The organism is Micromonospora aridisoli (genome assembly GCF_056150025.1).
Genome location: NZ_JAXCFK010000001.1, coordinates 631,637 through 689,307, shown reverse-complemented (window position 1 = coordinate 689,307; position 57,671 = coordinate 631,637). Strand labels below are relative to the sequence as shown.

Below are 57,671 nucleotides of genomic sequence, written 5' to 3'. Positions count from 1 at the left end.
ACGTGATCGTCGCCGACGTCTTCGCGGGCGCGCGTACCCCGGCCCGGCTGACCTCGGCGGAGTACGCCGCCGAGGCGGCCCGGGTGCTGCACCCGGCGGGCTGGTACCTGGCCAACGTCGCCGACGGTCCGCCGCTGCGCCACGCCCGTGGCCAGGTCGCCACGGTGCGGACCATGCTGCCCCGAGCGTGTCTGGTGGCCGACGCCGCCGTGCTGCGCGGTCGGCGCTACGGCAATCTGGTGCTGATCGCCGGCCGGCAGGATCCGCCGGTGGCCGCGCTGGCCCGCCGGGCCGCCGGTGACTGGTTTCCGGGCCGGGTGCTGGCCGACGCGGAACTCGACCGCTTCACCGGCGGCGCCACGGCGGTGCACGACGCCGACGCCACCGACTCGACGCCACCGCCGCCGGGGATTTTTTCCACCCGACGTTGATCCGTTCGGTGCCACCGTCCGTACCAGTCTGCAGCCATGCCCGTGGGGGGACGGCTTTCTGTCCATGGACGTCGGAGGTCTGCATGCACGCACTGGCGGTCGGTTGGCAGGGCGACCGGGTGCGGGTGGACTGGATGTCCGCCCGGTCCCAGTCGCGGCCGACCACGTCCACCCGTGGGGTCGACTCCCGCGCGGCGTCTCGCCAGAATAGCCCGGTGACGCCGCGACCCGCCCCTGGCCGCCACCAGGCTTCCACCACCGAGGCCGCCCACTCCGACCAGTTGGTCCGCACGCTCTACGCGGAACACGCCGGTCCGCTGCTGATGTTCGTGATGCGGCTGACCGGTGGCGATCGGCAGCGGGCCGAAGACATCGTCCAGGAGACGCTGCTACGGGCCTGGCGCAACGCGCACCGGCTGGGTACGCAGGGACAGGGGTCGCTACGGCCGTGGCTGGTGACGGTGGCACGACGCATCGCCATCGACGAGCACCGCAGCGAGCAGGCCCGACCGGCCGAGACGTACGACCGGGACCTGACCGCGTTCGCCGAGGCCGACAGCACCGACCGGGTGCTGCGGTCGATGACGGTGGCGGACGCGCTGCGAACGTTGAGTCAGTCGCACCGGGAGATCCTGGTGGCGACGTACTTCCGGGGCCGGACGGTGCCGGAGGCGGCCGAGGAACTCGGCCTGCCACTGGGCACCGCGAAGTCGCGGGTCTACTACGCGCTGCGCGCGCTGCGCACAGCTCTGCAGGAGAGGGGGGTGACGGAATGAGCCGGGTTGACCACATGGACGTCGCCGCGTACGCGCTCGGCGTGCTGGACGAACAGGACATGGAGCGGTTCGAGGAACACCTCGCGACCTGCTGGGCCTGCGCCGCCGAGTTGGAGACGATGGTGCCGGTGGTCGGGCTGCTCTCCGACATCGACGAGGAGTCGATCACGGCGTTGGAGCAGACCCATTCGGATCCGGTCCTGCTGGACCGGACGCTCGTGGCGCTGCGTACGCATCGTCGCCGGGCCCGGTTCCGGCAGGTCCTCGCGACCGCGGCGGCCGTCGTGGTCTTCGGTGGGCTGACCGGTGTGGTGTTCAGCAATCTCACCGACAGCAGCACCCCGCCGAATTTCCGCGCCGGACCGGACACGAGCGCGCCGGTCGATCCCCCGAACACCCGTCCCGGCAACCCGGGCGACCCGGGCACCGGCGGCAACGAGCAGGAGGGCGAGCAGGTCAACGTCACCGACCCGACCACCGGTGTGCAGGCGACGTTCTTCCTCATCTCGAAGGACTTCGGCACGAAGATGGACTTCAGCCTGCGCAAGCTGCCGGGACCGCGCACCTGCCGCCTGGTGGTGGTACGCGACGACGGCTCCACCGAGGTCGTCTCGACCTGGTCGGTGCCGGACGGCGGGTACGGCACGAACGCCAACCCGCAGTTGCTCGCCCTGTCGGCGGCCACGTCGACGAAGCTGGACGACATCAAGCACTTCGAGGTGCAGGAGGTGGGCGCCCGGGGTGCCACGGACACTCTGGTGACCGTTCCCGCGGCCTGATCGCGTCCCACGAAGGCCCGCCTCCGCCGAGGCGGGCCTTCGTCGTCCCGACCGCCAGCAGCGGATACGGACTCACACGGACAGAGGGCCCAGACGGTTCAATGAATATTTGTGAACTTGCCCACCCTTTTGGATTCAACCTTGACAGCGCCCGCCCCGTACTTCCCGGTGAACTTGTCAAGCATGAGGAGGGCACGTGGCACAGATCAAGCGGACCGTCATCGCCGTGAGCGCCATGGTGGCACTCACGGCCTGCGCTCCCCCTGGCTACGACGGCACTGACGCCGGTGCGGCCGAGCCGGTCGCCGTCGCCGCGGCCGAGCCCACCGCGAGCGTCGACCCCGAGGCCAGTGCGGAGCCGGGCGCCTCGGCGTCACCGGGCGCGGAGGCCGAGACCGACGCTCCCCTGCCCGACGGTGTCGAGCTGACCAAGAGCCTGACCGGCAAGAAGTTCCCCCGGATGGGCAGCGCGGTGGTCAACCAGGACGGGTTCATCCTGTACCGCTTCGACCGCGACACCAACGACCCGCCGTCGTCCAACTGCGACGGGCAGTGCGCCGAGGTGTGGCCGCCGGTCCTCACCGACGGCAACCCGCAGCTCAAGGGCGTCTCCGACGACGCCGTCGGCACCATCACCCGCGAGGACGGCACCCGCCAGGTCACCCTCGACGGCTGGCCGCTCTACACCTACATCGGTGACAAGAAGCCCGGTCAGTGGAAGGGCCAGGGCGTCGGCGGCACCTGGTTCGTGGTGAGCCCGGACGGCAGCAAGAACCTCGAGTGCCTGCCCAAGGGCACCCCGAAGGCCGTCGCCCCGCCGTCGAAGACCGAGTCCAACGACTCCGGCTCCGACTACGACTACTGATCCAGCGACGCGCCGGTGGCCGGCCGCAGCCAGCGATGGCGCGGCCGGCCACCGGCGTCTGTCACGCCCGTTCCCAGGGGCTGGGCACCGGGAAGTAGGTGTCGAGGAAGGGCGTGACGACCTTGAGTTGCGCGGCCAGGTCCTCCTCGGTCGAGAACGCGTCGTTCAGGCAGAACACGTGCCGGTCCCGCCGAGCCAGCAGGTGCGCGAGCCGGGCGGGGGTGTCCGGGTGGGACAGCTCGGCGATGGTGTAACTGAGGTCGCCCGGCACCGCCCGCCCCGTGTGGAACGAGTAGTAGTGGTGCAACGACGAGGCGATCGAGATGTCCGTCAGGCTCCGGAAACGGCTCGCGGCGGTCTGCCGGTGCTGGGCGGAGAAGGTCTCCTCGATCTCGTAGAGCACGCTGCGCCGCAGGGCGTGGGGCATGTGCTTCATCTTCTGGGCGAGCACCGTGCCGAACCGCTGGGCGATCAGCGCGCGATTGTTCTTGCCCGCCGCCGACGAGGGAATGTCCCCGGCGGTGGGCGGGCCGGGCGGCACCAGGGCGGGCGAGGGAAAGAACCGGGAGATCCCGTTGGCCAGGAAGAAGTCCCGGGGCAGCACCTCGCAGCCGAGGAAGACGTCGTCGTTGAAGTAGAGGAATTGTTCGGAGAGCCCGTCGATGTGGTGCAGCTGGCTCTCGATGGCGTGTGAGTTGTAGGTGGGCAGCACCGAGCCGTCGGCGAAGATCTCCCGGTGGCTGACCACCTGGATCCCGGGTGCCGACGGGTCCAGCCAGCTCGGCACCTGGTCGTCGGTGACCAGGTACACGTTGCGCACCCACGGTGCGAAAAGATGCAACGACCGCAGCGAGTAGCGCAGCTCGTCCCGACTGAGGAAGCGGGCCGCGCTCGCCGCCTCGCTGTGGTACGGGCTGCCCGTCGTCGCGGCACGACGCCGTCGCCACTCGGGATCGGTGCCGTCCACCCAGGTGTAGACGACGTCGATCGGGAACGTGACGTCGTGGGGACGTCGTCCGGCGAACTCCGGCCTGGTCCGAGCCGTCGCCGGAGCGGTCGCGGGTGCCAGCGCGGTGAACAGCGACTCGGACACGACGATCGAGGGTGCCGGCACCGCGACCTGCTCGGCCACCGGGTTGCGTCGGGGTGCCACCAGGGCTGCCCCCTGTCGGGTCCAGAACTCGATCTCGCACCCGTACGCCTGGCCGAGCACGAGCCGCCGTCGGGTGTCTGTCCAGTACCAGGTCACGCGAACCATCGGGGCGTCGGCGAGGCGTTTCCAGGACTTCGGCTCGAAGCCCGGAAGCGGTGACTGTTCGCCGCTGGCGCCCGCCGCCGTGAGGTAGCCCGGAACTCGGGCACAGACAGCAGCGAGAGCGGCGTACGCCCGGTCCCGGTCCGCCGCGTCCACCGCCACCACCGCCGACAGCTCGGATCGACCGCGGACGCGGAAATAGTCCACGCCCGCCTCGTCGAACGCCGCGGTCACCGCAGCCAGATTCTCGGTCCGGGCACGCAGCGGCGTGGCGTCCGCCGTGACCCGGGCAACCCGGGGTGCCTGGTCCGCGACGACGACCGCCCGGTCGCCTCCGGCGAGCAGCTCCGGTTGCCGCCGCGCCAGCCACTCACCCCGACGGGCCGCGAGCTGGGTGTCCCGGGATGCCCGGGCGACCCACTGCTTCAACTGGTGCCTGGTGCGCGGACTCACCTTCTTCGCGATGGCCCGACGCGTCTGCGGGCTGAGCACCCGCCGGTAGACGTCCACCAACCCCGACGGTTCCGCCAAGGCTCGCGGCACCTCCGGTTCGCCGCCTTTCCCGTCGGTCATCTGTCGTCCTCCGGCCCGGCACCGGCCGCCTGCGGCCGGGGATTGTGGCGTGAGTTCCGGTTCACCGCTGCGGGCCCGGGAGTGCGGCGATGGCAGCGGCAACCCGCTGGCAGTTCTGTTGATCCTGGATGGCGAAGAACTCCGCCGCCCGTCTCGAATACTCCTCCTCGCGAGTGCACCCGTTCTCCAGGTAGGCGACGATGGCATCGACTGTCTCCGCCGCCGACTCGCAGACCGGGCCGAAGCCATGCTCGCGGTGCTCGAAGTATCCTCGACGGTAGCCCCCGATCGAGAAGTATTCATCGCTGTCGAAGTGAGCGTAGATCAACGCGGTGCCCAGGTAGGCGACGTCGAAGGCCGTGGAGGAATAGTCGGTGATGAACAGGTCGCACTGCCGAAGGGCATCCTGCACGCTGCGTTGCGTCTGATCCACCACAGCGAAGCAGGATTCCGCCGGCACCATGCTCGTCGACATGGCTCGCATCTCGTAGTGCGGAAGGAATTCCAGCACATACCGATGACGCTGAAGAGCCTGCTTCAACTCTTCACTGCCGAAAAGTTCCCGGAGGAACTGAGCGTAACGGGACGACTCGAACGGGAACCGAGGACGCAGCGACGGATTGTATGAGGGGCTGACCAGATAACTACGCCAGGTGGGCATCAGCAGGATCCGTCGGTGCCCCCGATCCGGAAGCAGTGCATCGAAGCGAGGGAAGCCCAGCCGTTGCGCAGCACTGCCGTAGTCGAAGTGGTCCGATACGTACTCAGCCTCCTTGCCAGCGGCGGCCACGAACAGGTCGACCCCCGTCTTCGCGCGGTGCAGACCGCCACTGACGTCCTTGTCCGTGACACCGTGCTGGAGGAAGACGCGAGCCGGACCGATGCGCCAGTTCAAGTGCTTGAGAAAGGCGGTACGGTCCCAGCGGCTCGGCAGCATGTACGAGTCGATGTCATACGAGTTGATCAACTTCGTGGCGTGCAGCATCAGGAACTTGTGTCGGAACGAGTCGTACGCGACGACGTTGCCCAACCCGCGCAGTCGCTCCCGGTCAGGGCTGTCCTTCGCGATCACGTAGTAGGCGTTCCGCCTGCGTTCGACGGTGCGCAGGTAGCGGAACAGGTGCCAGGAGTTGTCCTGGGCGGTGTCCTTGCGCTCCCCGATCAGCCAGATGTCCCTTGTCCGCAGGAACGGTCGGGTTAGCAGACGCACCAGGCGCTGCTTCCAGAACGGCTGACGCGAGGCGACGTGTCGCAGATCCTTGCGCAGAAGCATGCGCCGCCATCGGCGTCGGCCTGAAGCGCCTCCGGCCTTGAGGACCTGCAGCGTGGCATCCTCCCTCCCGTTGAAGCCGGGCAGGATACGGGTGTCGCCCGCGAGCTTCATCGGCGCGTCGCGGAGAAAGGCGGCGGAGATCAGGCACTGCCGCGACGCCTGGCCGGTCTCGGTCATGAAAACCAGTCGCAAGCTGTGGCTGCCGCTGCGCAATTCGGCTACCGGAATCTCGGCAGCGAAGCCCGCCCACTCGCGGTTGTTGTCCGGCGACTTCAGATCGGCACGCCGCTGGAGCATCGCCGGTACGGTAATGCCGCTGCCCCTCACCCGAAGCCCGAGGGGAGTATCGATCGGGCGGTTCATCGGGAGCCCGTTGACGAGCACCTGCCCGGACACCTTGAGTGTCTCGCCGGAATCGCTCAATCGCACCTGTTCGAGCCGTACGGACACGCTGCTCACCTTCGTGAGCGGAAGGAATGCCGGCGGAATTGGATAACCCAAGAACAAGTCACCCCCGCAAGCCACCACCCCTTGCACCCGCTCCCACGGACGGGCGAACAGTTCGAAGTCGTACGACTTGAAGGCCAGGTAGGCGACCCGGTGCCGGGTGTCGGCGGTCCATTGAGCGATGAAGGACGGTTCGATGTCCTGGTAGATCCGGCTACACCTCTCGAAGATCCTCCACAGGTCCTTGTCCTCGAAGAGAGTGTGCGCGCGCATGGCGAAACCCTGGTAACTGCGAACGAGGAAGCGTTCCAGCACCTCCCGCCGGAAGACGTCCAGGTCGGAGCGCATCTCCGCCAGCGTCTCACACAACTCCAGGTGGTCCCAGTAGTTCTTCTCCCGAATGAACAGGTTGTCCATGATGGAGTTCCCGCTGACCCGACGGCGGTACTGGTAGACCACCTCGTCCACCAGAGCGATGCGTTCCGCCTTGAGCAGCATCGGAATGGCGAGGAACGCGTCCTCGAAATGAACCCCTTCCCGGAAGCGGAAACCGTGCCGCCGAAGCTGACCGAGGTCGTAGAGCTTGTGACATGGCCCGGCATCGAAGATCAGGTCCGGCGCGTCAACGACTGATTGCAGAAGCCGATCGCCCTTGCCGAACGGTTTCTTCCACAGGAAGGCGGTGGGCTTCGGAAAGGTGTCCATGTCACCGATCGCGATGCTCGCCTTGTGCGTCACGATCGCGTTCAGCAGCACCTCGATGGCGCGTGGGGGCAGAATGTCGTCCGAGTCGACGAACGCGACGTACGGTGTCTCCGCCATGTCCAGCGCCAGATTCCGAGCAGCACCCGGTCCACCGTTGACCTGCCGAACGGCCGTCACATTCGGGTGCTCGGCGGCGAACTGCTTGGCCAGCAGGTCGGATCCGTCGGTGCTGCCGTCATCGACCAGGATCACGCGGCACTGCGCGAACACAGTCTGCGCCGCGATCGAATCAAGGGTCTCGGGCAGGAAGTCCTCGACGTTGTAGACCGGGACGATGATCGTGACCTGAGGAACGGGGCCTACCACTCGAAGCTCCAGTGAGATGTGTGCGTGGGTGCGCGTTGACTGCGGTGGCTCGACGCCGGGGTCAGCCGTCCGGCCTGGTGAGAATGTCGCGGTCGTCGGACCTTCTGAATCTGCTGTTCGGCAGGGTCGGTGCGTCGACCTGGTTGGGTCGCCGGCTGGTCGGGACGGCCTGACGGGAGCGGCGCCACAGCGCGCTGGCGCCCTGCTTCCGGCGCTCCGCCACCTCCTCCTCCGGCAGCTCGAACGGTGCCGGGAAAGGCAGGTAGCGGGGCAGGAAGTCGGCCAGCATCCGCTCCTGCTCAGCGAGCGCCCGGGGATCCGAGTCGGTGTCGTTGAGGCAGAACACGTCGCGGTGACGCCGGGCCAGCAGCTCGGCGAGGCGGGCCGGGGTCGAGGGATGGCCCAGGTCCGCGTACTCGTACTCGATGTCGGCCGGCACCGCCTGCGCCGTCAGGTAGGCCCAGTACTGGTGCAACGACGACGGGATCGACAGGTCCTCGTGGTGGCGGAACCGGTGCTGCGCGGTGGCGGTGACGTCGTCGTGCAGCACCGCCTCGATCTGCTGCATGATGCTGCGGCGCAGCGCGAACGGGGTGTGCTTCATCTTCTGCGTGATGGTCACGCCGAACTGGCGCTGGATGTGCCGACGGTTGTTCTTGCCGGCGGCGTTCACCGGCGGATCGGTGGGCTTCGCCTCGCCGAGCCCGAACTGGGCCGGCGAGAGGAAGAACTTCGCGATCCCGTTGGCGTGGAAGAAGTGGGTCGGCAGCAACGGGCGGCCCAGGAAGACATCGTCGTTGAGGTAGAGGAAGTGCTCCGCCAGCCCTTCGATGCGGTGCAGCCGGGCCTCGATGGCGTGCGAGTTGAACGACGACAGGCCGCCGAGGTCGGCGAAGAGATCGGCGTGCGGCACGATGGTGATCATCGGGTGGTTCGGGTCGAGCCAGCTGGGCAGTTGGCCGTCGGTGACCAGGAAGATCCTGCGCAGCCAGGGAGCGAAGCTGTGCAGCGAGCGCATCGAGTACCGCAGCTCGTCCCGGTTGTAGTAGCGCGACGAGTTGGCCGCGATCTCGTGCAGCGCACCGCCCGGGGCACCCAGCGCGACCTGCTTGCGCTCCAGCCACTCCGGATCCGAACCGTCCACCCAGGTGTACACCGCGTCGATCGGGAAGCCCACCCGGTCCGGGGCGCGGACGGTGAGGTCGCGACGGGTGCCGTAGGTGTGGTCGTCGGCCTCCGGAACGAAGTGGCTGAGCAGCGCCGCCGCGACCCGGACGGGCTCGGCCCGGGCCGGTGCCTCGTCGATCACCGCGTTGTGTCGGGGCGCCCGGACGACGTCGCCCACCCGGCTCCAGAACTCGATCTCGCAGGCGAACTGGGCACCGAGCACCACGTCGGCTCGGGTGTCGGTCACCGGGAACCACACCTGGATCACCTCGGTCGGCGCCAGGTCCGGCTGGTTGCGTCCGGGCCGTACCTCGACGGTGCGTACGTGCGCGCCCGACAGCGCCGGCGCCGAGCGGACCAGCCGCCGGACGGCATCGCGCTGGTCCACCAGGATCGCCACCGAGCTGCGCAGGTAGTCGTCGTTACGCAGGCAGTGGTATTCGATGTCGGCGGCCTCCAGGGCGGCGGTGACCGCGGTCAGGTTGCGGTGCCACATCTCCAGTGGGGTCGCGGCGGCGACCACCTCGGCCTGGGTGCGGGCGCCGTCCTCGGTGACCGTCACCCGCGCGCCGACCGGATGCAGAGCGTCGCCTCCGCGCGGCCGGGTGAAGGTACGCACCAGACCGAGCCGCCGGTGTTCGGGAAGCAGCTGAAGCAGCTGCCGCCGGAGAGCGGGCGGCAGGAGGCGGTAGACGCGGAGCGCTATCATCCGACGGACCGTTCACACTGGACGGACACGGGAAATCAACGCTGGCGGATGCCGACTGATACGCCGTGCGCCAGGCGCTCTGTACGAACAACCGCACCAGCAGTCATCCCCGTTACCCTCCTGCACAGCTCCCCGTGAACGCGAAGGGCGACCGGTCGGTAATTCATCCGGCGCACCGTGCCGTTTCCGGACGGATCTGACCCTGCGCAGGTCGGACCATAGCAGCGTGTTCACCTGCGGGACAGTTGCGCTCGTTCGGATGGACACCGTGTCGACATCTGGGAGCCGGATAGGTCCCCCGATGCTTGATTCGCCCGAAGAATCCTGACCGATCAGGTGGTGCGAGGACCGAACGGATGGTCGACGGAAACTAACCGAGCAACGTCTACCGAATCTGCCCGGGTGGGCCGGCGGCGGGACGCCTCGGCGAGGTGACACAGTGAGGTGGTGACGGGGAAGGGACCGACCGAGCGCCGAGTGCTGCGAGCACCGTCCGGCTATCGTCTGGCCGCCTCGGTCCGTCCGCTCACCTTCAGCCCGTACGACCCGAGTGCGCGGATCATCGCGGGCGTCTTCTGGTGGGCGGCGCGCACCCCCGACGGACCGGCCACCCTCGCCCTGCGGACCGAGGCCGGCGACCTGATCGCCGAAGGTCACGGCCCGGGCGCCGGCTGGGTGGTCGAGCACGCCGACTCGGTGGCCGGGCTATGCGACGACCTGACCGGATTCGCGGATCTCGCCGCCGCCCACCCCGTGGTGGCCCGGCTGGCCACGCAACAGGCCGGATTGCGGATGCCGGCCACCCGCCTGGTCTTCCCGCGGGTGCTGCGGGCCGTCCTGGAGCAGAAGGTCACCGGCAAGGAGGCCTACCGGGGGTACGCGGCGATCGTGCGCCACTTCGCCGAGACGGCGCCGGGACCGGTGCGGCTGCTGCTACCACCCGACCCTGCGGCGATCGCCGCCGCGCCGTACTGGGTCTTCCACCCGTTCGGGGTGGAGCAGCGCCGCGCCGAGACCCTGGTGCGCGCCGCGAAGGTGGCCGACCGGCTGCAACGGTGCGCCGACTCGGCCCAGGCCAACCGGTTGCTGCGGTCCATCCCCGGCATCGGCCCGTGGACCGCCGCCGAGGTGGTCCGGGTCGCCTACGGCGACGCGGACGCGGTCAGCGTCGGCGACTACCACGTACCCAACACGGTGGCCTGGGCCCTGGCCGGCGAGCCGCGCGGCGACGACGCCCGGATGCTGGAGCTGCTGGAGCCGTTCCGCGGGCACCGGGGGCGGGTCTGCCGGCTGTTGGAGGCCGCCGCCGTGCAGGCGCCGAGGTACGGCCCCCGCGCACCGATCCGCTCCTTCGCCCATTTCTGAACGCCGCTCTCCAGGCACGTTCTCAGGCGGCCTCGCGCAGGTCGGCCAGGCTGACCGGGGTACGTCGACGCAGCAGGTCCGCCAGCTCGTCCACCGACCCCACCTCGCCGAGCACGTTCTTGCCGCCGCCGAAACGCCGGGGGTAGCGGTGCACCAGCCGGTACACGTACCGGCCGTGGACCAGCTCGACGCTGACCCGCCACCGTCCGCAGCACCCGCACACCAACTCCGACACCCCGCGAAAGTAGCTCTGACCTGCGGTTTTCCGATTCGCCCGGGGCGGGACGTGCGGGGCGTCGGGCGGACACCTCGCCCACCGTGCGGCCGTGATCCGCCTCACCACTGTCGGTGCCGTCTGGTTGACTGATCGCCGTGGACCTGCCGATCAACCCGCCGGTGGAGCCGATGCTCGCCCGCAGCGTCTCCTCGATCCCCACCGCCCCGGGGATGACCTACGAGCCCAAGTGGGACGGCTTCCGCTGCATCGTCTTCCGCGACGGTGACGAGGTGGAGCTGGCCAGTCGGGGCGGCAAGATGATGACGCGTTACTTCCCCGAGGTGGTCGAGCAGGCCCGCCGGCAGTTGCCGCCGCGCTGCGCCGTCGACGGCGAGCTGATCGTGATCCGCCGGGACGGCCCGGACGGGCAGCCTCGGCTCGACTTCGAGCTGCTGGCCCAGCGCATCCACCCGGCGGCCTCCCGGGTGAAGCTGCTAGCCGAGACGACCCCGGCCGACTTCGTCGCGTTCGACCTGCTCGCGCTCGACGACGAGAGCCTGCTCGACGCCCCCTACCCGACCCGCCGGGCGCGGCTGGAGCAGGCGCTGGCCGGGGTGCGGCCCCCGGTGCACGTCACCCAGGTCACCACCGATCCCGACACCGCACGACGCTGGTTCGACGTCTTCGAGGGCGCCGGCCTGGACGGGTTGATCGCCAAGCCCGCCGACCTGCCGTACGAGCCGGGCAAGCGGCTGATGTCCAAGGTCAAGCACGCCCGCACCGCCGACGTGGTGGTGGCCGGGTTCCGCTGGCACAAGTCCGGTCCGGTGGTCGGTTCGCTGCTGCTCGGCCTCTACGACGACGCCGGGGTGCTGCACCACGTCGGGGTGAGCGCCTCGTTCACCATGGCCCGCCGCGCCGAGCTGCTGGAGGAGCTGGCCCCCTACCGCGACGCCGGCACCGACCACCCGTGGGTGCACGGCGACCACGAACGCGGGCAACGCATCCCGGGCGGGGTCAGCCGGTGGACCGGCACCAAGAACCTGGAATGGGAGCCGCTGCGCCCGCAGCTGGTGGTTGAGGTGGCCTACGACGCCATGGAGGGCGATCGGTTCCGGCACACCGCGCGCTTCGTCCGCTGGCGACCCGACCGGGACCCGCTCTCCTGCCGATACGATCAGCTCGACCGGCCGATCCGGTTCGACGTGGACCAGGTCCTCCGGGGCGATCCGGCGGTGTCGGCCGAGTCCGCATAGCTTGGCCGTCGATCTGATCACGGAGGCTCGTTCGTGACCCGTACGCCCGACCGGATTCGCCGTTTCCGGCTCACCGTGGCCGGCCTGACCGCCGCCGTCGTGGTCACCGCCGGCTGCACGCTGCCGGCGTTCGCGCCGCGCACCGACACCGAGGGCGAGGCCGCTACGCCGGGGGCGGCACCGACCTGGCGACACTGCCCGGAGGTGCCCGACGAGGTGATCGGGCGGAGCGCACCGCAGATGCGGTACGAATGCGCGCGTATCCAGGTGCCCCGGGACTGGGCGGGCGGCAGCGCGGCCACAACCGGCCCGGGGGCCGGTGAGACCTTCGAGATCGCGCTCATCCGGGCCCGTTCCGCCAGCCAGCGCGACCGGATCGGTTCCCTGCTGGTCAACCCCGGCGGTCCCGGCGGGTCCGGCGTCGACGCCGCCGTCTATCTCTCCTTCGGTGAGGAGTACGGCGGCCTGCCGGATGCGATCCTCGAACGGTTCGACATCGTCGGCTTCGACCCGCGCGGGGTGGCCCGGTCCAGCCCGGTCGAGTGCATCCCGGACGCCGACCTCGACGCCGTCTTCGGCTTCGAGCCCGACCCGGAGAGCCAGGAGTCGTTCGACGAGTTCGTCGCGCTCAACCGGCGCATCGGCCAGGGCTGCGGCGACAAGTACGGCGACCAGCTACCGCTGTACGGCACCGAGCAGGCCGCCCGCGACATGGACGCGATCCGCGCGGCCCTCGGCGACGAGAAGCTGACCTACCTCGGCTACTCGTACGGAACACTGCTCGGTGCCACGTACGCCCAACTGTTCCCGCAGCGGGTGCGGGCGCTGGTCCTCGACGGCGCGGTCGACCCCCGGCAGGGGCTGATCGAGGGTTCGGAGAGCCAGGCGATGGGCTTCGAGCGGGCCTTCGACAACTTCACCCGGTGGTGCGCGGCCAACGCGGCCCGCTGTCCCATCGCCCCGGACGCCCGCGCGGCGGTCACCTCGGCGATCGACAAGGCCCAGGTCTCCCCGACCCGCTCGACCGACGGTCGCGAGGCCACCGCCGGCTGGATCTTCTACGCGATCGTCTCGTCGCTGTACTCGGAGTCCGGCTGGCAGCAGCTCGCCCAGGCCATCGACCGGCTGGAGGCCGGCAACCCCAACGAGGTGTTCCGGCTGGCCGACAACTACACCGACCGCGACGACAAGGGCCGCTACAGCAATCTCTTCGACGCCAACCTGACCATCAACTGCGCCGACGAGGAGGAGCGTCCCAACCTGGAACGGATCCGCCAGTTGCAGTCCCAGTGGCGCACCCAGTACCCGCTGTTCGGCCCGGCCCTGGCCGCCGGGCTGGTCTCCTGCACCGAATGGCCGGGCGGCAGCGACCCCTACCCGAAGGGACGCGCCGACGGCGCCCCGCCGATCGTGGTCGTCGGCACCACCGGTGACCCCGCCACCCCGTACGAGCAGACCCCGGCCCTGGCCGACATGCTCGGCGTCGGCCGGGTGCTCACCTGGGAGGGCGAGGGCCACACCGCGTACCCGCAGACCACCTGCGTCACCCAGGCCGTCAACGCGTACCTCATCGACCTCACCGTCCCACCCGAGGGAAAACGCTGCCCAGCACGCTAGTCGTAGCTGCCTGGCAAGGTCCTACTAGCCCACTTCGCCCCTGCATGTTCAAAAGAAGCGGAAGTCGATGGCATCACGCAATACCAGCTCATCGAAGTCGGTCTGTTTGATACCCCAATCGGCGTACGCCCTGTAGCGCGCCGGCAAGGTCACCAACAGTCCGACCAGCACATGACACAGCGCCAGAATCCAGCCGCCGACCAGAAGAAAGACCATGGCGAGCACGAGCACGATGGGCAGCAGACGCAGCCACCAGACCGACATGCGGTAGACGAGGCTCCGCCTGGCGCCAGGCGGAAGTGAAGCCCTGAGCTGGTCGCCTGCTGGCACGTCGCCACCATACTCGTAATGACACTCTCCGTCGGCGACGTTCTCCCCGGGGGCCAGAGTCGCGCCACCACTTCATCCAGGTGGCGCAGCAGAAGGCGATCCGACACGACGTATCGGTAGACGCGCTTAGCCGGGTCTTCCGGCAGGCCGAGTTCGTCAAGGAACTCTCGCCCGAGCGGGGCCAGGCCCATGTGGCGGATGGTATCAGGATCACCTTCATTTTAGGACCCGCTGCCCGCGAACCGCTCCCTCCCTGGCGGCAAGCCAGATTGCGGTGCTGCCCTTACCTTGCCAATTCTTCCGGCTCAACACCTAGTACTAGCTTTTCAAGCGCCTTAGGCATCGGGCCGAAGCTGGCAATCCAATCCGCCACAAGGTAGATCACGCCAGATTCATCCATCCCCAGGAAGAAGCGACCATTATCCAGTTCGCCAAGCGGAGAGAGTTGGTGACCCACCCGCCTACTCCAGCCCAAGAATCTATCCTGTTCGCCAAGGCAGAGCGTTGGATCGAACTCGAAAGGTTCACGAGCAACCGAGACTCCCGGGCCACTTACATCAACCACCAACCCTCCGAACTCAACGAGAAAATTGGTTGCGGCCTCGCTAATGCAATACTCGCTCTCCAGCAACAAGTTCTTCCACGGAAGAACATTGATGCTACGCCCGGGATGCCAGCCGGACCCTCTCAATATGCGCTCAACCTCAGGTGAGAACCGACGCCCTTTCTCGCCCATCACGCAAACCATTGCAATCTAAAGAACCTGGAGAGCACACTGCAGCTTGGACACGGACCGATCGGCTTGCCGTGTTTTGGAAGGGTAGCCTTCTTCCGGATCAGGACAGCCGCCGCTCGGGCGCCAGTCGGGTCCATCCCTTGATTCAGCGAGTCGGAGAGACATTGCGCCAGACCACAGCGACCATGGCCATGTCCGCGATACCTCTTCGGAATAAGGTTCAAGACGTCCTGTACGCGTCGATGCAGCCTCGGGGCTTCACCCCTCTTGCTGGCATTAGCAATCACCACACGGTTGTTCAGCTTGACGGTGAGGGAACCCTCGCAGACCCTTACGTCGACGGGAGCGACCCGTGCGGAGTCAGCCGGGCCGCGGGAGGTGGACCTGCCCGAGTTTGAAACGGTCGGCACATCCTGGGCGAGGAATCCCCGCCGCGCCACGCCTGTCGCGGCCTCGGACGGCATCGAGTCCCACGCCCTGGCTGGCGGGGCCGCGGCGAGGATGCCGTCGGGGCCAGCGACGGTGAGTGCCCCGTCCACCACGGACACCGTGGCCGAGCCGCCAACGACGTAGGGTGTCTCGCGGACCAGCGGGTTGTCCGCCGCGGCTGCGCTCTTGACCACGAGAAGGTGGGAGAAACCGCCGCGCTCGGCTCGGACCACCAGGTCGACGTCCGGATACACCTCCGGGTACGTGATGGTGTCGGCAGAGACCTCACCGACCGGCAGCGCCTGCGGCCAGCCGAGCGAGAAGGTGGCGCCGGCACCGGTCATCGTTGCGAAGGTGCCTTCCCCGCCCGGTGAGAAGAAGACCTCGGCCGTTGACGCGACCGGACGCACGAGGCCGTCGTTTCCGTGACCAACGTCGTGTCGATGTCTGCCAGGATCCGTTCCGCCTGGTCCACTGCGGTTCGGCCCACGACCCGAAGGTGAAGTCACCGGACGGCTGAGCGAAGACCTTCGTCGTCTCCGAGGCCGAAGCCAGCACCTCGACGGCGGTGTCGCAGGACCGGGCCAGCGTCTGAGCCGCGTGTTCCGAACTGGCGGCCGGTGACGCGCCGTTGGGGCAGGGGTCGGCGGCTTCGGCCGCTGCCCGATCAGCGGGCCACACCATCGAGAGCGATGTCGCCAACAAAACACCGGCCACAGTGGACCGAATCCAGGCAGGACTAACCGACAAGCCACACCCCCGTGAAGCAACGTGATCAAGCTTGTCGCACAACGTACAGATAGACGGAGTCCAGCACTAGGGCGAATCTGGGGCGGCACTCTCCGTGTACCCATTACGGCGCAATGACCGGTTTTAGCGACGCCGAGGTTTCGCGGTGGTTGCTGTCCATTCACCCTTGATGGCCAGTTCGCTTCGTGCCGGCTTCGCTGCTGCGCGGCGTGCCGATGCTCGCCGCGCACCCCCCGTCGGATCAACGCACCATCGACAGCAACCCAACCAAACGCACCTAGCTAAGGGCGGGCGGGCGTGCGGTAATGGCGTACGACGCGGGTGACGAGTTCGCGGTCACCCTCGACGCGTACGGTGCCGGCGCGTTCGGCGTCGGTGAGCGGCAGGCCACCGAAGAGCACCTCGCTCCAGGCCGTCGAGTCGGCGGTCACGGTCGCCACCGGGTCGACGGCTGCGCCGGGCTGGACGTCCAGCAGCCCGTCGATCGCGGCCAGCCGATACTCGCGTACGGGAGGGCCGGGCTGGCGGGTGTCGTAGAGGCGCAGGGCGGTCGGCGGCAGACCCTCGGGGACGGGGGCCGCCATGGTGCGCATGGCGAGGGCCATGGCGTCGGGGGTTATGCCACCGCTGGTGCACGGGTCCGGCCCGGACGAGTACCAGCGACCCAGGGACGCCAGGACCGACTCCAGACCACGGCCCCACTCGGTCACGGCGTACGCGCGGGTGCGCGCCAGGTCGGTAAGCGTCACCTGGTCGACGATGCCGGCCTGACGCAGGGATCTGAGCCGGTCACTGAGGACGGCTGGCGTGATGCCACGGACGGACTCCTGAAGGTCGGCGAAACGCTTGGGGCCGAGGAGCAGTTCGCGGACGACGATAAGCGTCCACCTGTCGCCCACCAGGTCAAGGGCGTTGGCAGCCCGGCAGGCGTCGCCGTGGTGCGCGTAGGTCAACTTGGCAGGCAATCCCGATCAACTTCTTTCACACGAGTAGGCACTATGTTTATAGTAGCGATATGCAGAGTATGGATACACCGCCAGCGCCTCCGGTGGTCGACCGCGACACCTGGCTTCGGGAACGGAACGCGCTGCTCGTACGGGAGAAGGAGCACACCCGGGCGGGTGATGCCATCGCCGCGGCCCGCCGTCGCCTTCCGATGACCGCGGTCAACCCGGTCAAACTGGTCGGCGAGCAGGGCCCGGTCTCGTTGCTCGACATCTTCGACGGGCGTGACCAACTCGTGGTCTACAAGCACATGTGGCACCTCGGCAAGCCGTTCGAGGAGCAGTGCGAAGGCTGCACCATCAGCATCTGGAACTTCCACGAGGCTAGCTACCTGGCGGCACGGGGCATCAGGTTCGCGGTCTTCGTTGAGGGACCGTACGAGGAGATCGCACCGTTCCGCGAGTTCATGGGCTACCTCCACCCGTGGTACTCGACGTACGGCATCGACGAGCCCGCGGTCGCCGGCGGCGGCAACATCGCCTGCTACCTGCGCCGGGGTGACCGGGTGTTCCTCACCTACGAGACGACCGGACGCGGCGTTGAGGCGATCATGGGCTCGCTCAAGCTGCTCGACATGACGGCCTACGGACGACAGGAAGCCTGGGAGGACTCCCCCGACGGCTGGCCGCAGGCCGACCCGACGTACAGCTGGTGGCGCAAGGACGGCCGCCCGGTAGCCCAGTGGTCCCGCCCCGGCGCCACGCCCGTCCAGTCGGACCAGCACCACTGCCACTGAAGTCTGTCGGAGGCACAGCGACGTATCGGCCTCGATTCCTGCGTCAGGACGCTCCGAGAGCGATCAGGCAGAGCAGGTCAGTCCCAGGCGATCGGCGGCCAGGTCGCGAACCGCTGAAGGGTCGACGCCCAGGTCCTCGAGCAGTTGCCGGCAACTCCCGTCAGATGCGGTGACGGCGGCGTAGGCCAGGTGGGCACTGCCCGCTGGCAGCCGCGCGCCGAGGCTGGCCAGTTCACGCGCCTGCTCGGCGATCTGGGCGGCCGCCAGCGTCCACGGCGGATTGTTCCGGTCGGTCTGCCATGCACGCTTCCGGCGCGGTCCAGCCATCTCTCCGCCGTAGTCTGTCGCGACGATCGCCATGCTTGCCTCCTGACGGGCCGCTCCGAAGCAGCCGAGCAGGAGATCGTTCGCGGCATCGGCTGGCGTGGCCGGTTGCAGGTTCGCGGCCTGCAACTCCTCCTCGAGGACGAGCACCGCCATGATCAGATGCGCTGACGACGTGCGGTCGTGCCCGAGCCGAACCGTCTCGGCGACCGCCTCCAGTTCCAGCCAACCGAGCGCTGGCGTGGTCTGGGCGAGCAGCCGACTGGCCGAGACGGCGAGGCTCTTCTTGAGCCGAACTGCCGGTCCGGCGGGGCGCAGGCCGGCAAGTATCCCGATCTGGCGCAGCGGATCAGCGATTCCAGACCACGGCGGTTCCCGATCTCCCCGGGGCCAGAGTCGCGCCACCACTTCATCCAGGTGGCCCGGCAGAAGGCGATCCGACACGACGTATCGGTAGACGCGCTTTTCCGGGTCTTCCAGCAGCGCCTCAAGTAGGTGATCACTGCCCACGCACGGTGCTCGACGCAGCACCGCGAGACGGGCGGCAAGCCACAACACCGCCGTCGCCGAAGCCTCCCAACCTGGCGTCTCGGCGATCCGGTCCCGCGCCGGACCGGGCCAACCGAACGCTCGCCAGTACGCTTCCCGCATCGCCCGTGCCATCTCAAGCGTCAGTTCCACCGGCAGCTCAGGAGCATCACACGGACCCGGCGATTCCTCCGCGGGTCGCGGCTGTGGTCGCACCGGGACCGCAGCCGCAAGTTGCGGATAGCGCCCGAGCAGCCCGAAGAGCAAATCGTCCACGCCGACGGTCGTCCTCTTGAGACGCGCCGCCTTACGTCCGGCTTCGCGCAACACCGAGTGAAGACCCCCGCCTACTGCGATGGACAAGCGTCTCCTCCTCAGCGCCCCGCCGCATCGACCCTAGCCGGGGTTGGCCGCTACCGCTTCGATACCGAACGCCGCTCAGCAGCCGCGTACCCCGGCCGATCGGCTCGTGCCGTTATGGGACGCTCGCAGGATGAATGAGGTGATCTTCCGTGAGGCGGTCCGGGCGGATCTGCCGGCCGTACTCGATCTGCTCGCCGACGACGTGCTCGGACGTACCCGTGACGTCGGGGAGGTCGACGCCACGTACGAGAAGGCGTTCGCGGACATCACCGCCGACCCGCGCAACCAGCTCGTGGTCGGTGAGACCGACGGCGAGGTGGTGGGGTGCATGCAGCTCACCTACATCCCCGGGCTCGGCCGGCACGGCGCCGAGCGGCTGCTCGTCGAGGCGGTCCGGATCCGCTCGGACCAGCGCGGACGTGGCCTGGGCCGGCAGATGATGACCTGGGCGATCAACCAGGCACGGGAGCGCGGCTGTGGCCTGGTGCAGCTCACCACAGACAAGAGCCGCCACGACGCGCACCGGTTCTATCGCGACCTCGGCTTCGTCGCCAGCCACGAGGGCATGAAGCTCAGTCTCTGACACCGGCGGACGGGGGGCCTGCCAGTCTGGGTCGCCCCACGTCGCAACCGAGGACGGTGGCCCAGAAGGTCGTCAGCGTCGCCAGACTCGACCCGTGGGCCAAGGACCGGGCGGACTTTCGGATCAGCCAGAAGTCCCCCTCGGGTAGGACGATCGCCCAGCCGATCGGGATGTCGTTCTCGGCCACGAGCACCAGCAGTTCCGGCTTGCTGTCGACCTCGATCTCGGGCAGGTCCGTCACCTCGACGGACCACATCCCCTGCTCCCCACTCACCGGTAGCTCCGCCGGTGGCATCGCCGCACGGCGTGGCGGGACCGCCACAGCCTGGCCAGCCGCAGCAGGGGCCGCTGCTGCGGCTGGACCGTCATCGGGGCGTTCCGCTCGGGTTGATCGGTGTGGTACGCACCGGCTCGCTCCTGGTACGCGGACCGTTGCACCACGTCGATCGGTTTGTCCTGCCGTTGAAACCACTTCCACCGAGCCACCACGAGCCTCCCGCGAACACGCATCGATATTGCCGATGCCTGCCACCATCGCCCCGCGCTTCGTCAGTCTGCAACGTCTCATGCGGAGATTCGGGAAAAGATATTGACGATGTGTCATCTGGGCCTCGATGCTGTTCCAAACGAGACACTGGCTGCACCGATCTGAGACGGGGTGACATGAGCGACGTTGGCTCTTCGGTGCCACGGCGGCAACTGGGCAGGTTGCTGCGCCAGGCCAGGGAGGAAGCCGGCATCAACCTGGAGGCTGCCGCCGAGGCTCTCGAATGGTCGCGCGCCAAGATGTACCGCCTGGAGAGCGGACAGACCTCGCTCCGCACCCATGATGTGACGCTGATGTGCCAGCACTACGGCACCTCCGCCGAGCTGACCGAGGTCATGGTCAGCCTGGCCCGGGAAAGCAAGAGTCGGGGTTGGTGGCACGCCTACGGTGAGGCCATCCCGGCATGGTTCGAGTTGTACGTCGGGCTGGAGGCGGCGGCCCGCCGCGTGCGGCAGTACGAGCCGACGCTGATTCCTGGGTTGCTCCAGACCGCCGAATACGCTGCGGTCATCTTCAGCGCCAAGGCTGGCCGGAGCCAGGATGAGATAGCGCAGAAGGTCGCGCTACGCATGGAGCGTCAGAAGCTGCTCGCTCGCCGCAGCCCAAAGGCTCCCAGCTTCGAAGCCATCATCGACGAGGCCGTGATCCGCCGCCCCATCACCGACCTGGACGCCTGGCGCAGCCAACTCGCACACCTGGTGAACGCCGCACAGCGACCGAACGTCTCGGTCCGGGTACTGCCGCTGGGCAGCGGCCCTCACGCGGCATCCGTTGCCGGGTCGTTCATCATGCTGGACTTTCCAGCGGTCGGCACGCGGCCCGCAGAGCCGTCGACCGTCTACAGCGAGTCGCTGACCGGCAGCCTCTACCTGGACAAGCCGACAGAAGTGGCGGCGTACGCTGACGCCTGGGCCACCCTTCTGGATCTTTCACTGGGCGTGCGCGAGTCTGAAGATCTGATCGGGACGGTTATCAAGGAGACCTTCGATGAATGACCTGACCAACGCCCGGTGGCGCAAGAGCAGCCGGAGCGGTGAGGGCGAGTGCGTCGAGGTGGCCGACAATCTGGCCGGCGCAGTCGGGGTGCGGGACAGCAAGGACGCCGACGGGCCGGTGCTGCGGTTCGACGCCTGCCAGTGGCGCTCCTTCGTGAACGGTGTGAAGGGTGGCGCCCCGAGCTGACGCTCGATCGGCGCGGGCGCGTTGCCCGCCGTAGCGCGGGGCTGGTTCGATCATCGGCATGGAGATCTTTCTGGCCACACTCCTCGCCCTGGTCGTCGGCCTTCTGCTCGCGCAGGCGCCGAGCCGTCGCGAGGTGGCCCGCACCGCGTACCGGCTGACCGAGCTGGAGCGGCGGCTGACCCTGGTGATGGATCACCTCGGTGTCGCCGACACCGATCCGCTGCCCCCGGTCGTCCGGGAGCACCTCGCCCGCGGTAACAAGATCAAGGCGATCGCGGAGTACCGGAAGGCCACCGGAGCGGACCTGCTGACCGCCAAGACCGTGGTGGAGGCGGGCGACACGCGCCGGTGACGGTCAGCGAGGGCGGTCGCGGTCCTTGGACGGCTGGACCCGCTTCGGCTCGCCGGGCATCTTCGGGTGGTCGGGTGGGTAGGGCAGGTCGCCCTCGCCGCCGGCGGCGTCCCGCTCGGCCCACTCCAGCAGCGGCGTGATGTCCCACCCGGCGTCGTCGATGCCGGCGTGCGGGTCACCCTGCTTGGCCAGCCGTTCCGGCACGGTACGCAGGTCGAAGTCGTCCGGGTCGACGTCGGGCAGTTCGTCCCAGGTGACCGGGGTGGAGACGGTTGCCCGGGCGTTGGCGCGCAGCGAGTACGCGCAGGCGATGGTGCGGTCCCGCGCCATCTGGTTGTAGTCGACGAAGACCCGCTCGCCGCGCTCCTCCTTCCACCAGGCGGTGGTGACCAGGTCGGGCCGGCGGCGGGCCAGTTCCCGGGCCAGTGCGATGGTGGCCCGGCGTACCTCGACGAACGTCCAGCGCGGCTGGATGCGCAGGTAGACGTGCACGCCCCGGCCACCGGAGGTCTTCGGCCAGCCGGGCACGCCCAGCTCGTCGAGGATCGCGCGCAGCTCGGCGGCGGCCGTCGCGGCGTGGGCGAAGTCGGTGCCGGGCTGCGGATCGAGGTCGACCCGCAGCTCGTCGGGCCGGTCGACGTCGGCGGCGCGGACCGGCCACGGGTGGAACACCACGGTGCCCATCTGCGCCGCCCAGGCCACGTGGGCCAGGTCCGCCGGGCACAGCTCCGCCGCCTTGCGACCGCTGGGGAAACTGATCTCCGCGGTACGCACCCAGGGCGGCACACCCCGGGTCGGCACCCGCTTCTGGAAGAACATCTCCCCCTCGATGCCGTCGGGGAAGCGCTGCAAGGTCGTCGGTCGGTCGCCCAGCGCCCGCATGATGCCGTCGCCCACGCTGAGGTAGTAGTGGAAGACGTCGGCCTTGGTGAAGCCGCGCTCCGGGAAGATCACCCGATCGGGGCTGGACAGTCGTACGGTGTGCCCGGCCACCTCGATCTGCTCGGCCGCAGCCTTCGTGCCACCCATTGCGCGACCATATGCGACGGGTACGACCTTCGGCGTACCGTTGAGCCGTGACTCTTCCCGACAGCGAACTGCCCCGCACCGAGGACGAGTGGCGGGTCCGGCTCAGCCCCGAGGAGTTCCGGGTGCTGCGCGAGCACGGCACCGAGCCCGCGTGGACCGGCGAGTACGTCGACACCAAGACGCCGGGTATGTACCGGTGCCGGGCCTGTGGTGTCGAGTTGTACCCGAGCGACACCAAGTTCGACTCGCACTGCGGCTGGCCCAGCTTCGACGACGCCATTCCCGGCGCGATCAAGGAGATCGAGGACAACTCCCTGGGCATGCGTCGCACCGAGATCCGCTGCGCCCGCTGCGACAGCCACCTCGGGCACGTCTTCCACGGCGAGGGCTTCACCCCGAAGAACACCCGGCACTGCGTGAACTCGCTCTCCATCCGCCTGGACCCGAACGACGCCTGACCGGGGCACACAGACCGCCGCCACTGCGGCCCACGCAAGCCGGGTCCGGCCTACGCCGCGCCGGCAACGCCCCGTTTCGACAGGCAGGTCGGCCTGTGCCGATGCCGCGCCGGTCCGGGGTACGCACGCCAGGTCCGGCCCGCGCCGACCCGCGTCCGCTCCGGCGGGGGTTCGCCCGGCCGGGCGGTCAGTCAGCCGCCGGCCGGCCCGCCATCAGTGCGACCTGAGCGGTACGCGACTGCTCGACGCGCCGGGCCAGGTCGAGCACCCGGGCGTCGGTACCGGCCGCCAGGTGTGCCCGGGCCAGGTCGGCGGCGGCCTTCTGATGCGCGCTCAGCACCTCGATCAACACCGTGTCGACCTCGGTGTCCGGGGCGTCGCGCAGCCGTTCCAGTTGCTCCGGGCCGGTGCCGTGCCCGGCGTGGTCGTCGGCGCGGGCGCTGCGCCCGGCCTGCGCCAGCCAGCCCCGCGCGGTTGCCAACTCGTCCGCCTCGGTCACCTCGACGGCGGCGATCAGTGTCCGCAGCTCGCCGTCGACGAGCCGCCCCCGGACCAGTCGGACGATCTCCAGGGTCTGTTCGGTGTGCCCGGCCATCATCGACAGGAACAGCAGGTCGATACCGGTCATCTCGCTCGCGACGGTCGGCGTCGCACCGGCGGCGGCCACCGGAGGCGGCGTACCGTCGCCGGAGCCATCCCGCCCGGACGGCGCGGGCGAGCCGCCACAGCCGGCCGCCAGCAGCACGGCGAGCAGGTACAGCGGCAGCACGAACAGCCCGGCCCGCCGCGCACCCGCCGCAGCACGCGCCCTGGCCGGGCCGGCCGGCGACACGCCGGCACGGGCGAGGGGTCCGGACGGCGCGGCCGGGCCCGACAGCACCGCCGGCTCCCACAGCGCCGCCGGGCCGGACGGCGCGGCAAGCGGGAGGTGCGGCCGCGCCCGACCGCACCTCCCGGTGGTCAGACCAGGCTCCACAGCGCCGGTACGTTCGGCGGCTCCCACCCGGCGATGGCGGTGTGCGCCTGCCGGCAGCGGTAGGTGCGGCCGCCGTAGGTGACCTGGTCGCCGACGGCGTACGCGCGACCGGCCGTCCAGGTGCCGCCGGCCGGCGGGTTGGTGGTCGGGGCGACCGTCGGGGTGGGCGACGGTGCCGGCGGGTTGGTGGTCGGGCTGGGGCTGGGCGTCGGGTTGCCGCCGCCGCCACCGATCTGCAGGTCGACGCAGGAGTAGAAGGCGTTGGCGGTGTCGGAGATGTTCCACACCGCCAGCACCTTCTGCCGGCCGGAGTAGCCGGAGAAGTTGACCGTGTGCGTCACGGTCGCGCCGGGCTGGCGTCCGCCGCCGTCGAAGCGCGCGACGCGGGTGCTCCCGATGAAGTACTCCCAGTCGCGGGTGGCGTGCATGGCCGTGTTGACCCAGGTGAACGTCACCGTGCTGCCGACCGAGGTGGCCGGCCAGCCGCGGTTGTCGTCGTTGAGGACGGCGAAGTGCGCGATGTTGGCGTGGCAGTTGCGCAACCCCTTGGGGCCCTCGACGCTCTGCGGTTCCCATCGGATCTGCCCGCAGTCGGGCACCCGGTTCTGCGCGCAGAGCGCCTGGCGGCTCGGTGGTGACGAGACGTAGCCGTGGGCCTGCGCGGGGGCGGCGACGGCCAGGGTGGAGATCATCGCGCCCGTCGCGACGAGCGGAAGGGTGATTCTTCGGCGCATGACGGCAGCTCCTTGTCGGCGTGTTGCCTGGTGAGGTGCCACCAACATAATTTAAACCTTGTTAACAGTAAAGACCACTGTCAATAAAAGATAGGGCCCCTCCGACGCAGGAAGGCCCGCCACCCGGCCGCTGCGGGCGGGTGGCGGGCCCCCCTGCCAACCCCTCAGCCGCCGGGCCGGACGATGACTTCAAACAGCACCGGCGTGAGACAGGACGCCCACACCGACGCGAACAGCAGTTCGGCGTTTGACGGCAGGCAGAGCCGCAGTAGGAGACCGCGGCGCCGCCCGCGCCCCTGCTCAAGACCCAACCTCCGGTCAAGCCGATCCCCTGCGGCGATCGACAGGCCCATCCGAGTAGCGCTGGCCATGCACGCCCCACTGGCGAACGTGAGAACCACCGCAAGGATGGTCAGCAGCGCCACCGCAGCCGGACCTCGTTGCCCACTGCTGCCGGTCAGCAGCGCGAGCGGCATCGAGCAAGCCAGCGCGACGATCAGGACACTTGCCCACCCAAGGACGCGCACCAGGTTCGCGATCTGGGCATCACTTCGGCTCCTCGGAAACCCACGCGTCCACGAGCGCAGTTCCGCAGCAGTCGTCGGCGCTTCGGTTGAAACGAGGTTCCGATTGAACCAAAACCAACGGAGCGGCCTGGATAGAAGCAACGGGAGGTAGCCACCTAGATCACGCAGCCTTGGCTCTGACATACCCTCTGACCTCTTGGTTGTCAACACAACATCAACCCGCCGCCGCGCCGAACGTCGGTGCAGCCCCCACCCGGCGAGCCCGGGACGGACGGGCTGGAAGGTGGCTTGGGCGAGCCGTTGTTACCGCCACCAGGCTTACCACCGCCCGAATTGCCTCCACCAGACCTGCCGCCACCGGAGTTGCCACCCGAGTTCTGGCGACGCTCGCCGCCATTGACGATCATCTCGTGCCGACTCTCGCTACAGTTGGCGAACGCCTTGCAGCTCTCGAAAAGAACGTTCTCGGCCAGAAAGACGTTACCCACGTACTCGTAAACAGCCTCCCTTGTTTCAAGCGCCACTTTCTCATTGTGCAGGTCGAAGACCTTGCGGTATCCGTCCATACGCTCGTTCATCAACGGGGCCCGCGACTGGTAGGACATACCACGACTCCGAGTGATGTCGAGCACGCGATTCGTTGTCTCCACAGTGTCCGCTGCCGCATTCTGGGCCTTCGTAACCTTGGCGGCCTTCGCGCCCAACGCCAACACCTTTCCGCCGGGAATCAGGCTAAGCGCCCCGACGCCGCAGTCGGTGGCGTTCCGCTGGTAGCACGATTTGGCTGTGTCGATGGCGCCAAAGCCTAGCGAGAGTGTGCCCAACACCGCTCCGACCGGCTGCGCACCAGGAATCACTGCGCATGCAATCGCCGCAACGCCGAGTACCGCCGAAATCGTGCCAGCGTTGTCAACGACTCCACGCACTGCCGACTTGGCGGCTGAAACAGCTTGGGAGAGCAAGCCCCCGTTGCCCCGGTTCTTGGACCACGGCCACATTCCGTCCGGGTCGGTCAGAGTAGTCGGATTGTTGAAGGCGTACGCGTAGCCGTGCAGGCTCTGCGGTTGCAAGTGGTCAACGACCGGGTCCACGGAGATGAACCTACCCAGTTTTGGATCGTAGAGCCGGGCCCCCAGGTGGGTCAGACCGGTGCCGTCCCGTGTCCCGCCGACGAAACCCTTGTCGGCCGCGCCGGGCCAACTTCCGGATGAGCCACGGACCTCGCCGAAGGGCAGGGTGCGCTGTCGGGCGACCGTGAGGTTCGAGTTGTCCACGGTTGCGGTTGCGGTGTTGTGATGGTCGCCGACGAGCCACTGCAACGAGGTCGCGGTACGGACCGCGATGTTGACGCCACTGTGCTGGTAGAAGCGGGTGCCTACGGCGGCGCCGCTGGTCGGCTTGCGCACCTCGGTGCCGCTCGGCAGATAGAGGGTGGCGCCGGTGCTGTCCCGCCGGATCAGACGGTTGCCGTCGGCGTCGTAAAGGAAGCTGGTGCCACCAGTGACGGATTCCAGCCGGCCCTCCTTGTCCCAGGTCAGGGTCTGCGAGCCTGGGTCGCCGGAACAGGTGTTGGCGGCGGTGCCCGCTGGCCGGCAGATCATGTTGCCGGACTGGTCGTACCGGAATTCCTGGCTCTTGGTTTCCGCACCGCTGTAGTCGATCTTGTTGACCGCGTGCGGCTTCGCACCCACCGAGCCGGACGCCGGATGGCGCAGGTCCAACACATTGTTCGTCGCGTGGCGGGTCTCCCTGGTCCGATTGCCGGTGCTGTCGTACTCGTAGCTGTTCCAGTAGGGTGCCGGGCCACCCAGGCCGTTGATGCTCGGTGCCGTGCCGCAGTTGCCCGACGTCGGACTCCAGGCAGAGGTCAACCGACGAAGGTGGTCGTATCGGTAGCACTGCGTCTCCGGAGTCTGCCCGCCGTTCGGCGTATCCAGGATCCGGCTCAAGTTACCGAAGTCGTCGTAGAAGTACTCCAGATTGAAGATCTCATTGGCCAGCTCGGGGATCGCCGATGCGGTGCTCAAGCGGCCGGTCCTGGCATCGGTGGTGTAGGTCAGCCAGGTCCTCTTGCCGACGGCACCAAGTACCCGCTGACTGAGCTGGCTCAGCTTGTCGTAGGTCGCGCTATGGATGTAGATCTGCGCGGCGCTCACCAGGCCGGTCGGCAACGCGACGTCGTTGTACGCCTGCACCAGCGTCTCGGCGGGGAGGCCAGCCGCCGCTGGCAAGGTGGTCCTGGTGACCTTCCCGTCGGCCCGGTATTCGGTGCCGAAGGTGTAGGTGCAGGGTGTGGTCAGACCTGCGGCGCAGAGACCACCTTCGCTGCTCGGGATGGTCACTTCCGTGCCCTGGGACCGTCCAGCATTGTCGTAGCCCTTGACCGCGATGGTGTAGGCGTTGGCCGAGCCGGCTGGCTCGTACCGGGTCGAGGCGCTGAGCTTTCCCACCCCGTACGGCAGGGTGTCATAGGTCCACTTGGCGCGCATCGGCCCGGTGACCGAGCCCTCGTGCAGTGAGACCTTCCGGCCCAGGTCGTCGTACTTGTGGGCGAGCATGACGCCGCGCGCGTCCTTGACCGTCGAGATCTGTCCCACGGCGTCATAGCTGGTCTCGGTAGCGCCCTTGTCCGGATCCTCATCCTTGATCTTCCGACCACGCTGGTCGTAGCTATACCGCCAGAGGTTCCCCACCTGGTCGGTGACCGTCGCGAGTTCGCCTCCGGCCGTGTACGTGTAACGGGTGCGCTCGAAGGTCGCTGGGTCGTCACTGCCCAGTTGACTCGCGTTCTTGTACTCCCGCAACTCCACATTGCGGCCTAGAGCATCGGCGATGGTAGTCGTCGCAGTTCCACCATCCGGCGGCCGGACATTGGTCCGTTCTCCGGCGTAGGTCGTGACCGTTCGCCATTTCTCGGTCGAGCCTGCCCACAGAATCTCGTTGGTGAGTCGTTCCGCACCGTCATACACGTTCTCAGTGACGGCCGGGATCGCCGGCCAGCCAGGACCAGCCACCAGGTTGGTGTCCGGCGCCGCGTTCGTGGTGTCGTAGTAGGGCTTGGCGACCTTCTCGACGAGTCCGCGGGAGTCGTAGATTTCGTCAGTGAGGACACGGCCGCCGCCCGGCGCCTGGGTCTGGGTCTGGCGCAACCGAAGTAGGCCGTCGTAGAGGTTCACGCCAGTCAGGTAGCTGCTCCCCGTGCCGGTCAACTGTTTCGTGGTAACGGCGGTGGGTGCGTTGCTGCGCAGCCGGTAGGCGAACTCAAGGTTGGGTCTGGTCGGATTCGTGCTCTTTGATTGCCCCGGCAACCACACCCGGGTCAGCCGGCCCAGAGAGTCATAGCTCAAATCTGTCCGCAGGTTGTTGGGGTGGTCGATGATCTCCGACGGCAGCCCCCACTCCGGTGCCGTCACCGTGGTGTTGGTGTGCCCCAACGCGTTGGTCAGCATCGTGGACGTGACGGGCCCGGTAAGAGCCGGTGTGTAGCTAGTCCGGGTCCGTCGGTCGAGTGCGTCGTACGACTCGGTGACCCGACCGTTCGCGTCGTACCGGACTCGACCGGTCGTGATCCAGTTCGCGGTGGATCCGGTCCAGGAGTCGAGTTCCTCGACCTTCGCCACCAGCCCGCGGACCGGCAGGAACGTGTCCCAACTGTTGGTCTCCAGATCGTACGTGTTCCGCCTGCCGGACAGCGTGTTCGCCGCAGAGGGGGTGCCCGCGCAGTTGACGCTCACCTTCTCCTCTCGCTTGATCTTGTCGAGCATCCAGTTGGTCTCGTTGCGGGCGTACCAGATGCGGTCGCAGGTGTCGTCGTCGACTCGGCCTTCATCGCCGAGATCCTCGATCCGGGTCGGCAGGTTGTCGGAGTTGAATTCAGTATTGACCTTGGTCCATCGTGCTTCGCCGTTACTGAGCTTGGTGCGGTTGCGAACGGTTCCGATGTTGGTCATCCACGCTTTGAGCGGGCCGCTGGTCGCGGTGGGCCCTTGCCGCACCGGAGTATTGATCGTGCCGTAAATCCACGATCCACCCGCGCCAAGAAGCGTGGTTTCCTCCAGCAGAATGCCGGAGTACGCCTCGTGATCCTGGATCGAGACGCCCTGCGAGTCAGTCACCGTGACCTGCCGGGTACCGCTTGGCTGCTTGTCGCCATGCATACCGCGCAGATAGCGGTACTCGACGGCGGACTGCACGCCGGATTCCAACCCCTTGCGGACCACGACGCGGCCGTACCCTCGGAACTGTCCCCAGGTGCGCTTCTTTTCCTCGACCAGTTCCGAGTCGTCGTAGCGCCATGCCGGCTTGTCGAGGTAGTCGTAGTTGATCTGTTCGTGAGTGAAACCGCCCGTGTTGTCGTACACGTCGATTCGCCTGATCCGGTACTTGTGGAACCAGTCCTTCGTCGCCTCCTCGCCGACCGGGGCGTACCACTGGGGATAGCAGCGCTTGTCGTTGGCGTGTTCCTCAGGCAACGTTGACCGGGTGCACTCGGTACCCGAGTACGCCAAGCTGATCTGTGCTCCCGACTCGGTGGTGATGGTGCCGAGCCGGTACCGGAACAGATTCGACCGGCCATCCGCCGGCCCATCGACCCGGTTGGCCAGCGGGTCCGCCTGCGGGTCCAACACGATCTCCGGCTCAGACTCCTCGACGGCGCCAGTCCGGGTCGCCTTGCCGGTACGCGTGATGCCGGCCAGCCACATCGGCTTGCCCTCGTTGCTTCCCGCGTGCAGATAGGTGTGCCGCAGGGTCACCCATTCCACGTCGTGATAGACGCCACCGCCACCGCTGTAGACCTGACTACGCACCCGCTGAAGTCGCTTGCTGGTCCAGAAGGTCGGCGACAGCACGTTGGTGCACGGCGCGGCCCCGCAGTACTGATCCCACGGGGTGTCCACCCACGAGGCTTCCGTCGCCTTACCGTTGCTCCAGCAATTGCTCGTGCACCGGTCCGCCACGTCAAACAGGACCCGAGCTGCGGCGTGCGTACTCGATCCGGCGTTCGCCCGGTTGCCGTACTCGATCTTCGACAGCCAGCCGCCTCGGTCGTAGGTGGTGCGCTTGGCCGGATCACCCTCACGTCCGTAGGCACCCGCCTCCTTCTGATAGAAGTAGGTCATCGTGTTGCCATGCGGGTCAACGACATGGTCGAGGTTCCAACGCCAAGCCTGGGTACGTCGGGACGCGGCGAAATTGCCTGCAGTGTATCCGGCCTCATTTGGGTGGTTTCCGTATACAGGCATTGTCCACGTCGAATCGGTAGCAGTCGCACCTGAAGCCCCGCCATGATTCACATTTCGCCCGAAGAAGTACTGCGTCCCGTCGCGCGTGGTCACTTTCCAGAACTCGCCGTCGTCATCGCCGTTGCCGTTTGCGGCGTCCTTCTCCAACTCGATCCGGGAGCCGTCATCAGTGACCCCCTTCCAAGTCTTCCCGGTCGCCTTGACCAGCTCGGTCGCTCGTCCGTTCAGCGACAGGGTTGCGTTGCCCTCCGGCTTCTTCCAGCATTGATCGCCGCTGTTCACACTGTTGTTGTTCGGGGTGACACCGTTTACGGCGTCCTTGTCCGCAGCGCAGGGCACGAACTTTCGCTCGATGTAGCCGGGCCACATCTCCCAACCGTCGCCGATCCAGGAGCCCTGGGTGTTGTTTCCGGCAGTTCGCCCGTCCAGTGCGCTGGATGAATAGGACAGCGCCATGGAGGGAACCGGCCCACCCACCGCTGGCACCGTTCGCAGCGGATACTGCCAGCTGAAGTCACCGGTTTGCTGCGACACCTGCCAGGTAGAGGCTGGGCTCAGGCTGGTCGCTCTGTAGTCGCCGTTGGTTCCGGCCGGCCCACTGGCGAGCGCCACCGTGGTGGCCGCGCCCGTAGCCGACAATGGAACGACGGCATCCACAACTCGCTTGTTGACATCGTTGTCGCTCCGCAGCAGTTGTCCGCTCGGCAGTGTCATCAGCCGCAGCCGGGAACTCCAATCGCCACCGTACGCATCGGCGAAGCCGCTGTAGTCGACCTGCACCCGCACCGATCGCGCGACGGTTCTTGGCTGTCGGTTGGCTCCGGTCAGGTTGTCGCCGTGGCTGATGTCTAGTACCACGCCGGCCACCCCCGCCGCTGCGGCGTCACTCCGGTCGCGGACCGTCACCCGAACCCGACCGACAGGCTCTGCCGTTCCACTCGGATGAGCAGCGTCCGATACCCAGACGGGCAGGCCGCCGGCGCGTGCCCTAGCTGGTGATGCGTAGCGGCCAGCATCGGCATTCGACATTCGAACAGTGGACAGATCGGCGAGTGCGGTGCCCGGTGCCGGCCACGTCACCTCGAGCGGTCCGCGCACCTCCTTATCCTTTGCCGTCCATGTCGGACGGGGCTGATGTTCGACGGGTCGAGCCGCGACGCCGGAATTCTGCTTCTCGACAGACGGTGGTTGCCATCTCGGTGCGGCCAATGCAGGGACCTCACCTACCAGGGTAGTCACCAGAACAGCAGCCATAAGGCACGAGAGCTGCCGGCGAGCGAACCGAGCGGACCGTGCTGTATGTGCAGTTTGTTGGTGTGCTCCAGGACGATTCATAGCTCACCTATCTGCTGGTTCCCACACCCGGCTCAGGGGTGGTGGGTAAGATGAATGTCGCGCTAGGCCGGCCTGGCGCTGGCCTGCATTTTGCGTTTCGGCCAGCACCATTCACTGCCGCGTGACCACTTTGAGCGCCGGTGAGGGTGAGGTGACCAGCGCGAGATGATGGCTAGTACAAGGGCACGGCAGCCACGCGGCGGGATCGCCGGACCGACGTCCCGCCGCGCGTTGATCAGCCGTTGTAATCGAGGAAGCGGTTACTGGATCGCGTGTTGGATGATCTCTGTATCGACCCAGACTCGCTGGGAGGCGTAAACGTGGTCGATCTCTCCGGTCCAGTACTCTGCTGGCCCCGCGCCGACCCGGCCGCGGCCGAGCACGAAACCCCCGGCGGCTGACCATGGAGCACTGGTGGCGGCGGTGGCCAGTGCCCCACCAAAGTCCGGTGTCCCGTTGACGTAGAGCCGAAGCTGACCGTGGATCTGGTCATAGACTCCGACGAGGCTTACCCACTCCTCATCGAGGACGTACTCTGCGGTGCAGGCGGCATCCTGAGCAGCCGATGCAGCATTGCTGCGGGCAACGCTAAAGCACCAGGCCGGGTCGTTGACACCGTCCCCGTCGAGATCGCGGTCATCGCGGTAGCCGAGGCGGAACATCGATGTGTTCGTACCCTCTTGGGAAACCACCGTACGGCTTGCCTCGCCAGCGCCGGACTTGAGCGCCCAGGCCGCAACGGTGAAGCCGGCCACGTTGACGGTGTCGAGCACCGGTGATGCGGTGCTCGCGCTTCCCGTCCCATCGACTGCCAACGCGGCGGTACCCACTCGGCCTGGGCTGGTCCAGCTGGCACCGCGTGAACTGAGGGTGGCAGGCCGGCTGTCGGGTACCGACGCGGCGGTGCTGCCTGCGTTCTCGTCCAAGGTCCAGTGCCACGAGCCGGCACTCGGCCTGACCAGGAACTGGTAGATGCGCGGATCGGAAGTGGCTCCTGCGGCGTTGCGGGCCTGCACGGCCAACACGTTCACACCGTCCTGGCTCGGGGTGATGCTACGGGTGAGACCACCCTCCTCGACGACCGACATGTCGTCGTAGTAGACCGGGCGGGAAATGGGTTCGATCCCACCGATCCCCCCTAGGTGCGTCGCCGATCCATTGTAGAGGCGAATGCTGGCCTGCGTCGCACCTGCAGGTAATGTGACCGAGAGGCTCAACTGCTCCCAAGCGTCGCTCTTCGAGACTCTGTTTGAAACGAGGCGACGTGAGCCGTCCTCACCCCGGTAATCCACAACAATTCGTCCGGCGAACGGCACGATGCTCGACATCACCTGCATGGTTTCTTGCGGCACGTAGATCCAAGCAGAGATGTTGTATCGCCGCCCGGGTGTCATCCCCACCTGAAGTCCACTCTCGCTGCCGAAGGTGGCATAGGTGTCCGTTGTCGTCGGTTCCGGAGTTCCCCGAACCATTAGTGAGTCCGAACCAGAGCGACCTCGGTTGGTCACCCTAGAGATGACTGCTCCGGGTGACGCCGCGAACCCGCTGGTATTGGTGGAGACATATCGCTGATTGGTCGTAAGCTTCTGGGTCCCAGTCGCGGTGCCGGCCGACACCGTCACTGTTGGCCCACCGTTCAACGAATATACATACTGGGCAATCTCCGTAGCGCCGTTGGCGCCGAAGACGAAGGTGCCCGGCTGACCAGGACCACCGTTCCACGTACCGGTGGCCTTCTCGCTGTACAGCGAACCGGACACCGTCGGCAGCGACGGATCTGCCGTGTCGACCGTGAATGTGAACCATCCCGAGTAGTCTCCACAGACGTGCGCGTCACACGCACGCGCTCGCCAGCTGTACACGCCGTCGGGTAATTTGCTGCCAGAGGTCGGCACGATCCGCCAAGGTTTCGCGGTTCCGGACTTAACGCCGGTCACCGCGTTACCGGACCTAGCCTTCAGACTGGTCCGCGCACTGTCGTACACCTCGTACTCGACCCTGAGCGTGCCGGCGTCCGGATCGGTGACCCTCGCCGTGATCGTTGGAGTGCCGGAGCGAACGATCGCCGGCGAAGCGCAGGCGCTGTAGCAAGAGTCAATGCTCTGGTGAGTCGGCATGGCCGGCGAACGGTTGTAACTGAGCGAAACGTAGGGCCGGTAGTTGGACGCTTCGGAGGAGAAGAACCTCTTCCAACCCCGATGGTCGGACTCACTGCCGGCCCGAAGGCCCACCGTCGCCGTCGAACTGCTTGAGCTGTTGAAACTGGACTGGAACGTCTTCGAGACCGAAATTGACACCCAGCCATCGGCACAGCCGCCGTACCCCTTGGTGAGCGTGGATGTGCCGTCCAGTCGTACCCAGGTCGGCTGGTTGTTCCAGCGCACGTTGCTGTTGACAGAGGTGGTCTCCCATGACTGCCACGTCGCCGCAGTGCAGGACCAGGAGTGATAGTTCCAGAGAAACAGTTCCGCAGAGAGCACGTTGGCGCCGTTGTAGTCTGATAGACCCGAAAAGCTCAGAAAGGAACGCGCCGTGCACCCGGAGCCACATCCATTTGCGGCATCGTCGCTGTAGCCCAGCTTCAGATCGGTCGACCCGGACTGATCCGACGAGAATGTGTTTTGCACGAAGGTGTCGAACGCCGGAGTGAGGTTGACCGCAGGGTCGATGGTGATCGGGTACTCAAGCCCTGGTTGGGAAAAGAAAGTCGGGTCAGGGGTGAGGACCAGATCGGAGCCGCCCGCGCCATCGGATTTCAACTCCAATCCGACGTCCGCCCGTCGGATCCGCTCACCAGTGCGTGGAGAGATTCCCTCGTCCCACATCTCCGCGTGAGAAACGACAACGGCTCGGCCAGACTTTGCACGCAGCCGGATCCCGCGGCCTGGTGCCGAGTCGGCCGTCATCGCCGATCCGGTACGCCACGGCATGGCGATCCGGTCCAAACCACCGGCCGCAGCGGCGTTCTTGACGAGCAGAAAATACTCGTAACCCGCCGGGCTGGCCTCCACCCTGAGGTCAACGCCGGGCCTCACGTCTGTATAGGTCGCCGTCGCGCCGGACAGTACCGGCTCCGGAAGGGCGCCCCGCCAGCCGAGCGTCGTACGCTCGGGACCGGATCCGAGAACTACCAGGTCATTGACGCCGGCTGGCCGTTTGCCTGCCAGACGCAGCCCGCGAGCATGCACTCTGGGGCCGACGCTACCGTCGGACTTGCGCTCGAAGTTGAGGTCAATCTCCGACCACTGCCCTGACGCGTCTCGCACCCGCTCCGGGGAGAGCGAAATCTCCGACCGGAACGTGCCGTCGGTCTGTGCCCAGGTCCGCATGGTTTCCGACTTCAGAGCGGCAACCTCCACCGGTACGCCAAAGCGGCGCGCAAGGGCCACTGCCGTCGCCTCATCCGGCGCCGACCTTGGAGCTTCCTGGGACGCGGCCGCAGCGGGCGCCATAGCGACCGAAGCTGACGTCTGAGGCAGCGAAGCATTGGGCACCAATGGCAGCGCCGCGAGTAGGGAAAGGGCGGCGGCATTTACGATCCACCAACGTACCCTTGGTGAGAGTTGATTTCTATAAACACGCACGAACGCCCCCGTAACTATTCGATGATCGTCAAGATGTTACCGATGCGCACATGGGAAAAAATCATCGCTCTAGACGATTGAAGAGAGCCGATCAGTATGTTTGCCCCACAAGATCAGCGTTCTGCCCCAACGACACTAAAGGGATGATCGATCCGATTTGCCAGAGGCAGCTCGCTCCAGAAGACCGGGGTAACCACATGAAAACCGCCGAAGTTCGAGCCCCGGCAGACTCGACCATCACTGCGTTCGTCGAAGCGGGCCCAGCCAACCACCGCCGCAAGGCATAGACCCGATGACAGCGGACAGAGCCGGGACCGGCCGCCCGCCAAGATCTTTCTGTCCGTTCTAGCAACCGAATGCACCGAATGTTGGATGATGGCGTTAAACGTCCACTTTTTGGAGGTGCGGGCATGGCTACCTGCGAGGTCTGCGGCAACGACTACTGGTTGGCGTTCGAGGTGCGTACGGTCAGCGGCGACGTACACACCTTCGACAGCTTCGAGTGCGCCATCCACCGGCTCGCCCCGATCTGCGAGCACTGCGAAATCAAGATCGTCGGCCACGGCGTCGAGGTCTCCGGCCGCTTCTTCTGCTGCGCACACTGTGCCCGGTCGGTGGAAGCCGAGCGGGGTGCCGAGATCCGCGACGCCGTCGGTGCCCGTCCCGCCTGACGACTCAGCGAGCACCAGGACCCCCAGCGCAACGCACTAGCCTGGCGGGATGTCGAGTACCGAGTTGCGGGTCGCCGGTTTCGCCGAGTTGGATGCCCGCACCTTCCACGACCTGGTGCGGCTACGCGTCGACGTCTTCGTGGTCGAGCAGGAGTGCGCGTACCCGGAGATCGACGGACGTGACGTCGAGCCCGGCACCCGGCATCTCTGGCTGGACCACGACGGCCATCCGGTGGCGTACCTGCGGATTCTGGCGGAGCCCGGCGGGGTGGCCCGGATCGGGCGGGTGGTGGTGGCGCGGGAGGCCCGCGGCGCCGGGCACGCCGGCCGGCTGATGACGGCGGCCCTGGCCGAGATCGGTGACCGGCCGTGCGTGTTGGACGCGCAGTCACATCTGGTCGACTTCTACGTCCGGCACGGCTTCACGGTCAGCGGGCCGGAGTACGTCGAGGACGGCATCCTCCACACGCCGATGCGCCGGAAGCGGTGAGCGGCCCGAATCCGGTGCTGGAAGCGTTTCGACGACCCCTCGCAGCGGGTGCTGGAAATCGCTTTCCTCATTGACGCACGACGATCGAACGTGCCATCCTTCCCGTCGAGCCAGCACACGATGGCCACTCTCACGGCACGGGAGAGGGCAACTCCCGAGCGTCCGGGCGATGTCGAGATCCGACGACTCCCCTTGGGGGTTCCATGTCCAATTCGCTTAGATCATCGCGCGCACTGTGGCTGCTGGCCGTCGCAGCCGTCGCCACGCTGCTGCTCACCACGGCACTGGTCAGACCCGCCTCCGCGCACGGCTCGGTGGCCAACCCCGTCTCCCGCAACTACGGCTGCTGGCAACGCTGGGGCAACGACTTCCAGAACCCGCGGATGGCCACCGAGGACCCGATGTGTTGGCAGGCGTGGCAGACCGACACGAACGCCATGTGGAACTGGAACGGCCTCTACCGCGAGGGCGTGGCCGGCAACCACCAGGGTGCCATTCCGAACGGTCAGCTCTGTTCCGGCGGACGCACCGAGAACGGGCGCTACCGGGCGATGGACGTGCCGGGCGCCTGGCGGACCACCTCGGTCGGCAACAGCTTCCGGCTCAAGTTCTACGACCAGGCCAGTCACGGCGCGGACTACATCCGGGTGTACGCCACCCGGCAGGGCTACGACGCGCTGAACACTCCGCTGGCCTGGTCGCACCTGGAACTGGTCGGTCAGATCGGTAACACGCCGGCCTCGCAGTGGCAGCGGGAGACCGGCGGGGTCTCCATCGAGATCCCGGTCAACGCCCCGGGCCGCACCGGCCGGCACGTCATCTACACGATCTGGCAGGCCAGCCACTCGGACCAGTCGTACTACATCTGCAGTGACGTGCAGTTCGGTGGCGGGTCCAACCCGCCGCCGACCACCCCGCCACCGACCACGCCGCCGCCCACCACTCCCCCGCCGACCACGCCGCCGCCCACCACGCCGCCGCCCGCGGGCGCCTGCTCGGCGACGTACCGGGTCACCAACAGCTGGTCCGGTGGCTTCCAGGGTGAGGTCCAGGTGACCGCGGGCAGCGCGCCCATCCGGGGCTGGACCGTGCGGTGGACGTACGCCAACGGCCAACAGATCAGTCAGTCCTGGAACGCGACGGTCACGTCCAGCGGTTCGACGGTGACCGCCCAGAACGCCGGGCACAACGGCAACCTCGGTGCCGGAGCCAGTACCACCTTCGGGTTCCTGGCCTCGACCAACGGCACGAACAGCACGCCGACGCTGAGCTGCACGGCGACCTGACCCCGGGCGGGGTCGCGCGGCACACTCCCTCAGGCGCGGCCCCGCCCGGCCCGGTCAGCGGCGACCGGCACGTCAGGCATCGGCACCCGGCGGGGTGGCCAGCACCCGTCCGGTGGTGGTGGTGCCGGAGCCCTGCTCCGGAGCGCACCAGCCACGTTGACGTACGCCGATGCTCCGTGGCACGCTTCCCTCGGAGCCAACACCACAGGGTTAACGCACATCGGCACGGGAGAGGCAACTCCCGAGCGTCCGGGCGCAGTCGCGAACTGACAATTCCCTTGGGGAGCTCCATGTCGAACGTACTCAGATCACCACGCGCTGCCTGGCTGCTGGCCGTCGCGGCCGTTGCCCTGTTGCTGCTCACCACCGCGCTGACCAACCCCGTCTCCGCCCACGGCGCCACGGTCAACCCCGGGTCCCGCGCCTACGGCTGCTGGGAACGCTGGGGTGGTGACCACCTGAACCCGCGGATGGCCACCGAGGACCCGATGTGTTGGCAGGCCTGGCAGGCCAACCCGAGCGCCATGTGGAACTGGAACGGCCAGCTCCGCGAGGGTGTGGGCGGCAACCACCAGGCGGCCGTACCGAACGGCCAGCTCTGCTCGGGCGGGCGTGCCGAGGGCGGTCGCTACAACGCCCTCGACACCCTGGGTGCCTGGCGGACCACCCCGGTCCCCAACAGCTTCCAGTTGAAGTTCTTCGACCAGGCCAGCCACGGTGCCGACTACCTCCGGGTGTACGCCACCCGGCAGGGTGTGGACACGCTCACCAAGCCGTTGGCGTGGTCGGACCTGGAGTTGGTCGGCCAGATCGGCTACACGCCGGCGTCGCAGTGGCAGCGGGAGGTCGACGGGGTGTCGATCCAGATTCCGGTGAACGCGCCGGGCCGCACCGGCCGACACATCATCTTCACCGTCTGGCAGGCCAGCCACTTCGACCAGTCGTACTACCACTGCAGCGACGTGCAGTTCGGTGGCGGCACCACCCCGCCGACCACCACGCCGCCCACGACCACGCCGCCGACCACCACGCCGCCCACCACCACCCCGCCGACCACGACCCCGCCCACCACCAACCCGCCGGTGACGGGTGCCTGCTCGGCGACGTACCGGGTCACCAACAGCTGGTCCGGTGGCTTCCAGGGTGAGGTCCAGGTGACCGCCGGCAACGCGGCCATCCGCGGCTGGCGGGTGAACTTGACGTACGGCAGCGGCCAACAGGTCAGCCAGGCCTGGAACGCCACGGTCAGCTCCAGCGGCTCCACGGTGACCGCCACCAACGTCAGCTACAACGGCAGTCTCGGTGCCGGTGCCAGCACCAGCTTCGGCTTCCTGGCCTCCGGCAGCAGCACGAACACACCGACGGTGACCTGCACCGCGACCAGCTGACCCCGGCCGGGGCCGCGCCACACTCCCTCAGGCGCGGCCCCGCCCGGCCCGGAGTGTTGCGGTGTTAATAGGGGCCCCCTGTACTACGCCAGGCGTTAACAGGGGGCCCTTCCTTGCACCTCAGGCGAGGGCGGCGACGATGTCGGCGATCGGGCGGCGGCGACCGGTGTAGAAGGGAACCTCCTCGCGCACGTGCAGCCGGGCGCGGGAGGCGCGCAGGTCACGCATCAGGTCGACGATCCGGTGCAACTCGTCAGCCTCGAAGGCGAGCATCCACTCGTAGTCGCCGAGCGCGAAGCTGGCGACCGTGTTGGCGCGGACGTCCGGGTAGCCCCGGGCCATCTTGCCGTGCTCGGCCAGCAGCTCCCGCCGCTCGGCGTCGGGCAGCAGGTACCAGTCGTACGACCGGACGAACGGGTACACACAGAGGTAGGCCCGGGCCTCCTCGCCGGCCAGGAACGCCGGAATGTGGCTCTTGTTGAACTCCGCCGGCCGGTGCAGCGCCATCTGCGACCAGACCGGGGTGAGCGCACGACCCAGCGCGGTCCGCCGCAACCGCAGGTACGCGTCCTGGAGGGCGTCGCTGGACGAGGAGTGCCACCAGATCATCAGGTCGGCGTCGGCGCGCAGGCCGGCCACGTCGTAGGTGCCGCGCACCACGACATCCTTGCCGGCCAGCTCCTCGATGAGCGACTCGACCTCGCCTGTCACGTTGTCCCGCAGCGACGGCAGCGGCGCGCTGGCCCGGAACACCGACCACATGGTGTAGCGGATGGTGTCGTTGAGTTCCTTCAGTCGGGCGGCGTTCGTCTGCTCGATCATCTCCCCGATCCTTCCAGTGCTGTGATGATCTCCTCGGCCGCCGTCTCGCCGGAGCGGACGCAGATCGGGATGCCGACCCCGTCGTAGCCGGCACCGGCCAGCCGCAGCGTCGGATGGGCCGCCCGCAGCGCCGCCCGAGCGACGGCGACCCGGTCGAGGTGACCCGGGGTGTACTGCGGCAGCGCACCGCCCCAGCGCTGCACGTGCCCGCCGACCGGCGCGGGCAACGGCACGCCCAGCACCGCGGACAGTTCCCGGTGCACGGTGGCGGCGAGATCCTCGTCGGGGCGCTGGAGCTGCTCCTCGTCGCCGTACCGGCCCACCGAGGCACGTACCAGGGCCAGCCCGTCCGGCCGGCGCAGGTGCCCCCACTTGGTGGTGAAGAAGGTGGACGCCTTGACCAGCAGCCCCTCGGTGGAGGGCACCAGGAAACCGCTGAGTTGCGGCAGCGCCGGATCGGGCAGCACCAGGGTGACCAGGGCGACGCTGGCGTAGTCCAGCCCGCCGATCACCTGCGCCGTCTCGGGTGCGACGCCGGCGAGCAGCCGCGCCGCCGGTCGGGCCGGCACCGCCAGCACCACCGCGTCCACGTCGACGTGCTCGGCGTCCCGGGTCGGGCCGACCGTCAACCGCCAGCCGGCGGTGGTCGGGGTGAGTTCGCGTACCGCCGCGTTGCTGCGGATCGTCGCGCCGCTGGCCGTCACCGCCGCGTCGACCAGGGTGCTCAGCCCGCCGTCCAGGGTGCCGAAGACCGCCTCGCCGGGGGCACGCGGGGCGGCGGCCTGTGCCGCGCGTACCGCCGCGAGCAGCGTGTGCTCTACCCGGGCGGCCCGGGCCAGCGCCGGCATGGTGGTGACCAGCGACAGGTCGTCGGCGCGGCCCGCGTACACCCCGCCGAGCATCGGGTCGACCAGCCGGTCCACCACCTCGTCGCCGAACCGCGCACGGACCAGCGCGCCCACGGAGACGTCCTGGTCGGCACCGAGCAGCGGCCCACCGCCGTCGTGGTCGGCCTCCGGGGCCACCCGGGCGACCGCCGCCACCTTCTCCAGATCACCGGGTACGCCGACCAGCGTGCCGCCCGGGATCGGGCGCAGCCCACCGTCGACGGCGAGCGCGGCCTGCCCGACGGTGGGGTGCACGATCCGATCCGCCAGTCCGAGCCGGCGGACCAGGGCCACGGCGGCGGACTCCCCGCCGGCCGGATCCCGCATCAGGAACGACTCGGCGCCGAACTCGACCGGGCCGCCGGCCAACTCGCCGGTGCGCAGCTTGCCGCCGAGCGCGCCGGACTGCTCGTACACGGTGATGTCGAGGTCGGCGGGGGCGCGGTCGCGCAACCGGACCGCGGCGGCCAGGCCGGCGATGCCGCCGCCGACCACCGCCACCCGCCGCCGCGTCGCCATGGCGGTCAGTCCTGCCCGGCCGGCCGGGCGGATAGCTCGTGCACCAGCGCGACCACCCGGGTCAGCACCTCCGGGTCGGTCTCCGGCAGCACGCCGTGGCCGAGGTTGAACACGTGTCCCGGCGCCGCCCGACCCTGCTCCAGGATCCGGCGTACCTCGGCCTCCACCACCGGCCACGGGGCCAGCAGCAGGCACGGGTCGAGGTTGCCCTGCACGGCCCGGTCCGGTCCGATGCGGTGGGTCGCGACGTCCAGCGGGGTACGCCAGTCGACACCGACCACGTCGGCGCCGGCCTCGCCCATCGCGCCGAGCAGCTCGGCGGTGCCGACCCCGAAGTGGATGCGGGGTACACCCGCGTCGGCGAGCCCGGCGAGCACGGCCGTCGAATGGGGCAGCACGAACCGTCGGTAGTCGGCCTCGGAGAGCGCACCGGCCCACGAGTCGAACAGCTGCACCGCCGAGACGCCGGCCTCGATCTGCACCCGCAGGAACGCCAGGGTCACCTCGGCCAGCCGGCCCGCGAGGGCGTGCCACAGCTCGGGCTCGCCGTACATCAGTGCCTTGGTCTTGGCGTGGGTCCGCGACGGGCCGCCCTCCACGAGGTAGCTGGCCAGCGTGAACGGAGCCCCGGCGAAGCCGATCAGGGGGGTGTCGCCCAGCTCCTTGACCAGCATCCGGACCGCCTCGTCGACGTACCCGACGTCGTCGCGGCCGATCGGCCGGATCCGCTCGACGTCGGCGGCCGTGCCCACCGGCTCGGCCACCACCGGCCCGGTGCCGGGCACGATGTCCAGGTCGACCCCGGCGGCGGCCACCGGCACCACGATGTCGCTGAACAGGATTGCCGCGTCCACCCCGTGCCGGCGGACCGGCTGAAGGGTGATCTCGGTGACCAGGTCGGGCCGGCGGCACGACTCCAGCATCGCCACGTTGGCCCGGATCTCGCGGTACTCCGGCAGCGACCGGCCGGCCTGGCGCATGAACCAGACGGGCGTGTGCGGAACGGACCGGCGGCGACACGCCCGCACGAAGGGCGAGTCGGCGGGCCCGCCGGGGCGGGGTTCGTCGTCTCGGGCGGCGGTGCCCGTGGTGTCGGTGGTCATCGCGGCCATCGTGCCACGCGGCCGATCGTGGCCCCGCCCCCACCGCCACCTTTGTGACGTAGGTAGGCATCGGGCGGTCGCGGAGCGTGGTCACCTTCAGTACAGTCAGGCGAAGATGGACGTCGATGAGTTGAACGAGGAGAAGCGGTGGGTCGAATTACGCGTCGGTTGACTGCCGGAATGCTCGGATTACTGCTCGGTTCGGCCGTCGGGCTCGCGCCGGCGCTCGGCGCACCCGTGACCGCGAGCGAACCGGATCCGGTGATTCCCTTCATCATCGGAGGGGAGGACGCCACTCAGCCCTACCCGCCGATCGCCTCACTGCAACTCGACCGCGACGGCACCTTCGGCCACCACTGCGGGGCGGTCCTCATCCACCCGCGGCACGTCGTCACCGCGGCGCACTGCGTGACCGATGAGGTGCCGGCACCCGTCGAACCCGCGACGCTGCGCATTCGTATCGGTTCGGCGGAGCACGCGGCCGGGGGCCGGATCGTGGCGGTCACCAAGGTCGTACCGCATCCAGCGTGGGACTGGAACACGGGCGATGATGTCGGAGCCGATGTTGCCGTGCTCCGCCTGGCCGCCCCGGTGTGGCTGCCGCGCTACCCGATCGCCGGCCGGTCACCCGCCGTCGGTGCCACCATCCGGGAACTCGGCTGGGGAGCCACCACGCCCACCTTCGGCGGGCCGCTACCCGAGCGTTTGCAGCAACTGGACCGCTGGGTGGTACCGCCCGAGGAGTGCGCGGGCGGGCGGATCACCGTTGGGGAGATCTGCGTCCACGGCGCACCCGGCGGAGCCTGTTTCGGCGACAGTGGCGGCCCCGGGCTGCTCCGGATCGGGCAGGTCTGGACGGTCGTGGGTGGCACCAGCCGGCTGGGTCGGGACTGGCAGCTTGGGCCGCCGTACTGTGGCGTGCAGATGATCTACACCGACCTGACCTATCACCGGCCCTGGATCCGGAGCGTGGTACGCGCCGGGTGATCGTCGGCGCGCCTCGCGGCGGCGGCCCGGGCAGCGGAATAGGCTGCGGACATGGCCCCCCCGATCGCGCTTCCCGACACGTTCGCCCGCGCGGTCGCAGGGCTCCGGTCGGCGACGTGCCGGCCGGAGATCCTGCTGGAGGAGGTGGGTGCGCCGCAGCGACTGGCCCCCTACTCGTTCGCGATCTCCGCGTCCGTGCTGCGCGACGGCGACGAGGTGGCCACCGGGCGGCTGATCCTGCTGCACGACCCGGCCGGACACGAGGCGTGGCAGGGCACCCTGCGGCTGGTCACCTACGTGACCGCCGAGATGGAGGTGGACCTCGCCGCCGACCCGCTGCTGCCCGGGGTGGGATGGACCTGGCTCACCGACGCCCTCGACGCGCAGGAGGCGGGGTACCGGGCCATCGGCGGGACGATCACGCAGACGATGTCGACCCGGTTCGGTGAGCTGGCCGGTCCACCCGCGGCCGGCGACATCGAGATCCGCGCCTCCTGGACGCCGACCGACGTCGACCTGGCCCGGCACCTGGAGGCCTGGTGCACCCTGCTCGCCTCCACCGCCGGGCTGCCGCCGCCGGGCGTGACCGCCCTGCCGGAGCGCCGCCCGGCCACCACCGGCTGAGCCCACCCGGCCCGGCTCCGCCGCCGCGCGTCGCGGAATCCGCCCCGCATGGGCCGAATCCGCCCGGCCGGACACCGCCGGCCGACACGCGGCGGGACGGGTGGCGGCACTCGATCCACTCGCGCACTAGGGTTGTCAGGTGACCGACGAACCACCCCTGCGCCGTCGGGCCGCCGCAAGCCGTACGGGAAACGACACCACGCCCCCGCCGTCGGCGCGGCCGGAGCCGTCGGACGCGGGGACCGAACCCACCGGCGGCCAGTCCGTGCCGCTGACCGCACCCCGTGAGGGCACCCCTGAACCGGTCGCCGCCCCGGAGCAGTTCGCCGAGGTGGTGGCCCGGTTCGCCAGCGGTGCCGGACCGGTGGCCCTGGACGCCGAACGGGCCTCCGGCTACCGATACAGCCAGCGCGCGTACCTCGTCCAGCTGCGCCGCGCCGGTGCCGGCACGGTGCTGATCGACCCGCTGCCGCTGCCCGACCTGAGCGCCTTGGACGCCGTGATCGCCGAGGCCGAGTGGGTGCTGCACGCGGCCAACCAGGATCTGCCCTGCCTCGCGGAGCTGGGGCTGCGCCCGCGCCGGTTGTTCGACACCGAGCTGGCCGCGCGGCTGGCCGGTTTCGAGCGGGTGGGGCTGGCCGCGCTCACTGAGCAGTTGCTCGGGTTCAGCCTGGAGAAGCACCACTCCGCGGCGGACTGGTCGAGCCGGCCGTTGCCGGAGTCGTGGCTGACCTACGCCGCCCTGGACGTGGAGCTGCTGACGGATCTGCGGGACGCGCTTGACGCGGAGCTGACTCGGCAGGGCAAGTCCGAGTGGGCGGCGGAGGAGTTCGCCGCGCTCGTGCGCAGCGTTGACCGGCCGCCCCGGGTACGCGCCGAACCGTGGCGGCGGACCTCCGGAATCCACCGGGTCCGTGGCGCACGGGCGCAGGCCCGGGTCCGCTCCCTGTGGTACGCCCGCGACCAGATCGCCGCCCGGCGGGACACCGCACCGGGGCGGGTACTGCCCGACTCGGCAATCGTCGCGGCGGCCGAGTTGGACCCGAGGGACGAGAAGGCACTGCTCACGCTGCCCGGCTTCGGCGGCCGGTCGGTGCGGCGGTTGGCGCGTACCTGGCTGGCGGCGCTCGACGACGCCCGGCAGTTGCCGGACGACGCCCTGCCGGTGGCGCCGACGGTGGAGGGTCCGCCCCCACCGCACCGGTGGGCGGAACGGGATCCGGCGGCCGCCGCCCGGCTGGCGCGCTGCCGCGAGGTGGTGTTGCGGGTGGCGGGCGAGCACAACCTGCCCCCGGAGAACCTGATCTCCCCCGACACGATCCGCCGGATCGCCTGGCAGCCGCCCGAGGAGATCACCGAGGCCACCGTCGCCGGGGCCCTCCGCGACCACAACGCCCGCGAATGGCAGATCACCCTCCTCCTCCCCGACCTCGCCAACGCCCTGATTCCCACCCTCCCCCCACCCACCCCACTCCCAGGTTGATCATGAAGTTGTTGTCGTCCGTCGCGACGGGCGACGACAACAACTTCATGATCAACGGAGTGTGGGTGTGGGGTGGGCCACAGGGGGAGGTGGAGCGCGGGGTTATTACTGGCGAGTAGCATCGGGGAAACGCCAGTGCTGCGACCCTCGTTCGGTCCGTCGTCCGCCTGGCGGCGCGACGACCGGATCGTGGTCGAATAGGAGGCTCATCGTGCCCCGTGAAGTCCGGGATGTCGTCTTCGTCGACGGCGTCCGCACCCCCTTCGGCAAGGCGGGTGGCATGTACGCCAACACCCGCGCCGACGACCTGGTGATCCGCTGCATCCGCGAGCTGTTGCGCCGCAACCCCCAACTGCCGCCGGAACGGGTCGAGGAGGTGGCGATCGCCGCCACCACCCAGATCGGCGACCAGGGCCTGACCATCGGTCGCACCGCCGCCCTGCTGGCCGGGCTGCCCAAGACGGTCCCGGGCTTCGCCATCGACCGGATGTGCGCCGGGGCGATGACCGCCGTGACCACCGTGGCCAGCGGCATCGCCGTGGGCGCCTACGACGTGGCGATCGCCGGCGGCGTCGAGCACATGGGCCGTCACCCGATGGGCGAGGGTGTCGACCCGAACCCGCGCATCGTCGCCGAGAAGCTGGTCGACCCGTCCGCGCTGGTGATGGGCGCCACCGCGGAGAACCTGCACGACCGGGTCCCGCACATCACCAAGCAGCGCACCGACGCGTTCGCCCTCGCCTCGCAGCAGAAGACCGCGAAGGCGTACGCCAACGGCAAGCTCCAGGACGACCTGGTACCGGTGGCGATCCGCGACCCGGAGACCGGCTGGGGCCTGGCCACGGTGGACGAGGCACCCCGGGACACCTCGATGGAGAAGCTCGCCACCCTCAAGACCCCGTTCCGCCCGCACGGCAAGGTGACCGCGGGCAACGCGGCCGGCCTCAACGACGGCGCGACCGCCAGCCTGCTGGTCGCCGAGGACGTCGCCCGCGAGCTGGGCCTGCCGGTCGCGATGCGGCTGGTCTCGTACGGCTTCGTCGGGGTCGAGCCCGAGGTGATGGGCGTCGGCCCGATCCCGTCGACCGAGAAGGCGCTGCGCATCGCCGGCCTCACCATCGATGACATCGGGCTGTTCGAGCTGAACGAGGCGTTCGCCGTGCAGGTGCTCGCCTTCCTCGACCACTTCGGCATCGCCGACGACGACCCGCGGGTCAACCCCTGGGGCGGCGCGATCGCCATCGGTCACCCGCTCGCCTCCTCCGGCGTACGGCTGATGACCCAGCTCGCCCGTCAGTTCGCCGAGCACCCCGAGGTCCGCTACGGCATCACCGCCATGTGCATCGGCATCGGCATGGGCGGCACGGTCATCTGGGAGAACCCGCACTGGGAGGGTGGGAACAAGTGAGCGCACTCGCCGCACCGAACGAGGTGGTCACCAGGGCCCTGCTGCGGCAGGTGAACGTGCCGGGGCTGGACCGTCCGGCCGCCCTGATCACGCTCGACAACGGATTCGACCACACCAAGCCGAACACCTTCGGCCCGGCCGGCCTGACCAGCCTGGACGAGGCGATCAGCGCCGCGCTCGCGGCCGAGCCGGCGTTCATCGCGGTCACCGGGAAGCCGTACATCTTCTGTGTCGGCGCGGACATCACCGGCCTGCCGCAGCTCGCGGACCGCGAGCAGGCGCTGGAGATCGGCCGCCTGGGTCACCGGGTCTTCGCCCGGCTCAAGGACAGCCAGATCCCCACCTTCGCCTTCGTCAACGGCGCGGCGATGGGCGGCGGTCTGGAGCTGGCCCTGCACTGCCACTACCGGACCCTGTCGGCCGGCGCGGCGGCCCTGGCGCTGCCCGAGGTCTCCCTCGGTCTCATCCCCGGCTGGGGTGGCACGCAGCTGCTGCCGAACCTGATCGGCATCCCGGCGGCCACGCAGGTGATCATTCAGAACCCGCTGATGCAGAACAAGATGCTCAAGCCGAAGCAGGCCGCCGAGCTGGGCATCGCGGACGTGCTGCTGGAGCCGGCGGACTTCCTGGAGCGATCCCTGGAGTGGGCCGCCGGCGTCGTCCGGGGCGAGGTCGAGGTGACCCGGCCCGAGGTCGACAAGGACATGTGGGCGGGCGTGCTCTACTTCGCCCGGCAGACGCTGGACCAGCGGCTGCACGGCGCGGTGCCGGCCGCGTACAAGGCCCTCGACCTGCTGGAGACGGCGAAGGACGCGGACTTCGCCACCGGCACCGCCGCCGAGGACGAGGCCCTGGCCGACCTGGTCTTCTCGGAGGAGCTGCGCAGCGGCCTGTACGCCTTCGACCTGGTGCAGCGGCGGGCCAAGCGGCCGGCCGGCGCGCCGGACAAGGGCCTGGCCCGGCCGGTGACCAAGGTCGGCATCGTCGGCGCCGGCCTGATGGCCAGCCAGCTGGCGCTGCTGTTCGCCCGCCGCCTCCAGGTACCGGTCGTCATGACCGACCTGGACCAGGCCCGGGTGGACAAGGGCGTGGGCTACGTGCACGCGCAGTTCGAGAAGTCGGTCAGCAAGGGCCGGATGGACAAGGGCACGGCGGCGAAGCTGTACGGCCTGGTGTCGGGCTCGGTCGACAAGTCCGTCTTCGCCGACGCCGACTTCGTCATCGAGGCCGTCTTCGAGGACCTGAACGTCAAGAAGCAGGTCTGGGCCGAGCTGGAGAAGATCGTCAAGCCGGAGGCGGTGCTCGCCACCAACACCTCGTCGTTGTCGATCACCGAGATGGCGGCGGAGCTGGAGCACCCGGAGCGGGTCGTCGGCTTCCACTTCTTCAACCCGGTCGCGGTGCTGCCGCTGCTGGAGATCGTCCGGGGCGAGCGGACCGACGACGCCACCCTGGCCACCGCGTTCGCGGTCGGCAAGCAGCTGAAGAAGTCGAGCGTGCTGGTGAAGGACGCCCCGGCGTTCGTGGTGAACCGGCTGCTCACCCGCTTCCTGGGCACCGTGTTCGCCGCCGTCGACGCCGGCACTCCGCTGGAGGTGGCGAACCGCGCCCTGGACCCGCTGGGTCTGCCGATGCGTCCGCTCGCCCTGCTCCAGTTGGTCGGGCCGGCCGTCGCGTACCACGTGGGCGGCACCCTGCACGCCGCGTTCCCGGACCGGTTCGGCGTCAGTGAGAACCTCAAGCGGATCGCCGACTCCGGCCAGCCGATCGTCGTCGACGACGAAATCAACGCCGAGGTGGCGAAGCTGCTGGTCGTCGGCGACCAGCCGCTGACCGAGGAGCAGGTTCGGCAGAACGCGCTGGACGCGCTGGCGCAGGAGATCCGGCTGATGCTCGACGAGGGTGTCGTCGCCGAGGCGCAGGACATCGACCTGTGCATGATCCTCGGTGCCGGTTGGCCGTTCCACCTGGGCGGTGTCACGCCGTACCTGGACCGGACCGGCACCAGCGAGCGGGTCACCGGCCGACGCTTCCTGCCGCGGGGCGCGGCCCCCCGGGCGGGCTGACCAGGTGTATGGGGGGTAACGCGGTGGCCACCCCGGCGGGGGGCCCCACCGCGATCGCCGTTCCGGCGACGGGGACCCACGGGTTTGAAACACCTGACTAGGATGATCGACTCCATCTGAAATCAGGAGCTGCAGGTGTCCAACCCCTCGGACGAGCACAACAACCCGTCGACCACCGGTCCGGCCCCGGATCCGCACCCCCAGCCCGGGGCCGCGCCCTACCCGCCGCCCGGTCAGCCGCAGGAGGCCGGCCCAGGGCTCGCCGGTCCGCCGCCGAAAAAGTTCGGGGCCGGGAAGATCATCCTGATCGTTCTCGCGGTCCTGCTGGTGCTCTGCGGCGGCGGTGCCACCGCTATCTGGTTCGCGGTGAAGGACGACGTCAGCGACGCGGTGGAGGCTTCCCGGACCCGCATGGTCGCCCCGGACACCCTGGCCGACCGCCCCAAGATCACTGACCCGGAGTTGCAGCAGGCGGCCGAGGAAATGGTCAACGACATCCGGTCGACCGTGACCAACGAGACCAGCGCGGTCGGGGCGTTCTACGGTGACCCGGCCGAGGAGGACCTCGTCATGATCGCGGGTGCGTCCGGTCTGATGGCCGACCCGAAGCAGGAACTGGACGCGATGGTCGAGGAACTCTCCACCGAGCTGGCGCTCAGCAACATGACCTCGGTCGAGCCGGGTCCGCTCGGCGGTGAGGCCCGGTGCGGCGACGGCCGCTCGGAGGACGTACCCCTGGGCATCTGCACCTGGGCCGACCGGGGCAGCGTCGGCCTGATCGTGATGTTCTTCTCGTCCCGCGCCGACGCGCAGGGCGAGTTCGTCACCATCCGCGGCCAGATCGAGCAACGCGACTGAGCCGGTCCGCGGCGACCTCGTGAGCGAAGGCCGTTTCGGCGGAACGGCGGTCCCCGTCATCAGGGGCTCGCCGTCCCGCCGAAACGGCGTCGCTCCGATCAGCCGTCCGTCGAGGATCCCTCCGCGGCCTGCCGGGCCGCCGCCTTCTCGGCGGCGCTGCGCAGTACGCAGAACTCGTTGCCCTCCGGGTCGGCGAGCACCACCCAACCGGCACCATCGGGCCGGATGTGGTCGGCGACGTGGCGGGCACCGATGCCGAGCAGCCGCTCGACCTCCTCGTCCCGGGTCCGGTCGTTGGGTTCCAGGTCGAGGTGCAGGCGGTTCTTCACCGTCTTGCCTTCCGGTACGGCCAGGAAGAGCACCTCCGGGCCGCCCGGGGGCAGCAGCATCGCCTCCGGGTCACCCGGGAAGTCGTCCGGCTGGCGGGGGCACTCGAAGACCTGGGCCCAGAAACCGGCCAGGGCGTACGTGTCGTGACAGTCGATCCCGATGTTGTGGATTCGTGCGCTCATTGTTGTCCCTCGTGGTCGTCGCCACCGGCGTCGAAGCCTGTCGGCTACCGGCCGACCGACCGCCGGGACCGGCGAGCCTGCGGGAGGCATGACACGGCATGGCGGGGTCGGAGGCGGCCCTGCGGGCACGGACGTCGGGGCAGTCAGAACTGGCGTGTCTGGTCCGCTGAGTTGCGGGACAGCAATCCCGCTGAAGGTGCCCCGCGAGGATGAGCGGTCAGCCGGCAAGGCGGGGCGCGGACAGCATCATGGTGAACATCGACGCACCCCCCTCCTCGATCGGGCTGACCCGGAGATCTTCGCATCGCCGCGCCTGGAGAGCAACACCGTGCCAGTGAGCTCCAACGACGTCTGCTCGACGGGCGGCAGGAGCCATGCCTGTCACACCTTGAGGAGATCGACGTCGTACATCGCTATCGACACGTCACGGGAGGCCAGCGTCAAGTCTTCGGCGGTCGCCTGCGCCACCAACATCCGGTCGAAGGGGTCGCGGTGATGCGGTGGGAGACGACCGGCGAGGATCGCGTGCCCGTGGGTCACCGGCAGTTCACGAAAGCCCATGTCCCGTACCCGCTCGGCGAGATCGGGCGGTCCGGCGAGTTTGCCGGCCGCCTGCTTAATGGTGATCTCCCACAGGCTGACCGGAGACAGGAAGATGTCCGGGTCGTGGCGAAGCCGCTCGAGGAACTGCGCGTCAAGAGTGTCGTCGCCGACGATGGCCCACAGTGCGACGTGGGTGTCGAGCAGCAAGCTCATGCGCCGATACCGAAATCGGTGGCGATCTCCGCGTTGGTCTGGGGCGAATCCCAGTCACCCGACAGGTCCACCTGCCCCGCGAGGGAGCCGATCGCGGTGCGGTTGACCCGCCGCACCAACGGGACGACTTTCGCCACAGGGGTGCCCGCCCGGTCGATGATGACCTCCTCGCCGCGTTCCACCCGCTCGATGATGCGCGACAGATGGGTCTTGGCGTCATGCATGTTGTAGTGCACAGCGTCGGCCGACATGCTCCACCTCCCGGGTTAGCTAGCACGTTAGTCTACCCCGGCTGAGCTGGGCGGCTTCCGCACTCGCCGCGCTTCAGCGGGCGGCTTCCGCCGCCGGCAGGCTGACCGTCACCTCCAGGCCGCCGCCGGGTTGCGCGACGGCGGTCACCGTGCCGCCGTGGGCGTCGCAGACCGCCCGGACGATGGACAGGCCCAGGCCGGACCCGCGTGCCCCGGTCCGCTCCCGGCCACCTCGCCGGAAGGGCTCGAACAGTCCCGGCACGTCGGCCTGGTCGACCTCGAAGCCGGTGTTGCCGACCACCAGCCAGGACCGCTGCCCGTCCGAGCCGGTCCGCACCCAGAGCCGGCCGTGCAGGTGGTTGTAGCGGACCGCGTTCTCGATCAGGTTGCCGGCCAGCCGGTCGAGCAGCCCGGGATCGCCCACCACCGGCGCCGGCTCCAGCGACGTCTCCACCGCCAGCTTGATCCGCTCCACCTCCAGGCGTACGGCGGAGAGCGCGTTGACGGTGCCGGCGGCCAGGTCGCACTCGCTGCGGCGGCCGAGCCGCCGGCCCGTCTGCGCCTCGCTGCGGGCCAGCACCAGCAGCGCGTCGACCAGCCCGTTGGCCCGCTCGGAGGCGTCGCGGACCACGGTCGCCATCCGGCGGTACTCGCCCGTGTCCGCCTCGTCGTCGCTGAGCGTCACGTCGATCTCGGTACGCATCACCGCCAGCGGCGTACGCAGCTCGTGCGAGGCGTTGGCCACGAACCGCTTCTGCGCCTCGAAGGCCGCGGCGATCCGGTCCAGCATGGCGTCGAAGGTGTCGGCCAGCTCGGCCACCTCGTCGTTCGCCCCGGAGTAGCCGATCCGCTGGTGCAGGGTGGTCTCGCCGAGCCGGCGCGCGGTCGCGGTGACCTGGTGCAGCGGGCGCAGCGCCCGCCCGACGACCGCGTACGCTCCGACGACGCCGACCAGGCCGATGGCCAGCAACGCGGCCAGCCCCTTGGCCAGCAGTTCCCCGGAGGCCGACTCGACCAGCCGCTGTTGCCAGGCGGCGGCCTCCAGCGTGCTCCCGTCGGCGAGCACCACGGTGGTGCCGGGCAGCAGTTCGTCGGTGGGGCGCAGCGCATCGCGCACCAGCAGCCAGGCCAGCAGCACCAGGATCGCGCCGGCACCGACCAGCAGCACGCCGTTGAGCAGGGTCAACCGCAGCCGCAGCGTGGGGCGTAACCGCAGCGAAGGCCGCCGCAGTGACGGCCGCCGCAGCGGGGGCAGTCGCCGCCCGGACGGGCGGGTCACGCCGGCGCCCCGGCCGTCCGGTAGCCGGCGCCGACCACGGTCTCGATCAGCGGTGGGTCACCGAGCTTGCGGCGCAGCGTCATCACGGTGACCCGGACGATGGTGGTGAACGGGTCGGTGTTGGCGTCCCAGACGCGTTCCAGCAGTTCCTCGCTGGAGACCACCGCGCCCCGGGCCTTGAGCAGCTCGCAGAGCACACCGAACTCCTTGTTGGTCAGTTCCACCGTCACCCCGCCCCGGGTGGCCGTGCGGCGTGCCGGGTCGACGACCAGGTCGGCCAGTTCCAGCACCGGTGGTGCCGCCGGGGTGGCCCGCCGGCCCAGTGCCTGCACCCGGGCGACCAGTTCGTCGAAGGCGAAGGGCTTGGGCAGGTAGTCGTCGGCGCCGAGCTGCAACCCCTCCACCCGGTCGGCGACCGTGCCGCTGGCGGTCAGCATCAACACCCGGGTCAGCGCGCCGGACGCGGCCAGTTCCGCGCAGATCTGGTCGCCGTGCATCCCGGGCAGGTCGCGGTCGAGCACCACCACGTCGTACCGGGTGACGAAGGCCATCTCGTGGCCGTTGTCGCCGTCGTAGGCGACATCCACCGCCATGCCGCGCTTGCGCAGGCCCCGCGCGATCGCGTCGGCGAGGTTGCGCTCGTCCTCGACCACCAGTACCCGCATGCCCGCCCCTTTTCCGCCGGTCGACCACCGACAACGTAACGTCGCCGACCAAGCGGCCCGTGACGGGAGGAGTCAGCCCGCCAGTTGCCAGATGCCGTAGCCACCGTCGTACAGGCGGCAGGCGACGAGGTCGTACCGGCTTTGGCAGTCGCCGCCCGCGCCGGGCAGCACGTCGAGCCGGCGGGCCGGTGCCCCCGTCGGGTCGAGCCGGGCCAGCACCAGGCCCACCTCGGCGACCGCACGCACCGCGAGCAGTTGCGGCCCGTACTCGTAGCGGGCGACCGTCTCCCACGACCCGTGCTCCGTCAGGGTGCGCCCGGTGGCCAGCTCGATCGTGACGACCTCGTTGATGTTCCTGTCCACGGCGAGCACGTTGCGATCGCCGACCAGCGTGATGTCGAGAGCCCGCTCGCTGCTCCACCGCACCGCCCCGGTGGCCGGGTCGAGGACGGTCACCCCGCCGGTGGCGAGGCCGGCGCAGAGCAGGGATCCGCAGGAGGTGACGTAGGTGGCGGTCGGCACGGTCGCCTGCCAACGCTGGATCAACCCGTCGAGGGTGTGGGCGGTGACGACGTTGGAGTTACGCACCACCGCCACCATGTCGCCGACGACCCACGCCTGCTGGTAACCGGCGGGGTTGTCCTCGGTCCCGGGCAGGCTGTGCCGCACCGTCCCGGTGTCCGGGTCGATCACCTGGACGTCACCGTCCACGGTGGCCACCACGAGGGACGCGATCACGCCGTCGGGCCGCTGCCAGTAGTCGAGGCTGGCCGCCGACAACTCCATGGACCACACCTCACGTCCGGTGGCCGGCTCGATCGCACCCAGGGTGGTGAGGGCGCTGTCGCTGTAGGTGCGCAGCAGCACCCGGTCGGGCGTGTCGAGGATCGCGATCCCGGGCACCCGCCAGCGCTCCTCGCCGGTACGGGCGTCGAGTCGCAGGGTCTGGCTGGTGCCGGTGTCCTGCCGGCCCATCGCGACCAGGATCCCGCCGTCGGCGACGGGCTGCACCCGGTAAACCCGGTAGCTCGGCGGCACGGGTGTCCGCCACAGCGGTGCCGGCCGCTGCGGTGCGACGGTGGTCCGGTCGGGGCGCGGGTAGGCGAGCAGTTCCTGACTGCCGTCGGTGACCCCGGGCAGCGGCGTGACGGTGAAGATCTGGTCCGCGCCGAGGAACAGGTCGCTGCCCAGGGCGGCGGGCACGACCGCGTGGATCCGCCCGGCCGGTGGGGCGGCGCCCGCCAGCGCCAGCAACGCGACAAGCGCCACCACCGCGACGCTCACCCGGCGACCACCGGGCCCGGTTCGCCGGCGCGTCGCCGGCGGCTCGGTCGGCTCGGTCAGCTCACCGAGGTCGATCAACGTCACGCTTGCCCTCCCCTGACACACACCAGACGCGCGGCGGACGGACGAGGTTCCGCCTGTACGATGGCCCGTCGTGGCTGTGCCGGTGGTAGATCCCTCGCTGAACCCCGTCTCCGAGACCGTCGAGACGGAATCAACGACAGCACGTCCCCGGCGTCGGCCGACACGTGCCGACGCGCTGGCCATCGGAGCCTACGTGCTGCTCGGTGTCGTCGTCTGTCTGAACTACTGGGTGGACGTGAACAACCGGGTCTCGTCCCACCTGCCCACCGACCACAGCTGGTTCGAGTGGCTCTTCTCGCACGGTGCGTACTCGGTGCGTCACCTGGAGAACCCGCTCTTCACCGCCCGGCAGAACGCCCCCGACGGGGTGAACATGATGGCCAACACCTCGCTGCTCGGGGTGACGCTGCCGCTGGCGCCGCTGACCATGCTGCTCGGCCCCCAGGTGGTGTACGCGCTCTACCTGGGCGGTGCGCTGGCGGCCACCGCCGGCACCTCGTACTGGATGCTGTCGCGGCACCTGGTGCGCTCCCGGGCGGCCGCCTTCGTCGGCGGCGCCTTCCTCGGCTTCGCGCCCGGTATCGTGCACCACGCCAACGGCCAGCCCAACTTCGTCTCGAACTTCCTGCTGCCGCTGATCGTGGTGCGGGTGTTCCGGCTGGTCGAGCCGGGACGGTGGCGGCGCAACGGGCTGGTGCTGGGCCTCCTGGTCGCGTACCAGATCTTCATCAACGAGGAGATGCTGCTGCTCACGGCGCTGGCCTGCCTGGTCGTCGTGATCGCGTACGCGGCGATGCGTCCCCGCGTGGCGTGGGCGCGGGCCGGGACGTTCGCGGCGGGTCTCGGCACCGGCGGCGCGCTGGCGCTGCTGTTGACCGCCTACCCGATCTGGTTCCAGTTCAACGGCCCGCAGTCCTACCGAGGTCTGCAGGGCGGGGTGTTCCACAGTTGGGGCGAGGACATCGTCGCCTTCGTCACCTTCCCCCGTGACACGATCGCCGGTGACGAGGCGGTGGAGGCGACCATCGGTCTGACCGAGCAGAACACCTGGTTCGGTTGGCCGCTGGTGCTGCTGTCGGTGGTGGCCCTGGCGCTGCTGGTGCGCCGGTCGCTGGTGGCCCGGATCCTCGCCGTGCTGGTGGTGCTCTTCTCGGTCGCAGCGCTCGGCCCGGAGATCCGGTTCAACGGAGAGCTGACCGGCATCGCCGGCCCGTGGTCGTACATTCCGGAGGATCTACCGCTGGTTGAGATGATGATGCCGACCCGGTTGACCCTGGTGACCACCGCCGCGCTCGGCGTGCTGCTCGCCCTGGCCTGGGACGCGGTGGCCGGCAACCGCCGCCCACCGGTGCCGGCGCCGCGCACGCCGGAGGGTACGGCCAGCACCCGGCCACGTCCCCGCTGGCAGCGCGTCGTCGGGTACGCCGCGATCAGCCTCGCGGTGCTGCCGCTGCTGCCCCGTCCGCTGCCCGCCGAACCGGTTGACCCGCCACCGACCTTCATCACCTCCGGTGCCTGGCGGCCGTACGTCCCGGACGGCTCCACGCTGGTGCCGGTGCCCATCCCGAGCAACGTGCACGGCCTGTCCACGCTGCGGTGGAGCGCGCTGACCGGGCACGAGTTCCCGATCCCGGCCGGCTACTTCATCGGCCCCAACCTGGACGGCGAGGGCGTCTTCGGCGCACCGAACCGGCCCACCAGCACGCTCATCTACCGCACCATGGACGCCGGGGTGTTGCCCGAGCTGACCGACGAGAACCGCCGGGAGGCGCTGGCGGACCTGCGGTTCTGGCGGGCGTCGGTGGTGGTGCTCGGCGCGCATCCCCGCGAGCCGGTGCTGCGGGACCTGCTGACCGCGCTGATCGGGGAGCCGCAGCGCGTCGACGACGTCTGGCTCTGGGACGTTCGCGACCGGGTGTGAACAGCCCGGGGGTGAGCAGCCCTCCGGCTCAACGAGCGTCAGGCAGCGGCTCGGAGACGTGGGCGGTGACGATGCGCCAGCCCTCCGGTAGGCGTACCCAGGTCTGGGTCTGCCGGCCGGTGGTGGCGCCCCCGGCGTACCCGAACCGGGTCGTGACGACCGCGAGGTCCGCGCCGAAGGCGGTGACCACCGTGTCGACCAGCCGGCGGCCGGGCGGCAGCGGTGGTTGCGCGGCCCGCCACTTGCGCTGCTCGTCGAGCCCGTACTGGTGGTCGGCGAGGCCGAACCGCACCGTGGCCTCGGAGTCCCAGAAATACCCACAGATCCGTTCCACGTCCCCGTCCACCAGCGCCTGCTCATAGCCGACGAAGGCCGCCGACACCTCGGCGACCACCTCCGTCCGGTCGATCTCCATGCGGCGGGTCCTCTCTGTGCGGGCGGGACGGTAGGTGGGCACACCCCCGGCCGGGCGGCGGCGGACTGGTGCGCGCCGCGCCGCCGCCCGGCCGGGGTGACGTCGAGCTCAGCCGCTCACCGCTGGCTCACGCTTGTCGCCGCCGGCCGGCTCAGCGGCGGCGGCCGGTGCCGGGACGGCCGGGTTCGAGGAGAGGTTGCCGCCGTGCAGTCGGTCCAGTTCGGCCTCCTCCGGGTCGGGCACCCGGGGCGGGTACTTGCCGAGCGCGAAGATCGCGCAGATCACCGCCACGAAGAGGTAGCCGAGCGCCACCTGGCCGTTGGCGTTCCACTGGACCTCCTCGCCGTGGATCAGGCCGAT

51 protein-coding genes (2 of these 51 running past the window's edge) are annotated in these 57,671 nt (G+C 69.2%); 24 read left to right on the top strand and 27 right to left on the bottom strand.

Annotated elements, in window-relative coordinates:
- The 4 genes from SM447_RS03145 to SM447_RS03130 all read left to right on the top strand — a co-directional run.
- Nucleotides 1-431, top strand: partial view of a spermidine synthase gene (locus tag SM447_RS03145; RefSeq protein ID WP_474571165.1) — the 3' portion only. 427 nt of this gene lie to the left of the window's left edge; 431 of the gene's 858 nt are visible here — the last part of the coding sequence; the start codon falls outside the window, past its left edge; it ends in the stop codon at nt 429-431.
- An 83-nt stretch (nt 432-514) separates the two neighbouring features.
- Entirely contained in the window at nt 515-1,207 is a 693-nt protein-coding gene (locus SM447_RS03140; RefSeq protein WP_474571164.1) for a sigma-70 family RNA polymerase sigma factor, read from the top strand.
- Entirely contained in the window at nt 1,204-1,986 is a 783-nt protein-coding gene (locus SM447_RS03135; RefSeq protein ID WP_474571163.1) for an anti-sigma factor family protein, read from the top strand. The genes SM447_RS03140 and SM447_RS03135 overlap by 4 nt, the downstream gene beginning before the upstream one ends.
- 235 nt (nt 1,987-2,221) lie before the next feature.
- Nucleotides 2,222-2,851, top strand: a complete 630-nt coding sequence (locus SM447_RS03130) for a COG4315 family predicted lipoprotein (RefSeq protein ID WP_474571260.1) — start codon at nt 2,222-2,224, stop codon at nt 2,849-2,851.
- Between the two features lie 61 nt (nt 2,852-2,912).
- On the opposite strand, the gene SM447_RS03125 is transcribed toward SM447_RS03130, so the two are convergent.
- From SM447_RS03125 to SM447_RS03115, 3 genes are all read right to left on the bottom strand, one after another.
- The gene (locus SM447_RS03125) at nt 2,913-4,679 is read right to left on the bottom strand and encodes a stealth family protein (RefSeq protein WP_474571162.1); all 1,767 of its coding nucleotides are present in this window, start codon (nt 4,677-4,679) and stop codon (nt 2,913-2,915) included.
- Between the two features lie 61 nt (nt 4,680-4,740).
- Nucleotides 4,741-7,470: a bifunctional glycosyltransferase/CDP-glycerol:glycerophosphate glycerophosphotransferase gene (locus SM447_RS03120; RefSeq protein ID WP_474571161.1), complete on the bottom strand. Its 2,730-nt coding sequence runs from the start codon at nt 7,468-7,470 to the stop codon at nt 4,741-4,743.
- A 61-nt stretch (nt 7,471-7,531) separates the two neighbouring features.
- Nucleotides 7,532-9,346, bottom strand: coding sequence for a stealth family protein (locus tag SM447_RS03115; protein ID WP_474571160.1), 1,815 nt, complete (start codon nt 9,344-9,346; stop codon nt 7,532-7,534).
- 447 nt (nt 9,347-9,793) lie between these two features.
- Between SM447_RS03115 and SM447_RS03110 the strand changes: the two genes are divergently transcribed.
- The gene (locus SM447_RS03110) at nt 9,794-10,711 is read left to right on the top strand and encodes a DNA-3-methyladenine glycosylase family protein (protein ID WP_474571159.1); all 918 of its coding nucleotides are present in this window, start codon (nt 9,794-9,796) and stop codon (nt 10,709-10,711) included.
- A 22-nt stretch (nt 10,712-10,733) separates the two neighbouring features.
- On the opposite strand, the gene SM447_RS03105 is transcribed toward SM447_RS03110, so the two are convergent.
- Nucleotides 10,734-10,946 (bottom strand): hypothetical protein, encoded by a 213-nt coding sequence (locus SM447_RS03105; protein WP_474571158.1) that lies wholly within the window; start codon nt 10,944-10,946, stop codon nt 10,734-10,736.
- A 137-nt stretch (nt 10,947-11,083) separates the two neighbouring features.
- On the opposite strand from SM447_RS03105, the gene SM447_RS03100 reads away from it, so the two are divergent.
- Nucleotides 11,084-12,184: an ATP-dependent DNA ligase gene (locus SM447_RS03100; RefSeq protein ID WP_474571157.1), complete on the top strand. Its 1,101-nt coding sequence runs from the start codon at nt 11,084-11,086 to the stop codon at nt 12,182-12,184.
- Between the two features lie 33 nt (nt 12,185-12,217).
- Nucleotides 12,218-13,801 (top strand): alpha/beta hydrolase, encoded by a 1,584-nt coding sequence (locus SM447_RS03095; protein WP_474571156.1) that lies wholly within the window; start codon nt 12,218-12,220, stop codon nt 13,799-13,801.
- Nucleotides 13,802-13,849: 48 nt separating this feature from the next.
- Here the strand turns inward: SM447_RS03095 and SM447_RS03090 are convergent, their stop codons facing one another.
- The 4 genes from SM447_RS03090 to SM447_RS03075 form a co-directional block, all read right to left on the bottom strand.
- Nucleotides 13,850-14,131 carry a hypothetical protein gene (locus SM447_RS03090; RefSeq protein ID WP_474571155.1) on the bottom strand — a complete coding sequence of 94 codons (282 nt, stop codon included), beginning with the start codon at nt 14,129-14,131 and terminating at the stop codon, nt 13,850-13,852.
- A 283-nt stretch (nt 14,132-14,414) separates the two neighbouring features.
- The gene (locus SM447_RS03085; RefSeq protein WP_474571154.1) at nt 14,415-14,867 is read right to left on the bottom strand and encodes an SUKH-3 domain-containing protein; all 453 of its coding nucleotides are present in this window, start codon (nt 14,865-14,867) and stop codon (nt 14,415-14,417) included.
- Nucleotides 14,867-15,706 (bottom strand): hypothetical protein, encoded by an 840-nt coding sequence (locus tag SM447_RS03080; RefSeq protein WP_474571153.1) that lies wholly within the window; start codon nt 15,704-15,706, stop codon nt 14,867-14,869. Before SM447_RS03080 ends, SM447_RS03085 begins: the two co-directional genes overlap by 1 nt.
- A 621-nt stretch (nt 15,707-16,327) precedes the next feature.
- Nucleotides 16,328-16,999, bottom strand: coding sequence for a winged helix-turn-helix transcriptional regulator (locus SM447_RS03075; RefSeq protein ID WP_474571152.1), 672 nt, complete (start codon nt 16,997-16,999; stop codon nt 16,328-16,330).
- A 62-nt stretch (nt 17,000-17,061) separates the two neighbouring features.
- Here SM447_RS03075 and SM447_RS03070 point away from each other — a divergent pair, with 62 nt between their 5' ends.
- Nucleotides 17,062-17,787 (top strand): DUF899 family protein, encoded by a 726-nt coding sequence (locus SM447_RS03070; RefSeq protein ID WP_474571151.1) that lies wholly within the window; start codon nt 17,062-17,064, stop codon nt 17,785-17,787.
- Between the two features lie 63 nt (nt 17,788-17,850).
- Here SM447_RS03070 and SM447_RS03065 read toward each other — a convergent pair whose 3' ends face one another.
- On the bottom strand, nt 17,851-18,915 hold the full coding sequence (locus SM447_RS03065; protein WP_474571150.1) for a hypothetical protein: 1,065 nt from the start codon (nt 18,913-18,915) through the stop codon (nt 17,851-17,853).
- Nucleotides 18,916-19,132: 217 nt separating this feature from the next.
- On the opposite strand from SM447_RS03065, the gene SM447_RS03060 reads away from it, so the two are divergent.
- A complete protein-coding gene (locus tag SM447_RS03060) occupies nt 19,133-19,585 on the top strand; it encodes an N-acetyltransferase family protein (protein ID WP_474571149.1) in 453 nt (150 codons plus the stop codon).
- Here SM447_RS03060 and SM447_RS03055 read toward each other — a convergent pair.
- Nucleotides 19,575-19,859 carry a hypothetical protein gene (locus SM447_RS03055; protein ID WP_474571148.1) on the bottom strand — a complete coding sequence of 95 codons (285 nt, stop codon included), beginning with the start codon at nt 19,857-19,859 and terminating at the stop codon, nt 19,575-19,577. The two genes, SM447_RS03060 and SM447_RS03055, sit on opposite strands and share 11 nt — an antisense overlap.
- A gap of 389 nt (nt 19,860-20,248) precedes the next feature.
- Here SM447_RS03055 and SM447_RS03050 point away from each other — a divergent pair, with 389 nt between their 5' ends.
- Genes SM447_RS03050 through SM447_RS03040 form a run of 3 tightly spaced genes read left to right on the top strand, consistent with a single transcriptional unit; the run spans nt 20,249 to nt 21,666 of the window.
- Nucleotides 20,249-21,127, top strand: a complete 879-nt coding sequence (locus SM447_RS03050; RefSeq protein ID WP_474571147.1) for a helix-turn-helix domain-containing protein — start codon at nt 20,249-20,251, stop codon at nt 21,125-21,127.
- A complete protein-coding gene (locus SM447_RS03045; protein WP_474571146.1) occupies nt 21,120-21,314 on the top strand; it encodes a DUF397 domain-containing protein in 195 nt (64 codons plus the stop codon). Before SM447_RS03050 ends, SM447_RS03045 begins: the two co-directional genes overlap by 8 nt.
- A 58-nt stretch (nt 21,315-21,372) precedes the next feature.
- The gene (locus tag SM447_RS03040; RefSeq protein ID WP_474571145.1) at nt 21,373-21,666 is read left to right on the top strand and encodes a hypothetical protein; all 294 of its coding nucleotides are present in this window, start codon (nt 21,373-21,375) and stop codon (nt 21,664-21,666) included.
- Nucleotides 21,667-21,669: 3 nt separating this feature from the next.
- Here the strand turns inward: SM447_RS03040 and ligD are convergent, their stop codons facing one another.
- Nucleotides 21,670-22,695 carry a non-homologous end-joining DNA ligase gene (gene ligD, locus SM447_RS03035; RefSeq protein ID WP_474571144.1) on the bottom strand — a complete coding sequence of 342 codons (1,026 nt, stop codon included), beginning with the start codon at nt 22,693-22,695 and terminating at the stop codon, nt 21,670-21,672.
- 47 nt (nt 22,696-22,742) lie between these two features.
- On the opposite strand from ligD, the gene msrB reads away from it, so the two are divergent.
- On the top strand, nt 22,743-23,153 hold the full coding sequence (gene msrB / locus SM447_RS03030) for a peptide-methionine (R)-S-oxide reductase MsrB (protein WP_474571143.1): 411 nt from the start codon (nt 22,743-22,745) through the stop codon (nt 23,151-23,153).
- Nucleotides 23,154-23,340: 187 nt separating this feature from the next.
- Here msrB and SM447_RS03025 read toward each other — a convergent pair whose 3' ends face one another.
- The 5 genes from SM447_RS03025 to SM447_RS03005 all read right to left on the bottom strand — a co-directional run bounded on the left by SM447_RS03025 (nt 23,341) and on the right by SM447_RS03005 (nt 35,327).
- On the bottom strand, nt 23,341-24,030 hold the full coding sequence (locus SM447_RS03025) for a DUF305 domain-containing protein (RefSeq protein WP_474571259.1): 690 nt from the start codon (nt 24,028-24,030) through the stop codon (nt 23,341-23,343).
- An 83-nt stretch (nt 24,031-24,113) separates the two neighbouring features.
- Nucleotides 24,114-24,863 carry a lytic polysaccharide monooxygenase gene (locus tag SM447_RS03020; RefSeq protein WP_474571142.1) on the bottom strand — a complete coding sequence of 250 codons (750 nt, stop codon included), beginning with the start codon at nt 24,861-24,863 and terminating at the stop codon, nt 24,114-24,116.
- Between the two features lie 164 nt (nt 24,864-25,027).
- Nucleotides 25,028-25,339 (bottom strand): hypothetical protein, encoded by a 312-nt coding sequence (locus tag SM447_RS03015; protein WP_474571141.1) that lies wholly within the window; start codon nt 25,337-25,339, stop codon nt 25,028-25,030.
- 254 nt (nt 25,340-25,593) lie between these two features.
- Nucleotides 25,594-31,731, bottom strand: coding sequence for an RHS repeat-associated core domain-containing protein (locus SM447_RS03010; protein WP_474571140.1), 6,138 nt, complete (start codon nt 31,729-31,731; stop codon nt 25,594-25,596).
- A gap of 497 nt (nt 31,732-32,228) precedes the next feature.
- Nucleotides 32,229-35,327, bottom strand: coding sequence for a DNRLRE domain-containing protein (locus tag SM447_RS03005; RefSeq protein WP_474571139.1), 3,099 nt, complete (start codon nt 35,325-35,327; stop codon nt 32,229-32,231).
- A gap of 635 nt (nt 35,328-35,962) precedes the next feature.
- Here SM447_RS03005 and SM447_RS03000 point away from each other — a divergent pair.
- From SM447_RS03000 to SM447_RS02985, 4 genes are all read left to right on the top strand, one after another.
- Nucleotides 35,963-36,223 carry a Prokaryotic metallothionein gene (locus tag SM447_RS03000; protein WP_474571138.1) on the top strand — a complete coding sequence of 87 codons (261 nt, stop codon included), beginning with the start codon at nt 35,963-35,965 and terminating at the stop codon, nt 36,221-36,223.
- Between the two features lie 49 nt (nt 36,224-36,272).
- Nucleotides 36,273-36,713, top strand: coding sequence for a GNAT family N-acetyltransferase (locus SM447_RS02995; RefSeq protein ID WP_474571137.1), 441 nt, complete (start codon nt 36,273-36,275; stop codon nt 36,711-36,713).
- Nucleotides 36,714-36,916: 203 nt separating this feature from the next.
- On the top strand, nt 36,917-37,999 hold the full coding sequence (locus tag SM447_RS02990; protein WP_474571136.1) for a lytic polysaccharide monooxygenase auxiliary activity family 9 protein: 1,083 nt from the start codon (nt 36,917-36,919) through the stop codon (nt 37,997-37,999).
- A 290-nt stretch (nt 38,000-38,289) separates the two neighbouring features.
- Nucleotides 38,290-39,387, top strand: coding sequence for a lytic polysaccharide monooxygenase auxiliary activity family 9 protein (locus tag SM447_RS02985; protein WP_474571135.1), 1,098 nt, complete (start codon nt 38,290-38,292; stop codon nt 39,385-39,387).
- 120 nt (nt 39,388-39,507) lie between these two features.
- Here the strand turns inward: SM447_RS02985 and hemQ are convergent, their stop codons facing one another.
- From hemQ to hemE, 3 genes are read right to left on the bottom strand one after another with little or no spacing between them, the layout of a single operon-like run.
- Nucleotides 39,508-40,209 carry a hydrogen peroxide-dependent heme synthase gene (gene hemQ, locus SM447_RS02980; RefSeq protein WP_474571134.1) on the bottom strand — a complete coding sequence of 234 codons (702 nt, stop codon included), beginning with the start codon at nt 40,207-40,209 and terminating at the stop codon, nt 39,508-39,510.
- Nucleotides 40,206-41,615 (bottom strand): protoporphyrinogen oxidase, encoded by a 1,410-nt coding sequence (gene hemG, locus SM447_RS02975; RefSeq protein WP_474571133.1) that lies wholly within the window; start codon nt 41,613-41,615, stop codon nt 40,206-40,208. Before hemG ends, hemQ begins: the two co-directional genes overlap by 4 nt.
- 5 nt (nt 41,616-41,620) lie before the next feature.
- Complete coding sequence (gene hemE, locus SM447_RS02970) at nt 41,621-42,718, bottom strand: uroporphyrinogen decarboxylase (protein ID WP_474571132.1); 1,098 nt, start codon at nt 42,716-42,718, stop codon at nt 41,621-41,623.
- A 180-nt stretch (nt 42,719-42,898) separates the two neighbouring features.
- On the opposite strand from hemE, the gene SM447_RS02965 reads away from it, so the two are divergent.
- From SM447_RS02965 to SM447_RS02940, 6 genes are all read left to right on the top strand, one after another.
- The gene (locus SM447_RS02965; RefSeq protein WP_474571131.1) at nt 42,899-43,705 is read left to right on the top strand and encodes a S1 family peptidase; all 807 of its coding nucleotides are present in this window, start codon (nt 42,899-42,901) and stop codon (nt 43,703-43,705) included.
- A 51-nt stretch (nt 43,706-43,756) separates the two neighbouring features.
- Complete coding sequence (locus SM447_RS02960) at nt 43,757-44,329, top strand: DUF3000 domain-containing protein (protein ID WP_474571130.1); 573 nt, start codon at nt 43,757-43,759, stop codon at nt 44,327-44,329.
- 139 nt (nt 44,330-44,468) lie between these two features.
- A complete protein-coding gene (locus tag SM447_RS02955; RefSeq protein WP_474571129.1) occupies nt 44,469-45,812 on the top strand; it encodes a ribonuclease D in 1,344 nt (447 codons plus the stop codon).
- A 211-nt stretch (nt 45,813-46,023) separates the two neighbouring features.
- Nucleotides 46,024-47,220, top strand: coding sequence for a thiolase family protein (locus SM447_RS02950; RefSeq protein ID WP_474571128.1), 1,197 nt, complete (start codon nt 46,024-46,026; stop codon nt 47,218-47,220).
- Nucleotides 47,217-49,286: a 3-hydroxyacyl-CoA dehydrogenase NAD-binding domain-containing protein gene (locus tag SM447_RS02945; protein ID WP_474571127.1), complete on the top strand. Its 2,070-nt coding sequence runs from the start codon at nt 47,217-47,219 to the stop codon at nt 49,284-49,286. Before SM447_RS02950 ends, SM447_RS02945 begins: the two co-directional genes overlap by 4 nt.
- 135 nt (nt 49,287-49,421) lie before the next feature.
- Nucleotides 49,422-50,144 (top strand): hypothetical protein, encoded by a 723-nt coding sequence (locus tag SM447_RS02940; protein WP_474571126.1) that lies wholly within the window; start codon nt 49,422-49,424, stop codon nt 50,142-50,144.
- A 98-nt stretch (nt 50,145-50,242) separates the two neighbouring features.
- Here the strand turns inward: SM447_RS02940 and SM447_RS02935 are convergent, their stop codons facing one another.
- The 6 genes from SM447_RS02935 to SM447_RS02910 form a co-directional block, all read right to left on the bottom strand.
- Nucleotides 50,243-50,656: a VOC family protein gene (locus SM447_RS02935; protein WP_474571125.1), complete on the bottom strand. Its 414-nt coding sequence runs from the start codon at nt 50,654-50,656 to the stop codon at nt 50,243-50,245.
- Between the two features lie 381 nt (nt 50,657-51,037).
- The gene (locus SM447_RS02930; protein ID WP_474571124.1) at nt 51,038-51,412 is read right to left on the bottom strand and encodes a type II toxin-antitoxin system VapC family toxin; all 375 of its coding nucleotides are present in this window, start codon (nt 51,410-51,412) and stop codon (nt 51,038-51,040) included.
- Entirely contained in the window at nt 51,409-51,663 is a 255-nt protein-coding gene (locus SM447_RS02925; protein ID WP_474571123.1) for a type II toxin-antitoxin system Phd/YefM family antitoxin, read from the bottom strand. Before SM447_RS02925 ends, SM447_RS02930 begins: the two co-directional genes overlap by 4 nt.
- 73 nt (nt 51,664-51,736) lie before the next feature.
- The gene (locus tag SM447_RS02920; RefSeq protein ID WP_474571258.1) at nt 51,737-52,894 is read right to left on the bottom strand and encodes a sensor histidine kinase; all 1,158 of its coding nucleotides are present in this window, start codon (nt 52,892-52,894) and stop codon (nt 51,737-51,739) included.
- Between the two features lie 44 nt (nt 52,895-52,938).
- The gene (locus tag SM447_RS02915; RefSeq protein ID WP_474571122.1) at nt 52,939-53,607 is read right to left on the bottom strand and encodes a response regulator transcription factor; all 669 of its coding nucleotides are present in this window, start codon (nt 53,605-53,607) and stop codon (nt 52,939-52,941) included.
- A gap of 72 nt (nt 53,608-53,679) precedes the next feature.
- Nucleotides 53,680-54,975, bottom strand: a complete 1,296-nt coding sequence (locus SM447_RS02910; protein WP_474571121.1) for an outer membrane protein assembly factor BamB family protein — start codon at nt 54,973-54,975, stop codon at nt 53,680-53,682.
- Nucleotides 54,976-55,051: 76 nt separating this feature from the next.
- On the opposite strand from SM447_RS02910, the gene SM447_RS02905 reads away from it, so the two are divergent.
- Nucleotides 55,052-56,896 (top strand): DUF6311 domain-containing protein, encoded by a 1,845-nt coding sequence (locus SM447_RS02905; protein ID WP_474571257.1) that lies wholly within the window; start codon nt 55,052-55,054, stop codon nt 56,894-56,896.
- Nucleotides 56,897-56,924: 28 nt separating this feature from the next.
- Here SM447_RS02905 and hpxZ read toward each other — a convergent pair whose 3' ends face one another.
- Both hpxZ and SM447_RS02895 read right to left on the bottom strand, forming a co-directional pair.
- Nucleotides 56,925-57,311 (bottom strand): oxalurate catabolism protein HpxZ, encoded by a 387-nt coding sequence (hpxZ, locus tag SM447_RS02900; protein WP_474571120.1) that lies wholly within the window; start codon nt 57,309-57,311, stop codon nt 56,925-56,927.
- 108 nt (nt 57,312-57,419) lie between these two features.
- Nucleotides 57,420-57,671, bottom strand: partial view of a permease family protein gene (locus SM447_RS02895; RefSeq protein WP_474571119.1) — the end only. The gene runs 1,407 nt beyond the window's last position; only the last 252 of its 1,659 coding nucleotides appear in the window; its start codon lies off the right edge, out of view — the gene reads right to left on this strand; the stop codon is at nt 57,420-57,422.

Coding starts and splice junctions, on each gene's coding strand:
- SM447_RS03140 (WP_474571164.1), top strand. CDS start 515: ATGCACGCACTGGCGGTCGGTTGGCAGGGCGACCGGGTGCGGGTGGAC.
- SM447_RS03135 (WP_474571163.1), top strand. CDS start 1,204: ATGAGCCGGGTTGACCACATGGACGTCGCCGCGTACGCGCTCGGCGTG.
- SM447_RS03130 (WP_474571260.1), top strand. CDS start 2,222: ATGGTGGCACTCACGGCCTGCGCTCCCCCTGGCTACGACGGCACTGAC.
- SM447_RS03125 (WP_474571162.1), bottom strand. CDS start 4,679: ATGACCGACGGGAAAGGCGGCGAACCGGAGGTGCCGCGAGCCTTGGCG.
- SM447_RS03115 (WP_474571160.1), bottom strand. CDS start 9,346: ATGATAGCGCTCCGCGTCTACCGCCTCCTGCCGCCCGCTCTCCGGCGG.
- SM447_RS03085 (WP_474571154.1), bottom strand. CDS start 14,867: ATGGGCGAGAAAGGGCGTCGGTTCTCACCTGAGGTTGAGCGCATATTG.
- SM447_RS03070 (WP_474571151.1), top strand. CDS start 17,062: ATGCAGAGTATGGATACACCGCCAGCGCCTCCGGTGGTCGACCGCGAC.
- SM447_RS03060 (WP_474571149.1), top strand. CDS start 19,133: ATGAATGAGGTGATCTTCCGTGAGGCGGTCCGGGCGGATCTGCCGGCC.
- SM447_RS03050 (WP_474571147.1), top strand. CDS start 20,249: ATGAGCGACGTTGGCTCTTCGGTGCCACGGCGGCAACTGGGCAGGTTG.
- SM447_RS03045 (WP_474571146.1), top strand. CDS start 21,120: ATGAATGACCTGACCAACGCCCGGTGGCGCAAGAGCAGCCGGAGCGGT.
- SM447_RS03040 (WP_474571145.1), top strand. CDS start 21,373: ATGGAGATCTTTCTGGCCACACTCCTCGCCCTGGTCGTCGGCCTTCTG.
- ligD (WP_474571144.1), bottom strand. CDS start 22,695: ATGGGTGGCACGAAGGCTGCGGCCGAGCAGATCGAGGTGGCCGGGCAC.
- SM447_RS03020 (WP_474571142.1), bottom strand. CDS start 24,863: ATGCGCCGAAGAATCACCCTTCCGCTCGTCGCGACGGGCGCGATGATC.
- SM447_RS03015 (WP_474571141.1), bottom strand. CDS start 25,339: ATGCCGCTCGCGCTGCTGACCGGCAGCAGTGGGCAACGAGGTCCGGCT.
- SM447_RS03000 (WP_474571138.1), top strand. CDS start 35,963: ATGGCTACCTGCGAGGTCTGCGGCAACGACTACTGGTTGGCGTTCGAG.
- SM447_RS02995 (WP_474571137.1), top strand. CDS start 36,273: ATGTCGAGTACCGAGTTGCGGGTCGCCGGTTTCGCCGAGTTGGATGCC.
- SM447_RS02990 (WP_474571136.1), top strand. CDS start 36,917: ATGTCCAATTCGCTTAGATCATCGCGCGCACTGTGGCTGCTGGCCGTC.
- SM447_RS02985 (WP_474571135.1), top strand. CDS start 38,290: ATGTCGAACGTACTCAGATCACCACGCGCTGCCTGGCTGCTGGCCGTC.
- hemQ (WP_474571134.1), bottom strand. CDS start 40,209: ATGATCGAGCAGACGAACGCCGCCCGACTGAAGGAACTCAACGACACC.
- hemG (WP_474571133.1), bottom strand. CDS start 41,615: ATGGCGACGCGGCGGCGGGTGGCGGTGGTCGGCGGCGGCATCGCCGGC.
- hemE (WP_474571132.1), bottom strand. CDS start 42,718: ATGACCACCGACACCACGGGCACCGCCGCCCGAGACGACGAACCCCGC.
- SM447_RS02965 (WP_474571131.1), top strand. CDS start 42,899: ATGCTCGGATTACTGCTCGGTTCGGCCGTCGGGCTCGCGCCGGCGCTC.
- SM447_RS02960 (WP_474571130.1), top strand. CDS start 43,757: ATGGCCCCCCCGATCGCGCTTCCCGACACGTTCGCCCGCGCGGTCGCA.
- SM447_RS02935 (WP_474571125.1), bottom strand. CDS start 50,656: ATGAGCGCACGAATCCACAACATCGGGATCGACTGTCACGACACGTAC.
- SM447_RS02930 (WP_474571124.1), bottom strand. CDS start 51,412: ATGAGCTTGCTGCTCGACACCCACGTCGCACTGTGGGCCATCGTCGGC.
- SM447_RS02925 (WP_474571123.1), bottom strand. CDS start 51,663: ATGTCGGCCGACGCTGTGCACTACAACATGCATGACGCCAAGACCCAT.
- SM447_RS02915 (WP_474571122.1), bottom strand. CDS start 53,607: ATGCGGGTACTGGTGGTCGAGGACGAGCGCAACCTCGCCGACGCGATC.
- hpxZ (WP_474571120.1), bottom strand. CDS start 57,311: ATGGAGATCGACCGGACGGAGGTGGTCGCCGAGGTGTCGGCGGCCTTC.